The sequence below is a fragment of the Roseburia sp. 1XD42-34 genome (assembly GCF_009917385.1).
Lineage (GTDB): Bacteria > Bacillota > Bacilli > Bacillales > Amphibacillaceae > Virgibacillus.
On the sequence record NZ_QWLJ01000005.1, the window covers coordinates 173,015 to 230,685 of the forward strand.

Here is a 57,671-nt window from a genome sequence, read left to right on the forward strand (position 1 = left end):
GTAAATGTTTTGTTTTTTTCCTGAAATCGGTCTGGTAGAACATCGCGAGAAAGATTGCCACGAACGAGCAGGAATTGATTGGCATCAGGATATTGAGCTAAAAATTCATCGGCCATCGTATCTGCATCAAAAGAGCTTGGTATAAAATCAGCCGAACGTCCTGTTAACTCCATGAGTTTAGTTGCAGTTTTATTCCCTACTACTGCAATGTTAAGTTTTCCTAGCTGCTCTAGAGGAATGCATTCATGCTTTAATAGCTGGTTGAAGCAGACTACTCCATTTCCACTCGTAAAAAAAATCCATTGGTAATGCATTAATTGGTGTATAACATCATGATTTAGGGGGCGTTTACAAGTAATATAAATAAGGGGGATTTCTACAGGTTCGCCCCCTAAACCTTTTATTTTTTGTGCAAACTTAGCTGCTTTTCTTTGTTCACGAGTAATTAAAATTCGTTTTCCAAGCAGTGGTAAGCACATTACTCATTAAGCTCCTCTTTTACCTTTTCGATAATTTCCTTTGCACCACGATCCAGCAATAATTGAGCTGCTTTTTTTCCAACTACTTCTGGTTCCTCCCCGCGAACTATCTCCTTTAACACTGTTTTTCCATCTGGAGTACCTACAAATGCTGTTAATACAATTGTTTCACCCTCTAAATATGCATAACCGCCAATCGGCACTTGACATCCTCCCTCAAGCAAATGAAGAAACGTTCGTTCTGCGGTCACCGTTCGAGCAGTATCTTCGTCATGAATAGCTGTTAATAGTTCTTTCAATTCGTGATCATCTTCACGGCATTCTATAGCTAAAGCTCCCTGTCCAACTGCAGGAACACAAACTTCTGGCTCTAAATACTCGGTAATTAATGCTTCACTTAAGCCGACACGTTTTAATCCAGATACTGCCAATATAATGGCATCATAATCTTCTTCCTGCAATTTCCTTATCCGTGTTTCTATGTTTCCACGTATCCATTTTATTGTTACGTCTGATCTTATCGCTTGTATTTGGGCAGCTCTGCGTAAACTGCTCGTACCAACAATTGCGCCGTTCGGCAAATCTTTAAAACGCACATTTCCCTTTGACAGAAACGCATCACGATGATCTTCACGTTTAGGAATCGTTGTAATGATAAGTCCTTCTGGCATTGCAGACGGCATATCCTTCATACTATGTACTGCTAAATCAATTTCCTTATCATACATAGCCTGTTCAATTTCTTTAATAAACAGACCTTTACCGCCTACCTTGGATAAAGTAACATCCAAAATCCGGTCGCCTTTTGTAACAATTTTCTTGACTTTGAAGTCATTTTTTACTCCTGCTTTCTTCAATTGATCAATGACCCAATTCGTTTGCGTTACTGCAAGATTGCTTTTACGAGAACCTACAACAAATGTACGCAAGTTAATTCCCCCTACATTTAAAAATGAAATTTCGATAACGTACTAAATAAAAAGAAATTAATGAGTAACAATAAAAACGCGACTGTATTATACATAGCGACGGCTCTGCCTCTATATCGCTTTAATAATCGGATTACTAAATAAATGATATAAACAGCCAATACAAAGAAAGAACCAATCGTTTTTAAGTCCACCCAGTAAAACAGAGCTCCAGATACATAGGCCCAAACAATTCCTAGAATAATCGCGATTAACAATAAAGGAACGCCTATAGTTACTGTTTTAAAAGCATAGGTGTCTAGTTGATTTAAATCCGCAAATCGCCACATCCATTTTAATCCTTTTTTTCGTTTGATTAATTGATATTGAATTAAATACATGACGGATAATAAAAACGAGAGCGTAAAAAAACCATAGGATATAAGGGCGATAGTAACATGAGCGATTACGATTTCGTGAACAAATTGTACCGCGTGTACTTGCCAATTCCTTTGCGCATCAGATAACAGATACAATAATAAAATGAAAAAACTAAAGACGTTCGTAAAAAACACAATAAAGTTAACTGGAAATAGCTTGTTCGCAAGTAATGAAATAGATACTAAAACCCATGAATAGAAAAACAGACTATCATTTAAACTTACGACCGGAAAACTCTTTACAAAAAATACTTCATAGAATAAAAAAACGGTTTGAATGATCCAAACCAAACTAAGCAACCAGAAGGCGATGCGATTTACCCTCCGGTTGTCTTGAACAAAATCAATAAAGTATCCCATCAAGCTTAACCCATAAATTATTAAGATGAATTCATAAAGCCATTTCAATTCTACCATATGTGAAATCCTCTCATTATATGGTCGGCAGCTTATTTAAAAGCGGAAAGGATACTTGCTTATTTTTCATGACCTTATTTGTATCATTTTTTTTTGCTTGTTTATCTAGTTCTTGCTGGACTTCTTCATGGATACCGAAAATGTCTATAAACAACTGAAGTGATTCACTCGAACGATCCCCTACCGCCATTTCTTTAGCTTGTGTAATGGGCTCTTTTAATAATTGGTTGATAATGCTTTTTGTATGTTTATTAATGACCTTTTTTTCTCTTTCTGTCAAATCAGGCATTTTTCTTTGAATACTTTTCACCGTTTCAGCTTGAATAGAAAGTGCTTTTTGTCGTAAAGCTGAAATAACAGGCACGACTCCTAATGTTTTCAACCATTCTTTAAATGCAACCATTTCTGCTTCAAACATCAGTTCAATTTGTCCCGCTGCTTCTTTTCTCGCTTCTAAATTCTCATCAACGATATGCTGTAGATCATCAATATCATACAAGAAAATATTATCTAATTCACTTACAGTCGGATCAATATCTCGCGGAACCGCAATATCTATTAAGAATAAAGGATTTCCCTTTCTCCCTTTTTGCACCTTCTCCATCAATTGTTTAGTCAGCACAACGGATGAAGATCCTGTCGAAGTAAGTAAAATATCCGCATTTTGCAACACAATGGATAACCGATCCAATGTCTCTGCTCGCGCAGCAAATTTCGCAGCCAATGCCTCCGCGTTTTCCATGGTACGGTTAACAACCGTAATTTCGGTAGCGCCGGATCCTTGCAAATTCTTGACAGCGAGTTCACCCATTTTCCCTGCACCTAATATAACAACATGTTTTTGCTTTAAGTCACCAAATATTTTTCTTGCTAATTCTACAGCAGCATAGCTGACCGAAACAGCATGTTTACCTATGGCTGTATCTTTCTGTACACGCTTACCAAAAGTAATAGCTTGTTTAAATAACTCATTAAAGACGGTACCTGTCGTCCCCGTTTTTTGTGCAGTTAAAAATGCCTGCTTTACTTGTCCTAAAATTTGCGTTTCTCCTAATACCATTGAATCTAGACCTGTCACAACACGAAATAAATGCTCCATCGCCCCGTCATTTTCCGTAATTTGCAAAAAAGAAGAAAAAGTGGTTTTTTCCTCCTGAAACCAGTCAGCTAGAAATTGTTTTATATAGTATCGTCCCGTGTGTAACTGGTCTACAACCGCATAAATTTCGGTACGATTACAAGTTGAAACAATTACATTTTCTAAAATACTTTTTTGCCCGTTCAGAGTCACCATAGCTTCATGAACATTATGCTCTGAAAATGCAAGCTTTTCCCTAATTTCTACAGGGGCTGTTTTATAATTAAAACCAACCTTTAAAATATGCACAACCATCTACCCCCAAGTAAAATGAAACTTCAATCATGAATACTTTATAAAACTATGCGTTTGAGCTAAGTATTAACCTGTGAAAAGCCTCTTATCCTCATTGACAGTAGGCTCTAATAACCTTGAAAAAGTTAAAAACAAAAGCTATCATTTAATAATGAATATAAAATAATATTGTTGCTAATTTCTATTATAACATGTATATTTCGTTACAATTTAGCAAAATGTGAACATAATCTGAAACATTGTGCTAGCATATAACGTATAAGACGTCGTACGCAATACGTCTGTACTTTATCATAACAGCAGTAAAGAAGCAAGAATTCGAACTATAACGTCATGAGGTGATCACTTGAAAAAACAAAATACTCTCACAGCCTATTTACTTATTGGCATTGGTCTGTTTTTTTTACTTCAACAGTTAAATATTCCCATTTTTAATAACTTTTATTCGTGGCAAACGATAATTATTGTAATTGGGCTTGTCCTTTTAATTCATAGCTATATCACAAAAAATTATCAGAATTTATTTAGTGGTACGATTTTACTCGGACTTGGTATTCATTTTTACGGACTTGCCTATTATTCTTTCTGGATTGATCATTGGGCCATGTATGTATTAATTGTAGGTATTGCATTTATCATTCGATTTTTTCAAACAAAGGAAGGGATTCTTCCGGGATTATTGCTGATTGCTTTTTCTTTAATCATGATTTTCTCTGTTCAACTCCCAACCTGGTTTAACTGGATTTATTCCATCGTCGATTTGATGGAACGTTTCTGGCCTGTTCTATTGATTATTATTGGATTCTATTTACTAAAAGGACGTAAATCACATAGATAAGCCAACAAAGTTAAAGCACTGCTCGGAAGAGAGTGCCTTGGTTAAAAGGTAAGAAAGTATACTAATCCCGGCTCTATTCTTTTCCGAGCTAGGATTAGTAGTTTTTAACTTCCACTTCTAGCTCATCGCTTTTCTCTCCTCCAAGTTCGGTTCAGTACATACTGCTAACCAACCGCACGTGGCTTTTTCCTTTCATTATAGAGCCATATACTGTCGGAGAATAGCCCAAGCTTCTTCTTTACCTTCACCTGTTTCCGCAGAAAAGGGTAATAAATAGTCTCCTGGTTCTAATTGGAAAGCATCCCCTGTTCGTTTTACATGATGGGATCGTTTATTTTTAGGTATTTTATCCAATTTAGTAGCCACAATTATAACCGATAGCTCATAATACTTTAAAAAATCATACATTTGCAAATCATCGTTTGTAGGCTCATGACGAATATCTGTAATTAAAAGAACAGCTTTAAGAGAACTGCGTTTTTCAAAATACTCCTCCATCATTCTTCCCCACTTTTGTCTTTCCTTCTTAGACACTTTTGCATAGCCATAGCCTGGGACATCAACAAAATAAAACGCATCATTCATACGATAAAAATTTAGCGTTTGTGTTTTTCCTGGTTTGGAAGAAGTCCGTGCTAAATTTTTTCGGTTAATTAACGTATTAATAAAGGAAGATTTTCCGACATTCGATCGGCCAGCTAAGGCTATTTCTGGTAATCGATCATTTGGGTATTGTTTTTCACTAACCGCACTTATAACTATTTCAGCTTTTGTTACTTTCATCTTGTTCCCCCACTAACGCATGTTGTAATACTTGGTCTAGATGGCGCACGGTTATAAATGTTAAATCCTTCCGAACGCTTTCTGGAATCGATTCAATATCTTTTTTATTATCTTCCGGAATGATGACAGTGGAAATGCCAGCACGATGAGCACTTAATGCTTTTTCTTTAAGCCCTCCAATCGGAAGAACCCGTCCCCGCAATGTTATTTCTCCTGTCATTGCTACTTCTTTTCTTACGGCTCGTCCCGTTAAAGAAGAAACTAAAGCAGTAGCCATCGTTATACCGGCAGACGGGCCATCCTTTGGTGTTGCTCCTTCAGGTACGTGAATATGAATATCACAATTTTCATAAAATGATGGATCGATATTCAATTCGGTAGCACGGGAACGAATATAACTAAAGGCAGCTTGAGCAGACTCCTGCATAACGTCACCTAGTTTTCCTGTGAGCGTTAATTTTCCCTTTCCAGGATAATGAGAAACCTCAATAGCAAGCGTATCGCCTCCTACAGCTGTATAAGCAAGCCCAGTGGCTGTACCTACTTGATGTTCCTTTTCCATCAAGCCATATCGGTATAACGGTTTTCCAAGTAAGTCCTCTAGACTGTTTTCTGTGATAACTACACGTTTTTTCTTTCCAGATACAATGAGCTTGGCAGCTTTTCGACATAAAGCTGCTAACTGTCTTTCCAAATTACGAACTCCTGCTTCTCTTGTGTACAACCGAATCAGCTTTTGTAACGCGTAATCACGTACTTGTAATTGACCTTTTGTTAATCCATTTTCTTTTAACTGCTTTGGCAATAAATGACGCTTAGCAATATGTTGTTTTTCAATTTCCGTATAACCAGCGATTGAAATAATTTCCATCCGATCGAGTAAAGGAACAGGAATATTATTGATGTAGTTCGCAGTAGCAATAAACAAAACATTGGACAGATCATACGTTTCTTCAATAAAGTGATCACTAAATTGTTGATTTTGTTCCGGATCAAGTACTTCCAGTAAAGCAGAGGATGGGTCACCACGAAAATCATGGGCCATCTTATCAATTTCGTCTAGCAAAAACACCGGGTTGATCGTCTTCGCTTTTTTCATTCCTTGAATAATTCGGCCTGGCATTGCACCAATATATGTTCGCCTATGCCCCCGAATTTCAGCTTCATCACGAATGCCACCTAAGGAAATTCGAATAAAATTCCGATTAACCGCATGGGCGATGGATTTTGCTAATGATGTTTTCCCTACTCCGGGCGGGCCTGCTAAACAGAGTATTGGTCCTTTAATGGAAGAAGTGAGCTTTTGTACTGCTAGGTACTCTAAAATACGCTCCTTTACTTTTCCCAACCCATAATGCTCCCTGTTCAATATTTTCTCCGCTTGGTTGATGTCTATCCGATCCGCTGTTTTCTCTTCCCAAGGTAACGCTAACAGCCATTCGATATAATTCCGAATCACGGAGCTTTCTGCTGAACTTTGCGGCACTTTTTCATAGCGATCTAATTCTTTAAGTGCTACTGTTCGAATACGTGCAGGCATGGTAGAATCATTTATCTTTTCCCTTAAATCATCCACCTCTCCCATTTTACCGTCTTTTTCTCCTAGTTCTTTTTGAATTGCCTTTAATTGCTCGCGAAGATAATATTCTTTTTGCGTCTTTTCCATCGAAGTCTTCACACGTTGACCAATCTTTTTTTCTAAATCAAGCACTTTCTGTTCGTTTGATATGTATTGAATCAAAAGTTGTAACCGGTCCTTAATCGCCTGTATTTCCAATAATGCTTGCTTTTCTTTTATTTTTAAAGATAAATGGGAAGTAATGATATCAGCCAATCTACCAGGTTCTTCGATATCAGCAACAGTCGCAAACGTCTCATGTGTAATTTTTTGAGAAAGGCTCGTATATTTTTCGAACTGCGTTAATAATGAACGCATAAGAGCCTCTTGCTCATATGGATCTGATTCGATATCAGGTAGTTTGTTCACTTCAACTAAAAAATCTTGCTCTTGCTCTACATATCGAGAAATTTCAGCTCGATATAATCCTTCAACCAGTACGCGCATGGTGCCATTTGGAAGTTTTATCATTTGCTTAACCATTGAAACAGTTCCAATCGAATAAATATCCTTAGGCTCCGGTTCTTTTAAACGCGTTCTTTTTTGCGCCGCTAAAAATATGTATTGGTTTTCCATCATTGCTTTCTCTATAGCGGAAATGGATTTTTCTCTTCCTACATCTAAATGTAAAACCATAGAAGGAAACACGAGTAATCCACGTAACGGCAGGAGGGGGAGTTGTATTTTATCGTTCGTCATCATATGTACCTCCATATATAGGTAGTGGTGTATGTATACATTCTTAAATTCTATAGAAAAGCACGCAGTTTGTAAATGAATTTATCGGAGCTGCTCAAAAAGCAAGTTAAGCTGATTTAATGAAAATCTCCGTCAGCTTGTTTATACTGCTTTTTTAGCATTTAGTTATTTAAGTAAATTATTTTAAACTAATCACATACGCTCATAAGTTTTATACATACCATTAGTATTGCAGTCGCTGAAGAAACATATACAACAAAAAGCTATTCTTATCAAGTGAATTTTTAATCCGTTGAGGTTTTCTTTCATCCTTCACTGATTTTGTCCGTACTGCTAGAATAGACTCAAAACCCTTTAGGGAATTCAAGTCTGTTATCTCCCTAGTTATTCTTTTCATTGCATCTAGTCGTCAACCGAGAGAAGTAAGGGGTCCGCAGTACTTTCCATTCGAGATAAAAAGAGACTGACCTGTTACATAGTGTAATTAAGTCAGTCTATTTTCCTATTCAGGTTTTAATTGGTGGAGCAAATACTGATACGACTATGTTTTGTTCTTAGATTTTTAACCTTCTAAACTTTCTCGTATTAATAATTCCATATACTGTCCAGCAATCAAATCTGATATTTTATTGTTGAAATTAGAAGAACTACTTTAAGCACTTTCTTTCGGGTGTTTTTTGGCACCTTCTGTTACCGTTCCATCCCGATATACTAGCTTAGGAACGCCTTCTTCTACCACTGTTTTTTTGGTAATAATACACTTTTCAATATCATCTCTGGAAGGAAGTTCAAACATGACATCAAGCGTAATACCTTCAATAATAGAACGTAGACCCCTTGCACCTGTTTTACGTTCAATTGCTTTGGCAGCAATTTCTTTTAAGGCCGCCTCTTCAAATTCTAATTCTATGTTATCTAACTCGAATAACTTTTGGTACTGCTTCACAAGAGCATTTTTCGGCTTCGTCAAAATTTCGACTAGCGCTTCTTCATCCAATGGAGTTAAACTTCCAATAACTGGAATTCTACCAATGAATTCGGGAATAAGCCCATAGCGCAACAGGTCTTCTGGTAATACTTTTGCTAACAGTTCACCCATTTCCATGTCCTGTTGTTTTTCATTAGCACCAAATCCAATCACCTTTTTACCGAGACGACGTTTGATAACCTGATCAATTCCATCAAATGCACCACCGACGATAAACAGGATATTGGTTGTATCGATTTGAATAAATTCTTGATGCGGGTGCTTTCTTCCACCTTGAGGCGGTACACTTGCTACGGTACCTTCCAAAATTTTAAGCAAAGCTTGTTGCACCCCTTCACCCGAGACATCTCTCGTAATAGACGGGTTTTCCGATTTACGCGCCACTTTATCTATTTCATCAATGTAAATGATACCTTTTTCTGCTTTTTCAACATCATAATCTGCTGCTTGAATCAATTTCAGCAAAATATTTTCTACATCTTCTCCAACATAGCCGGCTTCTGTAAGGGAAGTGGCATCAGCCATTGCAAACGGTACATTAATAATCCGTGCCAAAGTTTGTGCTAATAATGTTTTTCCACTTCCAGTCGGACCAATCATCGCGATATTACTTTTTGATAATTCTACGTCGTCAGAAGAAGTTTTTGTGGTATTAATTCGTTTATAATGATTATATACAGCTACAGACAAGTTCTTCTTCGCCTTATCTTGCCCAATTACATAATCGTCTAATATATCACATATTTCACGCGGCTTCGGAATTTCTTTCAGTTCCGTTTCCTCTTCTGTGCCAAGCTCTTCCTCAACAATTTCCGTACATAATTCGATACATTCATCACATATATAAACGCCAGGTCCGGCGACTAACTTCCGAACTTGATCTTGGCCTTTACCACAGAACGAACATTTTAATTGTCCTTTTTCTTCATTGAATTTAAACATCGTTATTTTCACCCCTAAAAGTTAAATCTCTTTCCTTTACACTTGCTCATTTAGGTTTCAACTTATAGTCATCATATCAGAACAAAATTAAAACACAAAACGATACACCTTTCTTTGTGCCTTATACATCTATAATTGCGAAAGTAGACACATTTCTGATCATACACACTAGCATACCCATTGTTCGTCCGATTCATGTCCAATGTAACAAAATTCCCCATCACCAGTTAAAAACAAGGCAAATTTTTTGCTTGAAAGCCAACCATTGATACTTTACGTGCCGTGTTTATACGGTACTATAATAAGCTAACTGGTAGAAGTTTAAATGAAGCTAGGACATACGTATTTTTATCAAAGTAAAATTCGAACTATTGAGACATGCTGGATGCTACATATAACTAACTCTGGAAATATACTTGCCAGCTGGTGAGCCTCTTTGTGCTATCTCAATGGTGAGGTCCAATCATACCTTTTGTTACGTCTTGATCTACGTATAATAAAGCTAGGAGTGCAATATTTACCTTTAGAATAGTTCAGTTATGTCCCCGCCCCATTCAAGATAATAAGTTAGAACCTATATTTAAGTATATTATGATGGGCTCTGTGTATTACTTTATAAGAGAATTACCAAAAAGTCGAATAAAAAGGATATATCGATTGGATGATGATTTTGTAGGAAACTTTATTCCAAAACCGCACCATAGATCAAAATTAACGAAAGCTATGCAGGCAAATTAACATAGAACTCGTATAAATACATAAACAACAGTTAAATCGCATCGATATTTAAAGCAGGACATCCATTTTGTCTCCATCCTTTTTACCCTCTTTTTGAAAGCAAGCGCTGGGTACTTATATGGAAAAACAAGGTGTGAAAAATCACACCTTGTTTGCATCATTTCCTGTTCCACATCTGTTTATACGTTTTAAAAGATGAATTAAACGGCTTTACTCTGTTCAACAAGGAAATCAATCGCTTTACGCTTTTTCAAATCATTCTTTAATGCCTCTGCATTACCACCAAGCATTTGTCTGATTTGTTCTTTTTCAGCGCCATACATTTCTGCCATCTTATCAAGTTCTGCTTCTACATCTTCCTCAGATGCCTCCAATTCCTCTGTTTCAGCAATTGCATCTAGTATAAGGTTTGTTTTCACACGTTTTTCAGCATCTTCTCGCATTTGCTCTTTTAAGCCATCTTTATCTTGGCCAGAGAATTGAGTGTACATTTCTAATGTCATTCCTTGCATTTGTAGACGTTGTTCAAATTCTTGAACCATCTGGTCAAGCTCTGTCTCTACCATTGCATCAGGAATATCGATTTCCGTGTTCTCACTTGCTTTTTCGATTAATGTTTCACGTTTCTTATCATCTGCATCTTGTTTCTTTTGCTCTAAGAGCTGCTCTTTTTTCTTTGCTTTTAATTCTTCAAGCGTTTCTACTTCATCGTCTAAATCTTTAGCAAACTCGTCATCAAGCTCAGGGAGTTCTTTAAACTTCACTTCATGAATAGCCACTTTAAAGGTCGCTTCTTTCCCAGCAAGATCCTCTGAGTGATAATCCTCAGGGAAAGTTACGTTTACTTCTACTTCTTCCCCAGGCTTTTTGCCGATAAGCTGCTCTTCAAATCCTGGAATAAATTGTCCAGAGCCGATTTCTAAAGAATGATTTTCAGCTTTGCCACCTTCAAATGCTTCTCCATCTACAAATCCTTCAAAATCAATAACAGCAGTATCGCCTTCTTCTATTTCTCCATCTTCTTTAACAACCAATTCAGCGTGATGTTCACGTTGATGCTCTAAGTCATGCATTACGTCCTCATCGGTGACCTCTACGGTTTCCTCTTCTACTTCCAAACCTTTATATTCACCGAGTTTAACCTCTGGCTTTACCGTTACTTTAGCAGTAAATACTAAAGGCTCCCCTTTGCCAATCGATTCAATATCAATATCCGGTTGATCAACTGGCTCAATTCCAGCTTCATCGACAGCTTGCATATATGCAGTCGGTAATACAATATCAACAGCATCCTGATAAAGTGCTTCTACACCAAAACGCTTTTCGAACAATCCGCGGGGTATTTTTCCTTTACGGAAACCTGGAATTTGTACATCTTTTGCGACTTTCTTAAATGCTTGATCTAACGCTTTATCAAATTCCTCTGCACTTACTTCAAATGTAAGTACACCTTCATTTCCTTCTTGTTTTTCCCATTTTACTGACATATAGTTCCCTCCAAAATCTATTGTGTCCTTCATTTTTCACATCCACTAATTATATAAAAGAGCGAGATTTACAACCATTTCATTATAACATAATTGCTTCTCCTTTCAAGCATTTCGTCATATTTCTAGTTTTCCTCAATGATACTAGAATACAAGGCTTCACACCGTTCAATGTCTTCTATGTAATGATCCACATTCATTAAGTTTCTATCCACATCCAGCTGCATATTTAAATAATTTGCGCCAATTGCTTTCAGTGCTAAAGCGATGTTTTCTGCTTCATCTTTTAAAGGAAGTACCGGATACCTGACATACATATAATGATATAAGAGTTTCTCCAGTAATCCATATAACGTTGGGTTTTTCTGTTCCATTTCGTTAATGATGAGAATAATTTGTTTCACTAACGTATGATGCCGGAAGTCTTTCATATCGTTTGGGTTTAATTCTATATTTTCCCCCCACTTGCAAACCTCTATCGGGTTATTATAGTTTATCTCCTGTAACCAAACTAAAATAGCTGTTTTTACAACAGGGTGGATCTCTTCCTTTACTAATAGTTGGAACATTTTACGACTAGGCTCACTTTTCATACGGCGTAATTTTTCAATTACCTGCCACTGTTTTTGGTAGTCACAAGCAGCAATGGCGTTATTTAATTCTTCCATATATGCCGTACTATGTTCAATTACCATATCTGCTTTTAATTTACTACTCATTTCATATAATTGTTGAAATTGCCCTTTTAAAACTTCCGGTACTTCATGTTCTTTAAACTCTTCTTCCACCTGTTGCATTAATGTATCGTATTGATTTGTTTGAAATAAAATGGTTAAATAAATATGTAAATAGTGATAATAGTGATTACCTTGATGTTGAAGCACATCCTCGCATATTTCCTGAGCTTCCTGATGTCGACCTAACTCAATTAAACAAATCAACTTTCCACTTACAATTTCATAGCTGTTGATTTGATAACTTAATAATTCATCCAACTTATCCAATGCTTCAGCAAACCTTTTTTCTTTTAAGGCCATTAAACTTTCTTCTTCCAGTGCCGTTCTCCACTTTGGAAACAAAATAACGTTTTCGCGTTGCTTCATCATTTCCCTCCTTTCCAAGTTCAGTCAGATCGGTGTTCAAAAAGGAGGTAACGCCAGATCGATAATTCGAGGGGTCTTAAAAATAAAAATGCATTACATGTGATGATAGAGTTGTAAGAAGCACTTTTAACCAACTTTTTGAACAACTACTTTAACTATAACATACTAAATATTCTTTCCCGGAGCAATGAGTTTTGAAACCTTTTCCTTTAAGGTTCTTCTACTTTTATTATTGCAACAGATGACGATAGAAGATATACATTTATTACTATTATACAAAGAGGTGAAAATCATGCAGAATAAATTAAAACGTATTTACCAAATTATTAGACTAGGAGAAAATTTAAAAACAGAGCTACGACATAGCTGGTTGTCCAACGGTAGAAGGGAAAGCGTTGCAGAGCACACATGGCGCATGACGTTAATGGCTGTTTTACTGCAGCCATATTTAAAAACAAATCTGGACATGGACAAACTATTAAAAATGATCATTATTCATGATCTAGTAGAAGCAGAAGCACGAGATATTCCTGTCTTTGAAATTATGAATGATGTAGCAGCCATGAAACAGAAACAAGCTAATGAATTGCAAGCAATGAGCAATATCAAAAACATCTTACCTGAAGAAATAGGGGAAGATTTGTATCGAATTTGGATTGAATTTGAGGCAAAAGAAACATACGAAGCAAAAGTTGCGAATGCATTGGATAAATTAGAAGTCCAAATACAACACAATGAAGCGGATATTAGCACATGGAAGCCAATTGAATACGAGTTGTGCTTACTACTTGGAGAGCATACAGATTTTAGCTCTGTTTTAACCGAATTAAAAGCCATTATAGAACTAGAAGCAAAAGAAAAAATACAGCATTCACAAAAGCAAACAATAACATTTACAGAATAAGACATACGTTCACTATGATAATGGCTTACATAACAGTTATATAGCCAGCCGTTCCATTAGTAAAAAGTTATATGGAATGGCTGGCATCTTTTATTTTTTTATTCCGAAGTAGAGCGACTTTTTCACAAGGTAAGAAAGTATAAAAATTTTGGCATCGGGATAACGATATAACGGAATAGTCACGTCCGGCTTAAGCGCCCAGCAACGATGCGACTTTATAAATGCACCCTTCGATAAGACCTCATCGGTTCGCCTGTAAGAGGAAGGCGACTAAAAACGGACTTGCCGTCCAGACGTCGGATATCCCTGTTGTAGTGGCATGTCCTTTATCCCGTAAAAAGGCGTTGTAGACTCCCACGGTCTAAGAATGGAAGATGTGAGCGGAAGAAATCAAAGCGGGAGATAACAGCACCTAAATCTCCTATTTCTTAAGAGGTCTTTAAGTCATACCCTTGGGCTGCTAACCATCAGCGGTGGATAAAGAAACCCCCGCTGATGGAAGGTTCACTTTATCTTTCGTTGATTCGTTCCATTCGCTACGTTGCTAACCAGGCGCCCCGTGGCCTTGTTCCACTATAGGAGAGTATAAAATTTCTATGATTTTCTATGATTTATAGTATAAGAAAAACTGCAGCTTTCGCATAAAGATTTGGCGGTAAGCCAAGTTTTTCTAAAATGTTGAATTTATTATTTGTGCATTTTATAACGATATGTATACACGTTGTAAACCAAATCTCCAAAGAGGGAGGCATTCTTTATTGATGGTTTGATAGCAGAAGTGTGCATTTGGCTTAAGCATCTCACTGATCCTCTTAGTCATCCCTTCATTAGAGAACAACTAAATTCATTTACTAAAAGCCCCGCAAAATTTCTTTTGAGAGGCTTTTTCTCTATAAGATCAGAAATAAATGTATGGATTATTGGGGAATCAGACTTATTTGCCTTATGATTTAATTGACCGTGAATTACACAGACTAGTCTTCTTTATTTTAGTGATTAACAGAGGTGCTAGAAACCGTATCTACATTTTTATGAACACCATCATTGGCCGTGGCACCTGATACACCATCTACATCGTGGTTATCATTAGCTGAAGCACCAGAAACGGCATCTACATCTCCAACTAATTTTTGACCAGTTTGTTTTAAATACCAGTCGATGATTGGTTTGAAATCTAATATAAACTCATTAATTCCAACATAGTTTCCTGCTTTATCATGCATAGCTTGATAATTATGAACCACATATTTGTCAGGTCCGTGAGTGGGAACGTGAACACGAACAGCGTCTTTAGCTCCAGAACGTAATTGTTGAATCACCCATTCTACGTTTTTAAGGGACTTTAGTGGGTGACAATCAGCTAATGGATTCCCTACTTGACCTGGTGTACGTGAAGCCAACATTTCTTCAGCAGGCAATGTATGGTTATAGTACAGGAATTGGTTATTGCTGTCTGCATAAGTTAATTCCATTGGCATGGAAGCTAGGAAATAATTCAATTGATCTACCGTTAAGATACCGCGATCTAATTTCACATACGTCTTCCCCTCAACAGCGTCTACTGCTTCAGCAGCCTTCTCTACCCAGTCTTCTGCCGCCATATCAACACCCTCAATGGTGGTGTCGATTTTACCTGTTGCGTGTAAATCTTCTGGCTTAGCTAGCTTCTTAGGGCCTTCTAAGGCTGCCAAGACTTTAACAAAACGGACAAATTTTTGCAAAATACTTTCTAAAAATTTCTGAGTTCCTTGATCTTTCAAGTTACCTTGTTCATCAAAGGCTTCTTTTACTTTGCCTAGTAAAAATTCATTTCCGGGCATAACAATCGCGTTAACTCCTGGCGCATCCAAGATTTGACGTAAGTGTAATTGCGCACGTGAAGAACCTTGAGCATAGTATGAAGCTCCTACAATCATTACTGGTTTGTTTTCAAGTGGATGAATTTTAAATGATAACCACTCTATTAAACTTTTCAAGCCAGCTGGAATGGTATGGTTATGCTCAGGAGTGGCAATAATCACACCATCTGCGTGCATAATTTTATTATTAATCCGCTGTATAGCTGGACTATTCGTTTGATCATCACTTTGATTGAATAGTGGCACATCTTTAATTTCAATGACTTCCATTTCAAATAAATGACTAAATTGTTTTGCGATATATTTTAATAAGATTCGGTTATATGATAGTTCTGCGTTAGATCCTACAATACCGACTAATTTCATAAATGACACTCCCCTTTTTAGATAGGTTCCCATGAGAAATTTTCTGCTATTTTTCGGTTAATTGAATGCGCATGGTTTAACTGCTTAGTGATAGAAACAAAAGTTAAGAAATCATCAAATAATCCTTCAAGTGTCGCAACTTGTTGCTCATCTACTAAGTTCCCCGCTTCATCAAAAGCTTGCAGCGAATGACCTAACAAGAATTCTGAACTAGGCATGATACGAGCTTTTAGTTCTGGCGCATCCAAAATTTGTCGTAAGTGAGCTTGAGCTCTCGAAGAACCTAGCGTTCCGTATGAAGCTCCTGTGATCATTACTGGCTTATCTACAAATGGAAAGACCCCGTAGGACAACCAGTTTAAGGTGTTCATTAATGATGCTGGTACAGCGTGGTCATACTCCGGTGTACTAATAATTACACCATCTGCCTCACTCATTTTGTCTGCTATTTCTTGAGCTAAAGCGGGTAATTTCTTATCCTCAGGCTTGTTGAACATCGGCACATCTCTAATTTCTACCAATTCGATTTGTGCTTTATCCGAAAAATGTTTTTGCATAAATTGCAGTAACTTACGGTTAGTAGAATGGTCTGAGTTTGTCCCCACCAATCCAATAAAATGATTCATTCTGTTTCTTCCTTTCCGCTAAATTATATATTTATATGGAGTCAGCTAACCCCGGTTAATAACTCACATTGCTTTTTTAACTATTTTGGCCTCTAAAGCTGTTGAACAAAATATTGCTCCTTTATTTGTCACAACCATACATTCTATTCCTTGAAGACCGTTTACAATCTTGATAATTTCGTCAGCAGATTTTCCAAACAAACGTGTAGTCCAAATTTCTCCATCAACAGATTGATCAGAAATAACAGTTAAACTAACCACGTCCGTTGTCATAGGATAACCCGTTTGAGGGTCAATAATATGATGATAAGTCTGCCCATCTTGAGTCAAGCTTCTTTCATAAACTCCTGAAGTAACAACTGATTGATTGAAAATCTTTAAAACAGCTAAATAATCGTTGCGAGATTGTAAGGGATCTTGAATACCAATATGCCAGTTACCATCTGGCTTAGAAGAAGATCCCAAGACCACCAAGTTTCCACCCAGGTTAATTAACGCAGAAGTTACCTGAGTGTTTTTTAAAAAATCAATGATTAAATCTGCAATATAGCCTTTGGCTAATGCGCCTAAGTCGATCAACATCCCTGGTTCATTTAGAAAGACAGTGCACTCGTTGTCATTAAGTACTATATTTTTAGGGTTTGTCCGCTCTAGCAACTCAGTAATTTCATTATTATAAGGCACTCTAGCATTTGAAAAACCAATACGCCAAGTTTGCACTAACGGACCGATAGCAATGTTTAAATGGGTCTCTTTAGCACAACTGTGTTCTTTTCCTATCTTAATAAGTTCGTACAATTCCGGGTGTACAGTCACTGGGTGAATACCAGCATTTTTATTAACCTGCATCAACTCAGAATTAGGGTCGTTAGCACTAAAACGATGCTCATATTCTTTTAAACGCGCTACTACTTTATCTAAAATTGCTTCAGCAAATTCATGCTGAACAGATAAATCAATCACTGTCCCCATTAAGTGCACAACTCTTCTTTTTAGCTCCAATCTCAGTCACCTCTTTTCTAATACATAGTTACACTTTTAGCTATCACCCTTCATATAAAAGAGAAACTACCTACTCTTCAAATCGATTCAAGACCTCTTTTTCCATATCGGATAAAAGTTTAAGTCCTACATGGTTTTTATTAATCTTGGCATAAGCTCGAGCGTCGTAGATGAGTTCTAATATAACGTGCTGCGGCTTATTTTGAGTAATAGCATTTTTAGCTAATTGAATGGCTGCTCGCGCTAAGTAATAAGTCACGTGATTGTCTGAGCAAATCGAAACAGCATACTCTAACAAGGCATTACTAGCATCAAATTCATCCATTTCGGCGTAAAACACACTACATTGAAAAACAATATTTAATACTCGCCAAGTATCTTCTACCTCTTTAGTAGGATACGTATAGATTCTTTCAAGAACCTTATTGAAATAAAACTCTGCCTTTTCCTGATCTTTTTCCCTTGAAAATACCATGCCGATTCCGGTATATGCTAATAGACGAAATATTTCATAATCTTTCACTTCTTCTTCGAGTAAAATCTGATCAAAATTAAATAAAATATCAGTTATCTCAGCATCTTGAAAAATCATCACAAAGCCTTTTAAATAGTAGTAACGTAAAGCTAAAAGAGGTTCCTCTATCTTACAAACAGAGATAGTCTCTAGCAACGCTTGAGACTGCCCATATTCACTTGTGATGAGAAAAAATTCCGCCTTATTCATTTTTTCAATGATTTCCGTATATTTCACTCCAACTTTTGGAAAGAGTTCCCCCATTGGTAAACCTAAACGATTACATAACTTGATGAGAATCTTTAAATTAGGTACGTGACCATTATTTTCAAAACGACTCAAAGTGGCTTGAGTACATATCCCATCAGCTAATTCTATTTGAGATAACCCTTTTTCTTTGCGTGCTTCAATAAATCTTTCGATATTCATTGCTATCCCTCCCGCAAGCTGAAATCCCCTTTATAACTATCCAACGATAATTACAAAAACAACGCTAACTATAACGAATCCTTAAAGTCAATCCTAGATCCGTTCAAACAACCAAATCCATCTCGTTTTGAATATTAACAGCCATCAGTATTAGATATTTAATCCGTTTTCAAATTAAAAGTGGCAATTTAAGTTACTAATTTCTTTTATATTGTTGAATTTTTTGATCAATATTTCACAATTAAATAATAACGCAATTATTATAATATGTCAATTTAAATATATATAAAAATATATATTTTATATATAATAAATTGCTGTTAAAATTTTTTGGTGATTAACGCATGATAATCACTCTGCAATAACGTTTTTCGAACTTTTCCGTTTTTGTACCATATTTAAACCATTTACGTTCTCTTTCTGTAATAGTTAAGACTTCCTTTAATTTACTAACAAATTAAATTAAAAAATGAGAACCAAATACCGATACTAATAAAGTGAAACTTTATGAAGTAAGAGTTTTCTACCACCCTCTACTGTTGTTCGCCTTAGCAAATCGAAAACTTAGGTACTTGCTATCTCTCGCCTAGGTTTCTTTGTATCACCTACTACTTGTGAAATAAAAATCGTATGACATGTACATTCGGAAAAAAGCGAAACTTCATAGTGGATGATTTCTACAGGATATGCATAATTAAAGGTCGCTATTTTCCATTCCTGCTTCACGTAATTCTAAAATGGGGGGGAATCATTTAACTTGCGTTCTGATAATAAAGGCGCAAGCGCCCGTTTAGCAACGTAGAGACTGGAACGAAGCAACTGAGATAAAGGAATCATGGTGAGGTAAGAACTAATGATGACTTATCGGAGGGCGATTCGTGAAGTCACCTAGTTACTGGGCGCTTGCGCCGGGCGTGGCTTATTCGGTTATTTTTCATTATTCCAAAGCCACTAATTTTTATACTTTCTTACCTAGTAAGAAAAACTTTAAAAAACAACCTTCTACTTGTGAAACAAACATTATTTTTATCAGCAATGCCGTTCATTTTATTACAATTTACTATATACCAAGTAAGGGAGAATGATGTCATAAAATAATTCCCTATCATCACCAAAGGAGGCTCATCTATGGAAAAAATAATGTCCATCACCAAACTTATAGATGGTTATAAGAAAAAAGAATTCTCACCTGTAGAAATTACCAAGCAGCATCTTAAAAGAATGGATGATATAGATCATAAACTTCACGCTTTTATTACAATTGCATATGAAACTGCATTGGCACAAGCTAAAAACGCAGAAGATAACTATTTAAAAGGAAAACAATTAAGTGCACTTCAAGGGGTCCCTTTATCATATAAAGATTTAATTAACACGAATGGAGTTCGTACAACAAGTGGCTCTAAAATAAATCACAGCTATATACCGAATTCCGATGCATATGTTGTTCAAAAATTAACACAGGCGGGGGCAATCAATCTCGGTAAAACCAATTTACACGAATTCGCTTTCGGTATTACGTCGACAAATCCTTTTTATGGAGCGGTTAAAAATCCTTGGAATCTAGACAACATTCCGGGGGGATCAAGTGGTGGATCAGGAGCTGCAGTATGTGCAAATCTGGGACTTGCTTCGATTGGAACAGATACAGGAGGGTCTATTCGCATACCAGCTTCTGCCTGTGGTGTTATTGGATTAAAACCTACTAAAAACATGGTAGATACTACAGGAGTGCAAGGAATTTCTTGGACTTTAGATCATGTGGGACCAATCACTCAAAATATAGGCGACCTCGCTATTATAATGAACGGTTTGACAGACAGATTATACCAAGAACATTGCCATACACAAATTTCAGGCATGCGGATAGGCGTGCCGCGTCATTATTTTACTTGTCATATAGATCCGGATATTCTACTCGCCTATCAAAACGCACTTCAGCAGCTAGAAAGCCTCGGTGCCATACTCATGGAAATAGACATCTCGTCTGTTCAAACAGCGAGTGAACAAGTATTTCCTATTGCACTTGCAGAGGGGGCATCGATACATGAAAACCACCTTCGTTTTAAACTAAATGATTTTGGTGAAGATGTAAGAGCTCATTTAGAGGCTGGAAAATCGATTACTGCAATGGATTATATTAAAGCACTAAACTGGCGTAAGAAAGCTATTTCCGAAGTTGATCAAGCTTTAACGGAGGTTGACATTATTGCCACGCCAACCTTACCTGTTAGCCCTAAACAAATTGGGGTGGAGTATGTTAAAGTGGATGATTTACATGAAGACATATTTACTTCAATGACAAGGTATACGCGTTTATTTAGCCTAACTGGACATCCAGCATTATCCATACCGATGGGCTTAGATACACAAGGAATGCCAATGGGTCTTCAACTTGCCAGTAAATACTATTATGAACCACTTTTAATCCGATCTGGGTTCGCTTTTGAACAAAGCTATTTAACTGACTTTTATGAGCAACGACAACGAATTTCCCAAAATCTATAACAACTGGAGTGAAAAAAATGGTAACGCAAATACAAATTAATTCAGACGTTCTACGTAAATTAGTCGATATTATGCCAATAATGAAAGAACTTTTGCAAAATGAAAACATCCTCATCGGTGTAGTTGATTTAGAAAAGTATTTATATTATGCGCCTGGAAAAACACTTGATGCACAAGTAAACATTGGGGACCCCTTTTACGACCATGACTTATTTGGACAAGTGATTAATAATCGTAAGCGAACAATTATCAAAACACCTCCAGAATACGGCGAACCATTTAAAGGAATTGGCATTCCTATATTTGATCACGGTGATATGGTTGGCTGTGTGGGCATTGGTATTAGCTTAGATCAAGAGTATGAATTTCTTGATATTATCCAATCATTAGAAGAGCTTGCTGATCATGTACAAGGAAAAGCGCATACTATGTTATCCCAAACAGAGGAGTTATCAGCAACCGTTCAAGAATTAGCTGCTCAGGCAGAAAGTGTTGAACAAAGTTCAGGAGAAATAAACGAAGTAACAGTGTTTATCAATAAAGTTTCGGAGCAATCTAACTTGCTCGGCTTGAATGCGGCAATCGAAGCAGCAAGAGCCGGTGAACATGGACGGACTTTTTCTGTTGTAGCGAAAGAAATTCGTAAAATGGCTACTGACTCTTCCAGTGCAACAGAAAAGATAAGCTCTGTCTTAGACGATATTATGCAAAACATAGAACAAACAACGGAACAATTAACGGATATTGCTCAAGCAGTTCAAAGCCAGGAAAGTGAGGCAGAAGCATTTTCGCAGATGACCGAAGAATTAAATGAAATGACGAATAAATTAAAAAACCATGTTGAAATTTTAACAAATGAACTGGACTAAGCTTTATATTTAGAGCGGTGAAGAAAGAGAATATACATCTCTTTCTTCACAATACTAAATAAATATACTTACAGAAAAACAGATGCCGCTCCACCTTTTTAATTGGATAAATGATTATAATAGCCAAGGTTTGCTTGCCTATTTCAAAATATAAGTAGGATCCATAAATAACACCAATTATTTTTTCACTTTTATCAAAATAACAAAATCATACAAATAGCAAAATAAGCATTGACTTTTTGGTTATTAATTTATATAATGAATCTTGTCGTTAAAAAATATATTTACATATAGCTTACATAATTTGCGGGTGTAGTTTAATGGTAAAACCTCAGCCTTCCAAGCTGATGACGAGGGTTCGATTCCCTTCACCCGCTCCATATATGTCTTGTCCCAGTAGCTCAGCTGGATAGAGCAACAGCCTTCTAAGCTGTGGGTCGCAGGTTCGAATCCTGCCTGGGACGTACTTAACGCTATAAACCCCGTCATATCAACGGTTAAGGCTTCGGACAATCATCCGAAAAGTCTCCGATTGAATGACGGGGTTTCTGTATGTTGGACAGACGCTGTAGGACACTAGGAAGGAAGCCGTCGAACCTCCTGGACTAATGAAACGAGGAGAAAATTACAGAATGAATTGTAAATTTATCGGAACTAGAAAGCGAGCAACTACCGGAAATCTAGACGAGCATGCCCGAAACCTATGCGGCAGCCTCGCAAGGATAGTTTAACGATAGAACAGGCGTTAACTCGTTTCGTCAGAGCAAAGAAATGGAGGGTATCCAACTGCCTAGATTTCTAGAAAGAACCTTGCTTTTTACTGTTCCTTCGTTTCACAATAAAGATGGTCACCAATATCATGACACAAAGCGTGATGGGAATTGCCCACATTCCTACTTCTTTTACTATTAAGTTCCGTTCATATTCACTAGCTATAAAAGGCTTATCGACTTTAATATGACCGTTGCCAGACTCAATGTGAATGTCATTCATTTGGACAACATTATTTTCTTCCTTTAAATCGAGCCATGAAGCATTAGCTGCTTTTTCAAGGTTTTTCACGATTTCTTTCAATCCTTCTATACCTAAAAAAGGGTGATAGAATGCCGAAAGATAAGTCTTTGTAGACATTGAATACATATGGATCTTATCTACCATTTGCTGTAAGGATTCCTCACTCCCCCGTTCTATGTACCCTAATGTTTCAGGATACAAAGTCATTCCATGTAAAAAATTCGGACGGGTTTTGTACGGCGGAGAAAAAGACCCTTTCCAAGTATGATCGGTTAATTGCACTTGCCCAACATAAGCACTAAAATACTTTGATAAAACTTCATAACCTTGCTGTGACATCGTATAGTGCGGAGCTTCGAACGCAAGAGGATAAAGCCTATGTGCTACCAATTCTTGCACACCATGAATGATCGCATCTTCTATATAAGCTCTTTCATATTCTCTCGCTTCATTTAAATACGTCTCATATTCTACGGTTGAGTCGAAATCCTGTTTTAACTTAACAGCACTATGACGAGGCTGATAAATAGGCCTATCGTTATCCACATCCCAAAATTCAAATCCTTCCCCAGTTTCTGTTTTTCTATATTGGTGTTTGTATCCATGCATTACGATACTTGCACCGTTTTTCTGCATGTATTGTAATGTTTTCACCAACTCAGGAGAGTCCGAAAGATGAATAGTTTCTGTTTCACTATAATAAACCGGAATTACAGCAATCATATAGGGAATATTTTTTCCCTTCAAAAAATCTGCTTGCTCTCTTAATTGTTTTACATTTGCTTTGGGATGCACATCTTCCAACCTTAAATATTTCACGATTTGTTTATCTGGTTGCTGAAAAAATCCGTTAAAAGATTCTGTTAAAACCTCAGCAAAAGGACTATATAACGTTTCTCCAGCAAAATAATAATTGATATTATCTGTAATAATGATTGGGATTTTTTCATTGGCATGGTCATACCCGTTTGCCAACACAGAGGCGGTCTTATCAATTTCTACTGAATAAACAATTCGTTCATCCGGTAATTTTTGTTTAAAAGCATGGGGAATAAATTCAATTTGATTTATTAACACCTCTCGATTTACTTTTTGTAAAGGAAGTTTATTCCCAAATCGTGCAGCATTATGTCCAATTGAATAAAAATTTCCGGAGTAATTTATTATAGCGTTAATGACAGTATCGGGTAGCTTTTTTTCCACTCCTCCAAAATAAATAACATGGGTAAACATATTTAGAGGGCCATTTTTAAAAACTTTATCTTCTACCACTGTAATTTGGTCAGTGAATTGACCGACTAGGGAATCCAATGTTCGTATTTCTTTCATTTGCGCCTCATCATTTATACTATATAAAATTAAAACGTTCGGCTGTTCCATCTTTTCAGCATATATTAGACTAGGGATACTTACAAAAATGATAACTAAAAAACTTACAAATAATATTAATTTACGCACCAAAGCCAACTTCTTCCTTTTAATATGATCAAGATAAAACTCTATTCTGAACTATACCATATAATATTTATGAGTTGTATCCTATACTTCCTGTCGTAAAACCACCATCATTATAATTGCTCTAAGAAGAAAAGTACGAGGAACCCGTTTTTGCAACGTAGCGAATAAAACGAATCAACGGAACGGAGATAGAGGAATCATGCCACTAAAACTGGGGTATGTCGACATCTGGGCGACAAGCCCGTTTTTAGTCGGCCTTCCTCTTAGAGACGAACCAATGGTGACTTATCGTAGGGCGCATTTCTGAAGTCGCATCGTTGCTGGGCTCATGCGCCGGACGTGACTATTCGGTTATTTCGTTATCCCTAAGCACATCATTCTATGCTTTCTTATCTAACAATAAAAACTCATCACGGCACGTGACGAGTCTGCTCTCTATAAATTGAATCTTCCATTAGTGAGGGGTTTTCATTCATCCTCTAAGGTTTGTTGGTACTGTGTAATGGTATGACCTAAAGACCGCTTACAGAATAAGGCATTTAGGTCTGTCATCCATCACTTAGACTTGTTGCAGTACAGATTATAACTCCTGAAGCGGGAGCCTTACAGCACCTCTTATATGCAGGATAAAAATTCATTTTATAAGCTAAAATTTCCTGCAGAAGTTTCCCCTTCCCTACAAAATCTTTTATCGCAAGCATATGGTCTATAGGAGTTGGACCATTGGACCAATCGGGAATTTATATGTTGTTTTCCTCACTTAGATTTGACTTCTTTGCAACTACTTGGACTCCCCAAAGTGCGAGTTTTACAGCACATTACATTGAGGATAAGCTTGCTGTATAACTGGAGTCTTTTAATTGCTCTCCATCCACCGTATAGAATTGAACCCCAATCTCTTCTTTTACATCCCATTCCATTATCGCATACGTTTTTTCCTTTCGTCCACGAGGCAGGCGGATACTGCCAGGATTAATCAATAATTGATTTCCTTGCTGTTCTGCACCTGCAATATGCGTATGACCAAAGCAAATGATTTGTGCTCCTAGTTCCTCAGCGCGATAAGCCACATGTAATAAATTACGCTTTACTTGGTGAAGATGTCCATGCACAATAAGAAATTTCAAGTCATTAACGGTTAGAGTTTGTTCTTCAGGGTAACGGTTATCCACATCACAATTGCCCATAACAGTATAAAAACCAGCCATTTCCTTATCATCCATTCCTAATTCCGAATCCCCACAATGAATCAAAGCATCTACATAATGGCGCTGTTTAATCATTTCCAGTTCTGTTGTTAAACCATGACTGTCACTTACGATCAGTACTTTTGTCATAGAGAACCATCCTATCTGTTGTCTAAAAATAAGTCCTGTTTTTTTAAGTTTGTTTCTAATTGTTTGATAGCATTCCAACGGTGACTAATGACATTTTTTTCTCCTGCTGTTAACTGTGCCATTGTTTGTTCATAGCCGTCTGGGATAAAGATTGGGTCATAACCAAAGCCGTAATTCCCAACTGCTGCTTTCGCAATTTTACCATGACAATATCCTGTATAATATGTAGTAACTGAATTAGGGATAGCAACCGCAAGTACACAAATAAATCGCGCTGTTCTTTCTTCTTCTGGTACAGATTGTAATTCTGCCAATACCTTATTTATGTTTGCCTCATCGCTTTTATGCTCCCCAGCATATCGTGCTGAGTACACTCCAGGTCTTCCGTCCAATGCATCAATCATTAAGCCAGAGTCATCAGCGATTACAGGTAGTGATAATAAGGAAGCAATTTGTTCTGCTTTTAATGCTGCGTTTTCCTTAAAGGTCGTCCCTGTTTCCTCAATATCTGGTATGTTGTCTAATTCATTTAAGGATATTGCTTCAAGTCCATAAGCAGCAAATAATGCTTTAAACTCCTTCGCTTTCCCTTTATTTTTTGTTGCAATAATGATTTTTTTCATTTTATTTTTCTTCCCCTTGCGTACTAGCGTGTTTATCAATCTGTTCAGCTATGGAGCCTAATGCTTCTTTCTGCTTTTCAAACAGTGTCAATAAGCCCTCTTCGGCAAGTTGAAGCATGGTTTGAAGCTGTTTGCTTGTAAAAGTTGCTTCCTCCCCTGTACCTTGAATTTCAACAAACTCACCTGAGCCTGTCATTACAATGTTCATATCAACATGAGCACTGGAATCTTCTTGATAATTCAAGTCTAGAATTTCACTTCCATCCGGCAGTACACCAACTGAAGTTGCTGCCAGAAAATCCGTCACTGGCATTTTAGATATAACTTTATTTTCCACTAACTTATTAAACGCTAATGCAACCGCAACAAAGGCCCCTGTTATGGAAGCTGTCCTTGTGCCTCCATCAGCTTGTATCACATCGCAATCTACCCAAACTGTCCGTTCACCTATATTATTTAAATCAACGACAGATCGAAGTGCACGTCCAATTAAGCGTTGAATTTCCATTGTTCTACCGCTTACTTTTCCTTTGGATGATTCACGAATGTTTCTTTGTTCAGTTGCACGAGGAAGCATAGCATATTCGGCCGTAATCCACCCCTTCCCTTGTCCGCGCATAAACGGAGGAACTCTATCTTCAATACTTGCATTACAAATTACTTTTGTATTTCCTATCTGAATCAGCACAGAGCCTTCTGGGTGCTGAAGAAAATCAGTTACAATCGTGATAGGTCGTAAACTATTGACATTACGTTGGTCATTTCTCATTCTAACTCCTCCTTATTCCAACACTAGCTTAACATATTTTTCATCAAAAGCACTATTTAAATACATGGCTATCTCATTCATAGATGAAGTTATGCCTTGAAAATCATCTAAACATATGTTACCCGTCCAATATATGATTGGAAGTAGCTACATTATTTTAGTACCTACCTTCCAATTAACTTTCTTATAAAGAGGCATATTTATTACCGTCTCACTACTATTTTATCTACCTAATAAACACAAAAAGAGGCTAAAAAATAAGCCTCTTCTCTTTGGTTAAAGTTCCTCTGTTTCCGTAAACTGCTGGATAGTAACAGGTTCTGTATATGCCTCCCCTTCTTCATTCACTACCTGTTCTACATTGTCTATACCAACTTGAACCGACTCAATACCTTTTATTCCCGTCATTGTCCGTACTAGACTTTCCATCACATGATCAGATATCACGGCTTTATCTACATCTTTTAAAATTTCCTCATTAAATTGTAAGTGCAGCACACTGCCCTTTACTGAAGGTTCGCTGGTTAAAGTTGCTTTTGGATTAAATACTTGCATCACATTTTGTTCCACTCCCGGACCGTCAATTAAAGCATTCACAATTGTCATTAATTCGTCTTCTTCTTGTTCTATATATTGTGTAACAGGCACATAATAAGTATTATCGTTATGTTCAGCTGGGTAGAACATGGTTACCGTTTTACTATCCACTAAATTGTTTGCGCCCGTATCACTAATATTAATGCCATTTGCTCGTGAAAACCCTTTTCCTATCGGTGTACCATCCACAGGCATTTCTTGTAGTGCTTTCCCTTCTATTTGTAATTGCACTTGCTCCACATTCTCAAATTGCGTTAAAGAATACGTTAATGCTTCTAATATTTTCCGTTCATTTTCGGCTTCATAATTCGCAAATTCTTTCGATAAATCAACGATAATTGTGCCGTCTTCTTGCAAATTTACTCCTAATACTTCTGTTTCAGCTGGTAATACAGCTTGAAAGCCATTTGGTAACATTTGCGACACAGGACCATCCTGTACTAAATACTCCACTACCTGTTGAGCTACAGTGTGCGAGTCCGTTGTAGGCAATTCTAACGTTTGTGAAGCAACCATTCCATTCGCATCTAATAAATATAATTCACGAGCAACCGTATCCGTTTGCTCCTCAGCTTCTCCCTCCGCTTGCTTTTCATCTTTCGTTTCACCCTGATTATCAACGGGTTCTGCATTTTGTGGCGGATCCATTTCCTCGTTTAATGACTGCTCCCCTTGAAAGCATCCACTTAAAATGACTACAAGGCTCACCGCTCCCACTATAAGCATGCCGCGCTTTTGCATTTTTTCCCCTCCTACGATAGTTTGTACTATGATATATACGAGCCTAGGAAGTGAAATAGACCAAGCAACATGAAAAAAGCAAGATTCTTATTTAGAATCTTGCTTTTGATGTAAGACAGCTTTTTTGATCGTTATCATTTGTAAATTTCGCTCTTTAAAAATTCGTTCAGAAATTTGCATAAACATGTTCAAATCTCCAGTTGTGTAAAACTGATGAATCGGAAACACTTCTGTATGATTTAATAAATGTTGCATTTCTAATATGGTACTTGTTTCCCTAGCTGTTTCTTCGCTGGAAGAAATAAGTGTGACATCTGTCCCTACAACTAATTGGATTGTAGACTTTAGTAACGGGTAATGAGTGCAACCTAAAATAAGTGTATCCATCTGTTTTTGTTCCATCATAGGAATTAATGCTTCTTCAACTACTTGGATTGCTTTTTGTCCCTCCATAATACCTTGTTCTACCATTGGAACAAACATCGGACAAGCTTTTGCATATATGTCCAACTCTGCTTTAATATTTTTTAGCGCATCCGTATAGGCATGGCTTCTTACCGTTCCTTCTGTGCCGATAATCCCAATACAATTGTTTTTCGTAAATTTAATCGCCGCTCTAGCACCAGGCTGAATAACACCAATAACCGGAATGGATAAATGCTTTTTTAAAGAATCCAATGTAAACGCAGTAGCAGTATTACACGCTACAACTAACATCTTAATATCTTTTTCCAATAAAAACTCAACCATTTCCCAAGTAAACTGCTGTACTTCTTCTTTTGACCTTGGGCCATAAGGACAGCGTGCTGTATCTCCAACATAAATTAATTTCTCCTTAGGAAGCTGTCGCATTAATTCGGAAACTACTGTTAATCCGCCAACTCCCGAGTCGATGACTCCTATCGCTCGTTTCACTATATCGCCTCATCTTGAAGTTTATTTCTGTTCTTTTTCCTTCATTTGCTCATGCAAATATGCAAGCAATTCATGCAATTGATCAATCTGGTCATCCGAAAAATTTTCTAAAACCTCTCCTAAATAATGCTGTCGCTTCTCAATAACTTCATGGATAATGGTTTTCCCCTTTTCAAGAACATGAATTCGTACCACTCGCCGGTCTTTAGAATCACGCACTCGTTCAACAAGTTCATTTTTTTCCATCCGATCAACCAAATCAGTAGTCGTGCTAAATGCTAAGCTTATACGGTTAGATAGCTCTCCAATCGTTAAATCTCCTTCTTCCAAGAGCCATTGCAATGCAATAAACTGCGGAGAGGTTATCGGATAATTATGGAGAATTTTACGTCCGTTTTGCTTAATAATACCGGAAATATAACGCATACGCTTTTCAATTCGATTGATGGTTTGTTTAGTTTCATTCGATTTCAAAAAAGTGACCTCCTACTCCCCTATGTATCATATCTATTTTACATAACGAAACAGTCCTCCGTAAAGCAAACATCTTTGACAAGGGAATTTTTCCACTTTTATAATATGTGCGAAAATGGGTTTTCGACTCTGTTTTGTTTGGAAATGAAGATTTTTAATTCCCGAATTATATGCTCCCTCTGCTGTAACGCAAACGTCTCATACATTTACTATTAGGTATTTCCCATTTCTACTTCCATTCAAAACTCGTGGCAAATACAGCAAAATCTCTAACAAAAGGAGTTACCTCTATCGTCCTGATAGAGGCAGAGAAAAAACTTCTAAAATCTTAAGTTCCTTGAAGGAGAAAAAAACACTTTGCCTGCGTGCGATGTGTCACTGAGCCATAGCTTTTCTTGTCCTTGAAAAGAGCACCCACTTTTTGATGCCACGCTTCTTGAGATACATCTTACAGGCCCGAGCGAATCGGGAATTTTGATAATCCGTACTCCATCTTACACTTCTTTGTATTGTCTATAATTCTTAAAGGAGAAGTTTTACAACGCCTAACGTTTCGGAAAAATTTTCTAATCAACCACCATTCTTTATTGGTTATATTTTTTCATTATACAATGAAAACAGTAACCTTGCATTAAGTGGCTTCTCTAATTTAATAATTAGATTCAGTCTGTATCACTAGCAAAAGAGAATTTCCATCCTTTTTTTCTAAGCACGGGTTTGTTGTGGGCTTGTTAAGCTTGCATTCCGCGTCATATAGGATACGAAATTCTTATGAAACAGATGATCCAATCATTCTCTTACTATTAACTAATTCGTAATTTTAATTCTGGTTTCATACTTGCAAGGACAGGAGATTTCGGTAACGCCATGTTAACCATCTTCTCCATCTGATCTTTGGAGCAGAAGTCTTTGCTTTGAACAAAAAAATGGATTTAATATACCACCGTCACCTTCTTCCAATTCTTAAAAACACAGCTGCATTCAAGTCTACTACTTCTACAGTAGCTTCAACAGCTTCAGGAACCATTTGTTGCTAGCTCGCCATACTTCAAATGGGACTGCAAAACAGCTCCTTGCTGTTCCAGTTAGCATTTCCACTGGCTATGCTCCTTGTTCATCCCCTCCTAACGATGCAGACTCATCCATCGTAATTAGAGCAAAATCGCGAATTTACTCAGATTTTTTACTGCCGACTCCCATGTCACCCTTCGACTACCAAGATTTCATCTTTTTGTTTATGCAGTGAAGAAATCTGTTCCCCTTTGTTATAAGATATATATCTTTTATTTTCTATTGTTTGTTAATTGATGAACAAACAAAAGGATTACTATTGTTAATTATAGAAGATGTTCCTTCTACCATACCTGTAACTCCTTCTTTAATATAAAGTGAATCTTCAAGCCGTGGTGGATTTTATTCATCTCCCACGGCTTGTTAGAACTGGAATGGTATGGTTTAAAGGTTTCTTATGGAATATGGCATTTAGATACTGTTATCTACCCCTAACCTTGTTGTTAACACAGGTTATCCAACTCCTGAAGTGGGGTCTTACACACCTTATATGCGGGATTAACATGCGACTCATTGGCAAGCAACCGTTGTTAATTTTTATACAATATAACAATTTTAAAAATGGACCTGCCACATGCTTTACATATGGTAGATCCATTGAAGGCATTTCACTGCATCAATTGCATGATTAAAATTGCAATTGCTGTGATTAATAATCCCAGATTTCCTGGGCAAATAGAAAAAATTGATTTTCTATACTCCTTTGAATCCGAAACCGAGCAACTATTGCACGTCCATTTCTTTTTGAATGGCTTATTAAACATAATTAGCTCTTCAGTGCTTCTTGAACTTTGTCAGGATCAAAGCCAATAATCCATTTCCCGTTAATTTTTGTTTGGGGTACTCCCATTTGTCCAGTGGTTTCTACTAATTTTTGTCCAGCCTCTCGATCTGTTTGCACATTTATCGTCTTATATGGAATGTTATTTTCCTTTAAATAATTTGTCATCATCGTACAAAATGGACAAGTTGACGTAACATATACTTCTGCTGTAGCTTTCATGTTAAAATTCTCCTTTATCTATAGTATTAATTTAATCTCATTTTATACCCATATAGGTATATAGTCAATAAAATTGCTCTTCATAGCTTTCTCTTCATTTGATCTAATTTAGTTAAACAAGCCAAGGTGAGGATTTTAAGTTACCCCTAACTGGAACAGTTATAAAGGTTAACTAAATATTTCCATTAAGGAAGTGCAATGCCTAGCTCTTTTCCTTTATTGTCATTCATGAAGTTATTAGAAGTTATTAGAAGTTATTGGACGGAAATTGCGAATATAGGTTATATGCTTTTACAGATTATAACCTTTTTCGCTACATAAAATACACTTGCTATTTCTTCAAAAAATGAAAAAATTAGCAAGTGTAATCATCGGCTAGTAGTTTATAATTTCACTAGAGAATAGTCCTTCTTATCCTAATTAGTTTCTATTTTCAAGCCACTTATTGAGAGATCAATTAATTCTTAAATCGCATTGACCAGTAAACTGTCCTTGTAACCATCACAAACAGTATGATAAACCTGTACAAATATTAGGAATGGATTCAGCATGCTAAAAAACCTTGCTACCGCTTTTATATACGTCGGGTAAGGTTGTTTTAATTTTTCATATCGAATCCCTAACTTCGTAGAAGCAACGGATTAGCAAAATTTAGGTTCTATCTTCATTCAATACTTTAACACCGCTAATCAAATTCAGAATAAAATAATAAATGTTTATAATAACGGCTAGTATACCGGTTATAAGCATCAAACCACCGCTTATGGTTTCATTCATGTTACTAACACCTACCGTTACAACAGCAATCATTAATCCAACAATAGTTATAAATGGAACAAGATGCATTCCTAAAGCTTTTTTCGCATGTTGCTTAACGTTTTTATCAGCTAAGAAATAGACAAGAATAGGAAAAAGAAACGGAGCAAAAAACACACTAAAATAACAGAGAGAGGATAAAATATTATTAGGTTTCATCGTTTACCACCTATCCATTTGTTTGCTGTTTTTATTTTACCACGTAAGCAGTTAAAATAACCTTACATTATTGAAAGCTGTTAATATATTCTCACCTATAATGGTTAATATCTCGAATGTAAGGTGTCATAAAATTTCCACTTCAAGAGTTACAGCAATATAAAGAGTCTATGTGAATTACATCATCTAAATACCCTTTTCGCTAAGTCCTTTAAGTCAAATTATTACAGTACTAACAAAAAGAACCCCACACCATTTGAAAATGAACTTATTAAGATCGAAAATGATTAAAGCCTAAACAAGTTAAAGAGACCTTAAAAATAGAACTATCTCCATATACACAGAGATAGTTCTATTTCTATAAGCATTATTGTTTTGCATTAAAAGCATCTAACATCCAAATGTGTTTTTCCAAAGAAGCTTTAATACCAATAAATAAGTCGCTGGTTGGTTGGTCTTGTGATTCTTCAGCAACTTCAATGATTTCATTGGATTCATTTACGATTTGTTGAAAATCTTTTGCTAGCTGAGCAACCATTTCATGATCCGTTTCTTTCCCCTCTGCTTCATTAATTGTAGCTGCTTCAAGATAAGCTTTTAATGAAGAAAGTGGTTTCCCTTTAATCGTTAACACCCGTTCAGCAATTTCATCAATATAACCTGCAGCTTCATCATAGTATTCTTCAAACTTTTCATGTAATGTGAAAAAATGTGCCCCATCTACATACCAATGATAGTGATGAAGCTTCGTATAAAGGATATTCCAGTTGGCTAATTGTTTGTTCAATGCGTCTACTAATTGTTGGTTCATCTAATATCTCTCCTTATGTCTTTGTTCACATTTATTATACACTTTTTCATTATTTTTATCAAATAATATTATCATTTAATAATAGTTATAAATTAGAACTTGTGTTAGCAGAAGTTTTCTTTTATCCCTCCCCGATTGTTCGTATCAATGAAGTATTTAATCGGCATTATTTATTGTTCATTTACAGGATATTTTTTCTGTGCACCTACCCACTCTTCTCCGTTTTCCCATATTTCTTTTTTCCAAATCGGGACTATTTGTTTGATTCGATCGATAGCATATTCATTCGCTTCATAAGCTGCTTTTCGATGTGGCGAAGCAACAGCAATTAAAACAGCAATGTCAGAAATATGTAATTCTCCGATTCGGTGAACAATCGCAACCTTAATTCCAGGCCACTTTGCTTCCATTTCTGCTCCTATTTCCGCTAATTTTTTCTCAGCCATTGGGATATAAGCTTGATACGATAAGTAAAGCGTACGGATACCATGTGTCCATTCCCTAACATTTCCAGTAAATACAGTAACCGCTCCAGCGGCAGGATGAAGTACATAATCCATATAGGCTTGTACTTCAATCGGCTCTGTTACAATAGCGAACGGTTTCATCACGATAGACCTCCTCCCAGCCACTTCCATAACCAGTTATTTAAAGCTTGCTCTTCCTCACGAGAACCGATCTGTGGAAGAGAAATAGGTTTACTTTTTATACCAACTACTAATTCAATATCCTGTAATTGTTTCAATGAATCCCAGTCCGCTTCATTTTTCACTAAGACAACTTTTGGACCGTTTTCTTCTTTAAATCCTTCGATCAGTAATATGTCTGGTTGGTCGATCGTGGCAAGCTTTTTCAAGCGCTCAAAATCAGGGGTATCATTTAACATCATTTGTACAGCACCGCCACCAGAAACAATCGACATATCAGCACCACTTTGGAAAAACCGCATCGAATCCGTATTTTCATCTGGCATTTTTAGACTTCCATGCTTCCCGTGATGACCGTGCTGCTTGATCACCGAAACAGAAAATCCTCTTTCCTTCAAAAAACTTATCCAGCGCGATACTAAGGTAGTCTTGCCACTATTTTTAAATCCTACTACATGCAACGTCTTCATAGTCGCCACTTTTCCTCCCCTTGGTCCACACCTAAAAGCAAAATATCAACTTGCATGCCCTTTCTATATCCGCTAGAACCGCTAGGCAAAACAATGAGACAGTTTCCTCGAGCGATAGAAGAGATCGCATTGGATTTATTAAAGCCAGCAGGAATTGCTATCACACCCTGTTTCGTCATTTTCCAAATGCCACGTATGAACCGAGTGAACGGATTATGTTTAGTAAAAGCTTCACCTAACGTTGCATGGATATGGGCTAAGTATGGCTCGTTACTTCCCATCATGGTCAATATCGCTGGTCGAGCAAATAATTCAAATCCAGTAAAACAAGCAGAAGGGTTTCCAGATAAACCGAATAGAAGTTTATCGCCTAAAGCGGCTACTGTCGTTACACTCCCAGGCCGCATCATCACTTTATTAAACAGCACCTTAGCTCCGAGTCGTTTATAAAGAGCCGGTAAGTAATCATAATCACCAACTGAAACCCCACCAGTCGTAATAACCACATCTGTTTCCTGCAATGCCTGTTCCATTACTTCCATACATGCATCCAAATCATCTGGTAACATACCATAAGAACGGCATGAAATACCTAATCTATCTAATTGTGCTTGAATCATCGGACCATTGGAATTACGAATCTTTCCTGGTTGTAATGATTCGTTTACATCCAGTAACTCCGTTCCAGTAGCAAGCACCCCTGCAATCGGTTTTTTAGTAACATTTACATTAGCATATCCAAATGTCGCTAATAAAGCGATGGTTCCTGGATGAATTTTCGTACCTGGCTCTATAAGCACCTCACCCTTTTTAGCATCTTCTCCCTTAAAAGAGACATGATCACCAGGCTGAAGTGACTCTAGCACTGTGAAGCCATCGTTTGTCTTTGTCGTCTTCTCGAGCATCACAATTGCATCTGCCTGTTCTGGCAAAATAGCACCAGTCATAATTCGATAGGCTTCATTTTTGCCAATTGGAACTTCTGGCAGTTGTCCAGCACCGATTTCTCCAACAACATGAAAGGCAATTGGATGATGCGGTGACGCCCCAACGGAATCTTCTGCCCGAATCGCATATCCATCGTACGCAGAACGATTAAACGGTGGCACAGCATGAGTTGCAATAATGGGCTCTCTCAATATATACCCACTTGCTTTTTCAAGTTCTATTTTCTTGATTGGTAATGGTTGAACATGATTTATTACACGTTGGATTGCATCTGACACAGGTATTGGATTTCTTTTTTCTATCATTGGTCTCTCCCCGTCTTTCTTTACCATATTTCACCCAAATAACTGATGATACAGTTTCCTTCCTTGGGATATATCTTTTAATCCATGAATAAATAATCTGCCATTTTGAAATAAGATACAACGGTACGATTGAATGTAAAACTCTATAAAAAAGTCTGTAATTCGATGCTTGACACCTAGTCTTTTTACTACTTGTTCGCCATCAGAGATAGCGAGCTGTCGTTTCGCAATAGGAATGACTTGGACCGTATCTCGTCCACATAATACAGCAAAGCTTGTTTCTTCTTGCTTCTCAAGGGCAGGATAGGTAGCTTGAAGCGAACAAGTTGGACAATCTTCCTTTTTCATACGGGAAATTCCCACTTCCATAAATGAATTATTCCAAATATCAAAGTGAAACAATTTCGTCCGCAATTTCTCGCTATTTCCAGTCAACCATTTCAAAGCTTCTGTACTTTGGTTAGCTGCTACCATACTAGCAGCAGGAGCAATAATTCCAGCCGTATCACACGTTTGTGTGACGGCCGGAAGAGCTGGTAACAAACAACGAAAGCAAGCTGTCTGTTGCGGAACAAACGGAAACACTACTCCCGTACTCCCCACACACGCGCCATATATCCACGGCAATCCACGCTTCCAAGCGACATCATTGATTAATAGCCGGGTTTCAAAATTATCCGTCGCATCCACGATTAAATCCGCATCTGAGACAAGCTGCTCCAGCAAAGGACCGTCAACATGGTCGAGCACAATATGTATGTTAGCATCTTCTCGAACATTCTGTAACACTCGCTTGGCAGCGATTACTTTTGGTGTTCCTTCCCGAGCGTCTTGTTCTGTAAACATTTGCTGGCGCTGTAAATTGGACATTTCCACGTAATCACGATCTGCAATCGTCAGCTTCCCAACTCCAGCGCGAATTAACGTTTCTGCTATGTTTGTTCCTAGCGCTCCGCAACCAATCATAACAACATGAGAAGCGGCTAATTTTGATTGACCTTTTTCTCCGATTGGTTGAAATAGCATTTGTCGAGAATATCTTTCTTCCATTATATCCCCTCCTCATAGTGATTAGCTAACAAGATCGAGCATTTCATATTAAGCGCAGAAATTCAAATTTTCTCCTCTATTACACAGAATCGGAATAATAACGGATCCAAAAAGGGAAGGCTTAATTCATCCAGTAATAAGAAAACTTTTCCATCCGATTTTAAATAGTAGTTAGAAAAATGAAAATCTTAACTGAGAATTTCTTGTCATCTGCTTTTGATGATATCGTAAAAAGAGTAAGCACTTAAATTGCTTTGAGATATACCCATATGTTATTTTGACATAACAAAGTATTTATTTTATCTAAGACATACTAACTAACCTTAGGAGATATTTTTCCACAAGCTTTGTTGGATGACAACATTGATTAACTACCGAATGTATACTTTTATTTTACGAGAAAGACAAAGTAATTACCAAGGTATTTCATTTTTTATACACTGGGAGGTATATTATATGAAAATATTGAATTCGTATTATCCATCATCGAAAGAGATGCTCGCAACGTTACAAAAGTATGCAGACACAACCAAAGATCTCACAAAAAATGAAACCCTTTTCACATCTGGAGATGAAGTTAACGTCTTCTACATTGTTCAACATGGTAAACTCATGCTTCATAAACCAACTGCTGATGGACGTGAATTTACAATTCGAATATGTAGGCAAGGTGATATCATTGGTCATCCATTATTTTTCCCCCACCAAACCAAACATCTTCTGCATGCAACTGCCTTAGAAGAAAGCAAAGTATTCATTATACCCATACAAAAATTACCAGACATTTTTATGAAAGAAAATGAATTCATGTTGCATTTACTTCAAGATATCTCTAGAAATGCCATTCGAGATCAAATGAAATTACGCGATTTAGTGATGTACGGAAAAAAAGGTGCTCTTTATGCTACATTAATTCGGCTCGCCAACAGCTATGGGAAACATATTGAAAATGGCATACTAATAAATGCTGCTCTTACCCATCAAGAATTAGCTAATTTCTGTGGGACTTCTCGGGAAAGTATTAACCGTCTATTAAGCGATCTACGAAAAAAAGAAATTATTTCTACGGAAAACAATAGGATTCTTATTCATGACTTAGCTTTTCTAAAGTACACCATTCATTGTGAAGAGTGCCCCGTTGACATTTGTACCATTTATTAATTCCGGATTTTAATTATCGGTAGGGCTATACCGAGGTCTATTCGTTTACATATACATAGACTTCTCCTATACTTGTAAAAATTAGCTTAGTTTGGAATTAAATGTTAGAATATTACAATAATTAAACCCAAAATAAAAAGTCTGTTTATTCAAACATTATATATTTATTTTTCTAAAAACGAAAACCATAGCATCACCATTTACGTCACATGCATGCTGCCGTAAACCTCTCTTTAAGAATAAATGAACAATCTAGTGAGAAATAACGGCAGCTAAATGATTATTATTTGTTTTAGACTTTTAGATCATGTCATTTGTAAGATAATAAGGAGCATTTAATTAACCACTAAATATATTATATAATAAGGAAATACGATTTAACTAGATGCAAGGTGAATAAAAAATTTGGTACCATTTATACTCTATGTTAATGCTTTTGGTAGCTTTTAAGCATCTTTATCTTCTACCCATAGTTGATAGTGGTTTATTGTACTTTTGCATTTTTTGAAGCTACAGACTACATGATTTAGCTATAAGAATGTGCTATTCCCATATCTATTATTCTTTTTTATCCGAACTCTCATCGTTCATAAGATCATTTGTGGCATTTTTAAATTCCTTTAATGTACTACCAGCTGCTTTACCAAGTTCAGGAAGCTTCGATGGCCCAAATATAATTAATGCAATGACTAAGATTAAAATTAATCCTGGAATACCGATACTTGAAAACATAAAATCACTCCCTTATTTCTTATTGTCCAATCATAGAATCATAATTTAAGCTTAGGTCTTCTATTGAATCATTCCTGTGAATACAATACTAGATGCTTTTAATTAGTATATTTATAAAAAGAGGTTATTTTAATGAACTACTTCCTCCATTGTTTCTATATAATAAGGAATAAATGCTCTGAAAAATGGATCAGAAAATTTGTTTTGATGTTGTCTCCAGATAGCGTTTAAACAAGGTACTAAATAGTGATCATACAATTCTTTACGAACATTGGTTAATTGATTTGCAAGGTTTCCATCTCCCTCTTCAAGTGCAGCCATTTCCTCTTTTAGAGTGGCTGTAATAAATGCTGTTAAACTCCCAATATGGTCTGGAAATGCTTCGCGTTCTATAGGATAATAAAAACCCATTTTTTCATAAACACCGATTAAGCAAAGAAGATCCTGTTTTGTATCGACTTCCTCATTTTCCGACTTGCCGCGGTAACTGGACATATACGGAGGTATAAAATACTTACCTGGGATTGAGAAGTAATTCTCGTGCCAAATTTTCGTCTCCTCTCGCGCATAAAATGTATGAAAGGAAAATTGGTCCACAAGATTTTTAGGTAACTGGTTTACTATCTGTTCATACTTATCCCAATCACCGTACCATATATGGGTAAATAATTGAGTCAAAACAAGTTTTCCATACGTTTCTACTTGCGTTTCAAACATAACTTATACCTCCCTTTGAAAGAACTAAGTTTTTTTCACAATATCCACATACATATCTAACTGTGCTGGCGATCCGCCAACCTCATCGAACAATACACCATAGGCAAAGCTTGGGTCAACTTCGGTTAATTTATTGACTATAAATCCATCGGCACGACTTCCTGCGAAGCCTGATTCTTCATGCATTACCGTATTAAACTTAAATGGTGTGTGATTATATGTGAGTAATTTCTGTTCCTTTTTGTGATCAATCGTTTGTGGAGTTACGCCATATCCAGTTTGTCCCATGTTATACGCTGAACCAACAACCCCAGGAGCAATGCCTCCTGTCACATACACTGTCCCTTCCAGTGAGATGTTTCCATTTTTAATCACGACTGCATCTCCAGATTTAATATTTCGTTTTTTTGCATCAACTGGATTTATCCATATATAATTATCTGAGCGTATTTCTCGTAACCACGCGCTACTAATGTTTCGATATGTTCCAAAATTTCTCGCTTTCCAATTAATAAATTGCAAAGGTTGATTAATAACCATCTCTTTTTGATTATATCCTTGAATTTTTTTAAACATAGGCATGCCTTCGAAATGGTTACCATTATATGAATTTTTCCCAGCCGCAACTCCCTCATCGTAAAAGTCCACTTGCCCGCCAAAGCTATATTTCAAATGGTTTCCTTCATATTCATTGCCAGCTTCTTCAAAACGACCTCCACGATTCAACACATATACGACTTTTAACCATTCCTCTGGCTTCACTGCTTGCTGCCATTTTTTCAGATCAAAAAACGCACCTAAAGCCTTCTTTCGCGCATTTTCAAAAACTTTGAGTTCCCTATTTGATGCATCAGGAACAGGCTTTTCATCATAGGCTATGTTAACCACACGCTTCAAATAATAATCCTCTTCCCTATGCATGGAACTTCCATCCGGAAATGCTTTATCACCATACCCTGGTAACCCCATCTGTTTCGCAATTTCAATTACGCTATTCTCAAAAGAACGGACATCTGGGAAAACACGAGTTACTGGTTGATAAACGCTTGCCATTTTCGTCGTTATATTGGGGTAAATTGCCTCTCTCCCCCAACGCTCTAAATACACGGTATCTGGTAAAATAAAATCAGCATATTTGGATGTGTCACCAATTTGCACATCAGAGGCTACATACAAAGGCAAAACCTCTGGGTCTTTTAATGCTTGCTCCTGAATCTGCCCATTAGGCGCCGATAATACAGGCGACATCCGGTGCGTGATTAAAGCTTTTAATGGGTATGGATATTTATCCAATGCACTAGGCAATACGTCTCCAACTGTTTGCGGGCTAAAAGGGAACCATGGACGCTTTGCAGGATATCCATCTTTTTCAAACAAGGTGGAGTTTTCATATTTAAATTGATTTCTCCCGATCGTTATCCCCCACGGGGTACGACCGTTTGGAACCGTTAATAAATCATATTTTCCTTCAAACTCCTTGTAAAAAGCCCCTGTTGTAATATTTCCACCTTTCCAATCATAAGAACCAATCAAATGGTTTAAAATCGCTATTAAACGCTGATTGTAATACCCATTTTCATGCATGGCCGGTCCTCTATATGCCATAATAGCCGAACGTTTCCCATAAGATGTAAATGAGCGGCCAAGCTTTAGTATCTGTTCTTTAGGAATCGTTGTAATTGATGCGTACTCTTCCAGAGTCTTTTCCATCACTCTTTCTTTATACAATTGAAAAGTTGATTTGACTTTGAAACTACCTATAGTTGTGTTAACTTCTAATTTTCCTGAATTAGCCTTATCATGGGGCACAGGCTTTCCATTCTCAAGAACAACAAATTGTTCTTGAGAGCCGATACCAAGATCGCTTGCCCGTAACTTTGGACGTTTAGGATCAGACAAATTTACTAAATGTGTAGCATCACTCCATGTTGGCTCTTCATCATTTGCTGCAGCCTTTTGATTTGGATTTGTTAAATACGTGTCATCATACCATTTTCGTTCAATAATAATACGTCCTAGTGCTAACGCTAACGCAGCGTCTGTACCGGGTTTTATTGGCAACCACATTGGTGCTTTTTCAGCAGTTTTACTAAAACGTGGGTCAATAACAGCCATTTGCATCCCATTTTCAATCGCATTGGTTAACTTAGGAGCAAGCCATGTTGGTCCTTTATTAGCAACCATTGGGTTTGTACCCCATACTATTAGGAACAACGAATGATCCAGATCTGCATATTGTCGCTTTTTCGCCTTTTCACCTGAATACGATCTTATATTCCCGACTACCGAACTGATACCACATATTCCTCCGTGATGGTAGTAATTATTACTACCTAGACTGCTTAATATAAAACGTTCCATAAAATCACGGCGATCACCAATCATAAAGGCTATTTGGTTTACTTTTGGTCCAAAATCAGGATGATTGGTATCAATAAGTACATCTTTATATTTTATATCAAATGCCTCGAACGACATTTCCTCCTGCTTCACTTTTTCCCAATCTTGCATGACTTGTTCCTCAGGGACATACATTGCTAATTCCTTTAATCCAGGAGTGTTTATCGTTTTACTCCCATTCACAATCTCGTCATATGCTTCTTCCCAAGAAATAGTTTGCCACTTCCCACTCCCACGTTTCCCAACTCGACGTAATGGTTTTTTTACACGATATGGGTCGTATGCTGTTTGCATACCCGCTTGTCCTTTTAGGCAAATTCGACCTCCTCGTGCTCCACGTCCTCCTCTTTTGACATCGCCTGTTCCTTTCACAGCTTCATCCACAGACGTTTCATACGCAATTGCACCAAATGGCACCATATTTAGAGGACTGTATTGGTTTCCAGCTATTTTTCGGATAATGGATGTGTATGGTCCAGCTTGATTCCCTTCTGTTATATAAGCTTTAATCGTACAAAATGTATTACATTGTTCACAGGTTGTAAAAATAACATTCTCTGCATTATAATCCTGATAATCGGTACCGTACCCGCGCCCTTCGTTAAACCAAACACCATTAATCACTTGTTTCACTGGTCCAATAAAAGAAGGCCCCACAACTGCCACTGCTCCAAATGCGCCCATCGCTTTTAAAAATTTACGTCGGTCCATACGCTTATCTTGCATTTTGATCCCCCATTTCGCTTCCATCCATTTCTTGGTCAAGTGGAAGTAATCGGTCAGCAATTGTAAAAATGAGCAGTCCCATTGCCATAATACCAATGCTTACAAACCACTCGTTATAGGTTGGATAATAATCCCCTGCTGGCATCCCTTCCATAATTGGAACAATTTGTGAGGGGACAACGATATTAAAGCGAACACCAATAATTCCAATAACCACGAAGACAGCTGCAACTAACAGGGCGTTCATATTTTTAGCTGTCTTTTTCCAATAAACAAGGAAAATGGGAACAACTGCCCCAAGGAAAATTTGTATCCCCCAGAACGACCAACTATATGCACTTCGCATCATCGTTTGTAATGATAATAAATGGGAATCTGCTAAGCTGTATAACGCGACTAAATAATCATAGAATTGCAGCAGTAAGTCGATAAATAAAAAAGCAATCATTAATTTTGCTAGACCAACCACCATCTGTTCATCAATGGGCTGTTTTAGCGCTTTGCATCTTATTACATAAATAGCAAGTAATAATGCTGTACCTGAGACCATTGCTGACACAACAAAAATAATAGGGAAAATCCCGCTATTCCATGCAGGACGAGCACTAACTACCGCAAAGATTGCTCCAGTTCCACCATGTACACCAAGGATTGCTAATGGAATGCCAATAGTGCCTAAAATCTTCATCCAGCGATGATCGCGCTTTCTCGTATAGTCATTAATGGTACTATCTTTGAACGTTAATAACCGAGCTACCTTTCCTTTTAAACTATCATGAGCAGCTAAACGAACAAAATCTTCCCGCATGGCAACATATAATTCCACTGTTAATAATGTAATATAAATAACATAAAACCGCATTTCCCAAGCGAGTATACTCGTTACATTCCAATGAACTAATGCACTCAGAGCCCTCTCTGGTCTACCTAAATCCATTAATACAAATGTTAATGCAACAATCATACATATAATTGCTATAAACAAGGCCATTTTCCCTACTTTTTCGTAGCGCTTCATCCCAAAAACAAAAATCATCGTGGAAAGTAAAAACGAGCCTGCACTCAAACCAACAAAAAAGATATAAAAAGCAATCCAAGCCCCCCATGGCGTGACAGAAGAAAGATTTGTGGTTGTAAGACCAAGCCACAAGCGTTCCATAATAAAGTATGCTCCCACTGCAAACAGCACAAGTAAAATTCCGATCCACCATTTAAATAACGTTGGTAACGCTCCTTTTGCCTTATCATTTGGGTGCTTTGTTTCCTTTACAACCGTTGACATCTAATCCCCTCCTTACCTTAAATAAATTACATTCGGCCCTGCTCCTAGATCACTCTTTAACTTGAAAGCTCTTGGACTATTAGCCAACTTGGAAACAGTACTATTTGGATCGTTTAAATCTCCAAAAAAACGAGCATCACCTATACACGTTTCTACACACGCTGGCTCTTCTCCTCTTTCTAAACGGTGTAGACAGAAATTACATTTGCGCACTGTTCCAATTGGTGTCTTTCGTGGTTCTCTCTTTCCACGTTCAATACCATACTCTGGACTAGTTACATCATTAAAACCTAGCATTTCATCCTCGTAGCTTTCACCAAAATCATAGGACCTTGCTCCATATGGACAAGCAACAATACAATACCTGCAACCAATACAACGGTCATTATCAATCGTAACAATCCCATTATCCAATTTAAACGTTGCTCGAACCGGACACACCTGCACACATGGTGGATTATCACAATGCATACAAGGCATCGGTAAATTTACTTTCGAAATATGCGGGAATTCTCCGACTTCTTTTTCTAAAACAACGTTATAGGAAATGCCTGGAGGGGTTCTATTCTCCGCTTTACAAGCTACCATACAAGAATCGCAACCAACGCATTTTCTAAGATCAATAACCATCCCCCATTTAACCTTTGTTTTTCCGTTATCCTCTTGAGTCCCCTGCCTCACCTGCTGCCCAAATTCTTTCACCAAAGAAGCGTGATACTTTTTATGAAACGTTTGAATATCTAACTTACCGGCAACAACTTTCTTAGCATCTTGTGCCATGTTTAAGCCAAGATCCGTATCATAAGGAGAATTCGCTAACTCTTCAGCAGCATCAGACAGTCGTTCATCAACGATTTGATTAAAGTCATCTTCCAGTAACTGCTTTAATAACATCCCCTCGCCCCTTTCGCTCTTCTTTTCTAGATTGTAAAAGAATATCTAAGGAAAGGGGTGTAACATTTGTCACACTTTTTGTAATTGTAACAAAAAAGTCAACATTCAATGATAATAGTATTGAGGAGATTTCATTTTCCGAACAAAGGCGCAAGCGCCCGTTTAGCAACGTAGCGACTGGAGCGAATCAACTGAGATACAGGAACCATGCTCCTGCAACAGGAGTATGCCGACGCCTGAGCGGCAAGCCCGTTTTTAGTCGGCCTTCCTCTTAACCTCGAACCGATGAGGCCTTATCGTAGGGCGCATTTCTAAAGTCGCCTAGTTGCTGCTGGGCGCTTAAGCCGGACGTGACTATTCCGTTATATCGTTATCCCAATGCCAAAATTTATATTTTCTTATCTCCTAAAAAAGGCAAAGAAACGCATACTAGTATGTGAAATTATGATAAGATCTCGGCAGGAGATAGGTTTACCCGAGCCTAGCTGGAGATAAATGCGCGATACAGTGAACAATCTGCGGTTTTAAGAGGGATATGTGCGATTATGAGAATAAAATCCAACGTCCGTTCTAAAAGGAAACATGGCACATGTTTGATCCTCTTTTTAAAATTTAGTATTCCCATTTTAAAACTACATCAAATGACCAACTTTATTATGATTGAAACGGATTAAGCAGAAAATTTATGATTCGTTTTACATATTTAGCAATAATCAGTAAAACAGCTACGAAGGCACACATAATGGGTATACGTAAATATCTAGGAACTGGGATATTAGGTGTCAATGTCATTTCAATCTGAGTTATACCAATAGTACATAGAATACTGGCACCTAATCCGATAACTGCACTTACGATTAACCCTACGTATAAAACCTTAAATATAAGTAAGCCGAGTGTAGCGAGAAAACGGTAAAACCAAATCATAATAGATTTTCCTTCACTATCTTTTTACGTTTACGCTATTTGCAATTGAATATTGTTTATTCTTTAGTTTCTTAATTTGATTCATTTCATTCATAATACAGCTGACTGTGGTATTTACCTCTCTTGCTTCAATTAGTGCATCAAAATGATGATGGCCTTGAGCAATAATTGTGTTTGTTTGGATTAATTCAGACTGTTTACTTTGGCCAATTAAACGTAGCTTATAATCCATAAATGATTCAACTGTTTTATATTTTAATGATTAAACTATATATCAATTAAACTAAATCTGTCAATAAAAAAAGAGCTTCGATATAAAGCTCTAGAATAAGAGAATCTCCAATATCTTCATCGGTGAGTTTTTCTTTCGATTCCCACTAATTGTTAGTACCATAAGGGTATGGCCTTAGACCTCTAAGCGTGATCGGGCATTTAGATGCTTTTATCTCCCACTTATGTTCAGGTACACACTTTCTACCCTTGAAGCGGGAGTCTTACAGAACCTTATATGCAGGATAAGATTTTCCTCATCAATTGATTGACTTCATGTAAAATAGTTGTCATTTCCCTTAGTTGACCTGATGGAAACTTAGCAAAGACTTTTTGTACATATTTCTCCCCTTCTGTTGTTAATTGTATAGTAACAACACGACGGTCTTCTTTGTCACGCAAGCGTGTAATAAGTCCCGCCTTTTCCAACTTATCGCACATTGCTGTCACTGCTCCAGGCGTTACGCCTGCAAATGAGGCAATTTCTGCCGCTTTCATTCCTCCACTAATTTTTAATTTCACTAGCAAGACCAGTTGATTGGCTGGTAAATCTTCATCAACTGTCAACATATCCATAAACTGCTTTGATTTATATTGAAATTCTGCAATTTCTTTCATTATTGATTCAACATGGGTCATTCGATCACTGCCTATAAATTATTTTAATGACTAAATTATATAATAAGTAAAATTGAAATGCCAATAGCAACACAAGACATAAACTGTACAAAAACGATATACTTTTGCTAGTCCTCTCCATTTGGACATAATAAGCAATTTAAGTGTTATGTAAATTACATTTTGTGATAAGAAAGTCCTTTTCACTATTTTTTTCAGTTCCATATTTAGCTATCAAAAGAAATTGAAATGTAAGCATTTTCATGATAGTATCGCTATAACCGATTTTCTAAAAATTCTAAAATAAAGGAGGACTTTTATGAACAAGGCGAAAAACCGATGGCTTATTGCAACTGCAGCTGTTGGCATACATATTTCCATCGGCTCCGCTTATGCGTGGAGTGTATTTACGAAACCGTTGGCAGCTCAATATGGATGGGAAACGACAGAAATTTCCCTCGCTTTTAGTATCGCTATTTTCTGCCTAGGGTTTTCAGCTGCATTTATGGGACGCTTTGTAGAAAAACAAGGACCTCGTAAATCCGGGATGCTCGCAGCACTTTTTTTTGGTATCGGTGTAGCTGGTTCAGGTCTCGCAACGACTTATGAATCATTGTATATGCTTTATCTTTTTTATGGAATTATCGGTGGAATTGGCTTAGGAATCGGCTATATTGCTCCTGTATCTACACTTGTGAAATGGTTTCCTGACCGCCGCGGATTAGCAACTGGACTTGCGATTATGGGTTTTGGGTTTGCAGCTTTACTTAGTGGACCTGCAGCTGCTGCTTTCATTCATTCAATTGGAATTTCAAATACATTTTACCTGCTTGGTGCCATTTACTTTATCGTTATGACCCTATCCGCTCAGTATCTCGCTCCTCCTCCTGAAGGTTGGTCTCCAAAAGGCTTTGTAAACAACCAACAACATGGTAAGAAACAAATAAAACAAGATTTATCAGAACTAACTGCAAATGAAGCAATTAAGACCCGGCGATTCTGGATGTTATGGTTCATGTTATTTATTAATGTAACTTGTGGAATTGCAATTATTTCTGTCGCTTCACCAATGGCACAGGAAATTGCCGAAATGTCTGCACTAGCTGCTGCTGCCATGGTCGGTGTAATGGGCCTTTTTAATGGTGGAGGCAGACTTGGGTGGGCATCGCTATCTGATTATATTGGTCGTCCAAATGTGTATACTGCCTTTTTCATCATTCAAGTGATTGCATTTTTCATGTTGCCATTTGCCGAGAATGCAATTTTATTTCAGGTGCTCATCTTTGCGATTTTAACTTGTTATGGAGGCGGATTTGCATCCATCCCTGCCTACATCGGTGATATGTTTGGAACGAAACAACTTGGTGCTATTCACGGCTATATATTAACTGCTTGGGCGATGGCTGGCATAGCAGGTCCTCTCTTGCTCTCCCTTATTTATGATACAACAAAAAGCTACAATTTAACGATGATCATTTTTGGTGGGTTATTTATGTTTGCACTTTTTATTTCTATTTGGATTAGGGCAGATATACGTAAACTTAAACTACATTCGAAAAAAGTCGGCATACTTCCTTAGTTAGTGATATGCAATAAAAGCAAATAAATAAAAAAGAAGCAGGTGGATTGATCATGTAAAATGATTAGTTTAAAAAATCCGTTAATGAAAAGTGCTCACCTGTTCCGTTCGACTCCCTTTCGATACCAAAACTTCTGTCGCGTCGTCGAATAAAGAGCATGGTAGCTATTTGGATAAATTAAATCTCCAATCAGAGGGAGTTTTTACTCATCTCCCACTTAAACTTGTCGATATACAGATTGTCCAACTCCAGAAGCGGGAATCTTACAGCACCTAATAAAGTAATTAAATAATATTTTCACTCCGATGAACTCCATTCATTGACAGAAAAAGGGAGATTATCATCTTTATTTTAAAGTAAAACGGTAGGAAGGGTTAATTGATAAGTTGCTTGTATGAACCAATGATAAAATTCATTTTTAAAAGATACCTAGTTTATATTCCCAATTAAGCCTTCAATCAGTAAGCTTAGTTGGGAATACGAAAAAACTCACATTAAAAAGCAAATTGCGCAAATTATAGTAGCCAATCATCCCTCGTATCCACATGAGGCATCGTCAATATGGTATAAAACTCATTCTAGGTTACATGTAGGAGAAATAAACCTTTATACTCTCTTTGTATCAATCATCCAACCATACAGGTGTTGCAAATAACTAACGTAACAAACGAAAGCATCAAGCATGGTATCATTGTTTTTCCTTCACTAAATGATGCAGCCAGTCAATCCCTTCTTGCACAAATTTTCTGGAGGGATTGGAGTGAGGCGTATGCTCCAAAACGAAAATAATATCCTCTATACGAGCAAGCTCTTCTATAATTTTCTTAACTTTATAATATTCCTTATCTTGCTCATATGTAGGGTGAATGGGTATCCAATAATAATTCCCATCCTTACATTCAACATTATGGAGATGTACTACTTTTATATGATCCTTCCATTTGGAAATATAGGATAATATTTTTTCTTTTGTACCCAGTAAATAATCTCCAATATCTATGCATAGCTTCACATTGTATTTTGCCCATCTTTCAACTGGGTATCGGTGTAATAATTCAATATTTACAGCCGAGCGATTCAAGCCAAGCTTTGGCTCACAAACAATCGAAATATTATACTTCGCTTGTAGTGCATGTAACCGAGCCAAGCCGCTTTCTATTTTCGCAAAAGTGTTTTCTTTATTTTCTGCTTTAAAATAAGGAAAGTGCACTAATACATATTCTGCACCTAACTCTGACATTTTTTTCAGTTCCTTGTCAAACTGTATCCAAGCAGCTTCCGGTTCCATATGAACATGCTGTAAAAGATCATATTTACTTCCTTTACGGTATAAAGGAGAATGCAATGCAAAACTTAAGCCGTGTTTATTCTTTATAGTAATAAATTCTTCAAAAGCAATTTGATTAGGAAATTCTCCAATTTCTATATGATCAACAGAATCATAACAAAACAATTCTTCAAGCTTAGACGGGTCTGTTAATATGGTACTGCCTGAAACACCACATTTATAAGCCATAACGTCACCCTTTACATAGGTATTTGAAAAAATGCGAAAAACTTTTGGTTAAACAAAAAGTGATTTGAACATGACAACGAGTAATTTAGGCAATCATGAACAAATCTTTACTTGATTCCATAGTATCGTACTTCCCTTAAGCGAAGCAACCATTCCTTATCTCTCTAAAAACAGCTTACAATCAAAAGACAGACAAAACGTAATGGAAAATTATTAATAAGAGACCATTATTGATTGGTTAAACATAGTTATATATTAGCTAATATAGCAAGAAGTTATGTACATAGCCATGAACAACCTCTCTATACAAATTGGAAGAATAAGTGGATCTCTAGGAATAATCCTTGGCGCAATAATAGGTTTCTTGGATATGTCGGCTTTATACATAGTTTTGGGTATCGCCAAAATTCTTCTCTTCAAAAAACCTAAGCAGCTATTAAGGTCTGAATTGTGTATTGTACCGGGATCAGGCCTTAAGGCCCACCGATCGGGTTTCCCTTTTGCACCACATTCACTCGCTGGTTCTAAAAGAATCTCTTATTTCTTCTTATTTTTTTGTCCTGTAAATGGATCGAACTCTTCAAATAATGTTAATTGATCACTCATATAATCTTCCTTGAGCTGATTCCTGATATATTCTTGAATTTGTTTTTTATTTCTTCCCACTGTATCAACATAAAATCCTCTACACCAAAATTTTCGATTTCCATATCTATATTTAAGATTGGCATGGCAGTCGAAAATCATGAGGCTACTTTTTCCTTTTAAATAGCCCATAAATTGAGATACAATTCATTTTGGTGGTATACCAACTAACATATGGATGTGATCGGAGCAAGCATTGGCTTCATGAATAATTACACCTTTTCGTTCGCATAGTTCTCGAATAATCTGCCGATACTCATTTTATATTTTCCATAGATAATTTGCCTTCTATATTTTGGTGCAAAAACTAAATGATACTTACATCTCCACTGCGTATGTGCTAAACTATTCTTGTCCTTCATTGGACATGCCTCCTTCTGTGGTGTGATTTGGTGGTCGGGAAACCAACCTTATCTTACCATGAAGAGAGGCTTTTTTGACACCACGCTAGAAGCTTTCTGGAACCCCTGGCATAGCCAGGGGTTTTCTGAGATCATAAAAAGGTCAAAAACCGGTCAACACCGGATTTAGACCTTATAAAGCTGATAGGTAAAGAGTTATTTCAATTTTTAACACCACATTACATTTAAACAAACCCGCTTGATTTTAATTTAATATTGTTTTTTCTTCATTATCGCTACGGCCAAGGTATAGCCAATACTGAGCCAGATTATAACTAATATGGGAAGTAAGTAAATGAATTGATTTAGTTTTTCTCCTGTAAATATGACCCCTAATTCTTGTAGTTTATCTACAACATAAATAAGGATTGCTCCAGGAATAACATAGCCTAGAATTAAAAACATTCGTGCCTTTTCTGCTCCAAACTTTAATAACAATGCAATGGAATTTGTTCCAAATATTAAAGCTACGGATATACCCACGATGATCATTTGGCCAATCTCTTTTACACCGATTGTTTGCAGTATATCTGATTGAAATATTAGTGCAGCTAAACTTCCTAGGATAATCGAAAGCAGAATTCCAATCATGGTAAACAAAAACAACGTAATAAATTTTCCTTTTACAATATCTTTACGGTCAATTGGAAAGGTGATAGCGAATTGCTCCCATTTACTATTATTGTCAATGGCAAACGAAGTGGTACTCATCATACTGCATACAACTGTACCAGCAACCAGATATCCAAGAAAACCTTGAGTTGGTACAATAGCAACCGATAGAATTAACATCATTACGAATAATCCTAGACCATTATTTACCACGTTATAAAAATCTTTCATAACCAAACCCCTCATGCTATTTCTCTCCCCTTATATAAATCGACATCATATCATCAATAGTAATTCTATCAATTGTTAACTCAGGATAGGCTTCTTTCATACCAGGAGCATTATTGATCACAACTTCATAAATTGAATTGGAAATTTGATAAGCAAAGATGACGTTCTTTGGAATACGTTGAAACTGTTTTTCCGAACAACGTATAATACCATAACGATATAACAATTCATCTTTATTTAATTGTAAAATAATTTTCCCATGATGCATCATGACAATATAATCTGCAATTCGTTCTAGATCATTTGTAATATGGGAAGACAGTAATATGGAATGCTCTTCATTTTGAATAAATTCTAAAAACAAGTCTAGCATTTCCATGCGAGCTGATGGGTCTAAACCACTTGTTGGTTCATCTAAAATTAACAATTTTGGAGAATGAGCTAACCCAATAATAATGTTTAATTTCATCTTCATCCCTTTAGAAAAATTACCTATCGCTTTATTTTTTGGTAACTTAAAGCGATTGATTAGGCCAAAATATCTAGTGGTATCCCAAGCCTTAAAAATATGCTTTAAAATTGTATTTATTTTAACGACATCGACCTTTTCATAAAAATTAATTTCGTCATAAACGACACTAATTTCTTCTTTTAGATCCTTATTTAGCGGTTTTCCAAAGAAACGAACTTCCCCACTATCTCTCTCAATCACGTCCATCATTAGTTTGATCGTAGTTGTTTTACCAGCGCCGTTTTCACCAATCAAACCTACAATATTCCCTTTAGGAACTGTGAAATTTATCCTATCTATGTGAAAAGCGTCTAATTTTTTGCTTAAATTTTTAATTTCAATCGCCTTCATCGCTATCTCCTCCTTGATTAAAATAGTCTAATAAATCATGTACATGATGAATTGAAATATCTAATTGTCTTGCTATTTTGATGACTGATTGCAGGTGATATTCCAGCTTTTTAGTCATTTCTTCTTCAAAAAATACCAAGCAATTCTCAGAGATAAACGAGCCCTTGCCAGGTATGGTTTCTATAAATCCTTCTTTGACAAGCTCATCATAAGCACGCTGTACAGTAATTACACTAATACGTAATGTTTTTGCCAAAGCGCGTATGGATGGTACTGAACTTCCTGGCTCTAATATCCCCTCCGAAATTTGATATTTAACCTGTTCAACAATTTGTTCATAAATTGGCAATTGACTGTTTTTCTTAATAAAGATATCCATGTTTTCACCACCAAGTGTATCAACTGTACTTATTTGATAAGTACAGTATAAACGCAATTTATATATTAATCAAGAATAAGTGTTTACAATGAATAAGATATACTTCCCGGATGATGAAAAGGCAGCAATGGATAACATACTGCCTATTGCTGGATTTTTTATAAAGTGAAGTTCAGTAGCGAATAGCGATCTTTGACTGTTAAAAAATATCTGTCATACTTCATAGTCATTTATAACTAAATCATACGATCTATTACTATTTGACCGTGCCATAGATTTTATTTTTCATTCCTCTATTTGATAAAAATATGATAAAAGTGTTGTTTATTATCTATATTAACTCTATAATGATTTACCAAAGGAAATATTTTTTCGTTATTGCAAAAAGGGATGGTAAAATGCTTATTCTCCAAACTTTAGCGGCACTGATCATTTTGCTATTAGGTAGATTCTTTTTCTTTTCATTTGTAAGAAAAGATCCTTTATATGTATTCATTCTTCGATATGGAGGTTTTATTGGAATTACAGTATTGTCTCATTATTACCTTGGGAACTTTTGGACTTGGACCTGGATTATCGGATTACCATTGTTAGGTTTACTCGTACACTTTATTTTTGTACTATTAAAGGTTTCCACTTTTTAAAGCCCGGAGAGAAATACGATAATTATCGTGGCTTGAAATAATAGAAATTGTTATGGTAGTAACCTTTTCTGTAGCTTCAAACAGCTACAGTTTTTTTCGCTCGAAAAATAATGGTTATTGCTTATCATGAAAGCAGTATTCCATTGTAATGAATTTAGTTAAACCGCAGATAGGACTCTGTAGAGGCACATATCATCGAAAGAATACCTATATCAAACTCTTTTACTTATAAATAGTTAAGTTAATTCAACTAAACCCCATTACGAATTATTACTTATGGTAGTATTACACATGTTAGAATGAATATAAGGGTAGATTTTGGTTGGAGATTATTGAAAAAAAGAGGGAAATAAATAGCTATGGATAATTGGAACAACACAAACATTCAACTTTTCGATAAGATAATAGAAAGAAAAATACGGTATGATAAAACAATCGTGGAACACACCTGTACGCTGTTAGAAGCAACAGATTCAAGCATCGTCCTTTTTCATAAAATAGCTACTTTATTCACGATGATTACGGACCAAAATAAACTAACTATTCCTAAAGGGAGTTATACATTAGCCTATTATTGGAAGCATCGACCGTTTAATTTATACATTTGGAGAGATAAAAATGGCAATTATTTAGGCTCTTATTTTAATATCGTTAAAAATACATGTTTAGCTGATAATTTGCTCTCCTTTGAGGATCTAATAATTGATGTTCTCGTTTTTCCGAATGGAGACTGCTTTATATTAGATGAAGATGAGTTGCCTAAACCATTAGCTCAGTTTGAGCATGGTTTTGCCCTCCAATCGTTAAACTCATTAATTGGTAATATTGATTCTTTTCTTGGACAAACTATTTTGAACACTAATATGACCTTTCCACATAAGAAAATATTTCCTTTATTGAACAGTTAATTAAATGGTAATTTTTTAAATTTTTAAAAAATTACCATTCAGCTTTTGAAAGGTGTCCGAAGAAAACCATTTGTAATTATCTTTGTGAATTTCCAATTGCTATGGGTGTAAAAAAAGGCAATGAAGGGTATTAATAAGCATTACCTGATGGAGACATTGGAACATCTCAAAATCATCATTTAGTACTTAGACTTGACGTTAAACATCAGACTGTAATTTTTCACTTCGTCTAACAGATACTACATTTTTATTATCGCAATCAGACGCGATGATTTTCTCATGCCTCACTACTTTCTACTGGGCCTCATTTAATACCATGCCTAGCTACATGAAGACTACAAAAGGATATCATGAAGCTTGTACTTCCGCAGTACTAACATCCTATTTCTCCCCAGTTTCAAGATCCGTAAAAATACCTGTAACCTGTAAAATCATCTTTATTAATGCTCATTATCGCCGCCTCAAAGTTATTATCAATTATTTCTCGCGTATATGTTTCTTCAATGGTTGTTAAGACAGTTCTATCCCTAAATTAATTTTACTATGCTAGTATCCACATTATTGCTGACCACTATTTTATCTTTACTAGAAAGATAGCTTTTGGTTTCTAATTTAACTTCCTTCAGTAAGAGAGTGATCTACTTTTCATCTACCATGATTAAATTCGTTATCTGATAGTAATATTTTTATAAATACCTTTTTCATTATTATGCCCCTTTTCTATATAATCACCCATTTTTACATAAAACCAAATAAGCCATACTTTTACTTAATTGCTACCTTTAAATAGTCCACACCTATAAGAAGGGACCTCACTTTCCCCCTGGTAAGTCAGCAAACTCTATTTATTTTTCAAAATAATCATTTTTGTTATTTTTTTAGTGCTTAATAGTTTAGCAATGACACCAGTGATATGAGCAGTTGCAAAAGACGTACCACTTAAACTTTTCTCTAATATTGTAGTAGTATTGGTTCATGGTTCGATGAAGAAGAAAACTATAGAAAAACACCTTATTTAGCAACTCCATCTCAAGACGCTGTTTTAAACGGGCAAGTCAAAACCCTATAGTTCTAGAATAATAAAAAAGCTATAGTGTTTTGTGTTTTGAACATAGCTAAAGGAATGAATATAAACATAAAAATACTCATCATATCCATTTTTTCCAATGAACTCCCGTTGCATAGGAAGATGCAAAAGATGTACCAGAAAATTTTGAATACCCTCCATTATCATCAATTGAAAATAGTTTCTTTTTTGCTCTGTTTATATAATGCAAACAGTCTTCCATTAAAGTTGCCCTTCGTCCGTAAATTCAGATGCTTATATATTGACAAAAGCTCATCCTTTGTTTTCCACACATCTTCCTCCGTCTCTATTAAAAGTACCCATTACGCAAACTCGGCTTCCCATTACGGAAAGCCGAGTTGATTAGAGCTTTAATTCCCCCATACGAAGGAGCTCTACAACAGCCTGTGAACGCCCCTTGACACCTAGCTTTTGCATAGCATTTGCTATGTGTACCAATTGCAAATAGAGGTATATGCCTATCTATCTTTGTTTAGCCTGACACAGACAATGGGGGTCCGAAACCATTTGATAAAAAATCTAAAGAGGTAATAAAAAAATAATTAACTTTTCATATTAAAATAACCTCTATAGTAGCTAAACAATCTAACGTTATAACTTAATAATTTCTTTGAAATAATTATTACTCAAATCATCTGAAAGTAAACGTCCTTTTAAAGGGTCTTCTGTTTTAAAGTAAATATCAAAGAAATTATTTACTCTTTTTTTATGTACATTTTTTAGAGATTCAAGACCAAATTCATTGACTATAGCTTCAGCCATATGTGTACCCACCAAATTTATAATAGGTAACTGCTTATTTTTAAGTATCAAATTGATTTTTTCTTTATACTTTGTAAAATTGTGTTCGTTCAATTCATTAAAAATTTGTCTTAATAACCCCATTGATTGAACAACTGTTGTTTCATTTCTGAGTTGTTTTGCATATGTGAAATACTTATATTCATAATACGGATTTTCATCTCTAAATTTAATTAAATCTTCTAAGACTGCATAATTACCTATTCCTTCGTTTTGTATTAAGGTTAATATATAATATTTTAATTTTTCCGGTGTTAATGGATCTGTGACACACTCTTCGCAGTATTTAGTGTAGTTGAGAAAAGAAATTTCATGATAGTAGATATGAATTAAAAATAAATACGTTTCAAAGGCATCAGCACCTGGAAATATTGAAAATAATTGCAATTTATTCTTTGGACCAAAATTTGTTTTGCCATTTGGTAACAGACTAACCGTTAACTCATGATCTATATTATTTGGCGTTTCTGGAAAGTATTTACTTATATGTCTAATAGATTCAACTAAATTTTCCGATAAATAATTAGCAGTATCACTTATTAATTTAACTTCTTGTTCATTAAAAAGTGTCTCCGTGAAAAAAGGGTATTCAGATAGATTTTGTATGTTGTGTTTTTTACATAGTTCGCTCCAATCGCCTTTAGATATTTCTTTCTTTCCTGCCTTTAATAGATCGACTAAGTATGTGTCTAATTTAACAGATAAATTTATCATTTAAATTGCACCTTCCTTTGAATTATTGAGATTAATTTTTTTAGATCGACTTTTTAAAATTACTGCACCTATAATACCTGTAACCATAATTGCTGCGCCTCCACCAGAAAAAACAACAACTGTTGAAAAGATGGCTAGTACTCCACTAATAGCGCCTAAGGATACGGTGTCACTAGTGTAATTTAAAGTAGAAGTAATACTAAATACTTTTCCTAACATATTTCTAGGCACTTGATCTTGAAGGATTACAATTCGAGCTAATCCCTCACTTGCTTGTCCTATACCGATTAAAAGGGTTGCTATATAGATTATAATAATCGAAGGATATACTCCAATAGCTAAAAGCCCTAATCCCCAAGAAATAATTCCTGTATTAAAAATTAATATTGGATTAATTTGCTTTAATAAACCTAATATAATTGAAGTGACGAATGAAGTAGCTCCGA

The 57,671-nt window shown here is 36.4% G+C and carries 49 protein-coding genes, 2 tRNA genes and 1 pseudogene (2 of these 52 running past the window's edge); 9 read left to right on the plus strand and 43 right to left on the minus strand.

Annotated elements, in window-relative coordinates:
- The 4 genes in view from D1839_RS04200 to hemA are tightly spaced (at most 17 nt apart) and all read right to left on the minus strand, a layout consistent with a single transcriptional unit that may run on beyond the window.
- A protein-coding gene (locus tag D1839_RS04200) for a uroporphyrinogen-III synthase (RefSeq protein ID WP_120378540.1) crosses the window boundary here: on the minus strand, positions 1 to 479 show its 5' portion. 301 nt of this gene lie to the left of the window's left edge; 479 of the gene's 780 nt are visible here — the first part of the coding sequence; its start codon is at positions 477 to 479; its stop codon lies beyond the left edge, outside the window.
- A complete protein-coding gene (gene hemC, locus D1839_RS04205; protein WP_120378539.1) occupies positions 479 to 1,408 on the minus strand; it encodes a hydroxymethylbilane synthase in 930 nt (309 codons plus the stop codon). The genes D1839_RS04200 and hemC overlap by 1 nt, the downstream gene beginning before the upstream one ends.
- Positions 1,409 to 1,425: 17 nt before the next feature.
- Entirely contained in the window at positions 1,426 to 2,244 is an 819-nt protein-coding gene (locus tag D1839_RS04210; protein WP_120378538.1) for a cytochrome C assembly family protein, read from the minus strand.
- Between the two features lie 16 nt (positions 2,245 to 2,260).
- Complete coding sequence (gene hemA / locus D1839_RS04215) at positions 2,261 to 3,631, minus strand: glutamyl-tRNA reductase (protein ID WP_120378677.1); 1,371 nt, start codon at positions 3,629 to 3,631, stop codon at positions 2,261 to 2,263.
- Positions 3,632 to 3,983: 352 nt separating this feature from the next.
- Between hemA and D1839_RS04220 the strand changes: the two genes are divergently transcribed.
- Positions 3,984 to 4,475, plus strand: coding sequence for a LiaI-LiaF-like domain-containing protein (locus D1839_RS04220; protein ID WP_120378537.1), 492 nt, complete (start codon positions 3,984 to 3,986; stop codon positions 4,473 to 4,475).
- Positions 4,476 to 4,670: 195 nt separating this feature from the next.
- Here D1839_RS04220 and yihA read toward each other — a convergent pair whose 3' ends face one another.
- The 5 genes from yihA to D1839_RS04245 all read right to left on the minus strand — a co-directional run bounded on the left by yihA (position 4,671) and on the right by D1839_RS04245 (position 12,833).
- A complete protein-coding gene (gene yihA, locus D1839_RS04225; RefSeq protein WP_120378536.1) occupies positions 4,671 to 5,258 on the minus strand; it encodes a ribosome biogenesis GTP-binding protein YihA/YsxC in 588 nt (195 codons plus the stop codon).
- A complete protein-coding gene (gene lon / locus D1839_RS04230; RefSeq protein ID WP_120378535.1) occupies positions 5,239 to 7,575 on the minus strand; it encodes an endopeptidase La in 2,337 nt (778 codons plus the stop codon). The genes yihA and lon overlap by 20 nt, the downstream gene beginning before the upstream one ends.
- Before the next feature lie 652 nt (positions 7,576 to 8,227).
- Positions 8,228 to 9,505: an ATP-dependent protease ATP-binding subunit ClpX gene (gene clpX / locus D1839_RS04235; RefSeq protein WP_120378534.1), complete on the minus strand. Its 1,278-nt coding sequence runs from the start codon at positions 9,503 to 9,505 to the stop codon at positions 8,228 to 8,230.
- 938 nt (positions 9,506 to 10,443) lie between these two features.
- A complete protein-coding gene (gene tig, locus D1839_RS04240) occupies positions 10,444 to 11,730 on the minus strand; it encodes a trigger factor (protein WP_120378533.1) in 1,287 nt (428 codons plus the stop codon).
- A gap of 125 nt (positions 11,731 to 11,855) precedes the next feature.
- Entirely contained in the window at positions 11,856 to 12,833 is a 978-nt protein-coding gene (locus tag D1839_RS04245) for a tetratricopeptide repeat protein (RefSeq protein WP_199689928.1), read from the minus strand.
- Positions 12,834 to 13,125: 292 nt separating this feature from the next.
- On the opposite strand from D1839_RS04245, the gene D1839_RS04250 reads away from it, so the two are divergent.
- Positions 13,126 to 13,737, plus strand: coding sequence for an HD domain-containing protein (locus D1839_RS04250; protein WP_120378531.1), 612 nt, complete (start codon positions 13,126 to 13,128; stop codon positions 13,735 to 13,737).
- A gap of 989 nt (positions 13,738 to 14,726) precedes the next feature.
- Here the strand turns inward: D1839_RS04250 and D1839_RS04255 are convergent.
- The 4 genes from D1839_RS04255 to D1839_RS04270 form a co-directional block, all read right to left on the minus strand.
- Entirely contained in the window at positions 14,727 to 15,962 is a 1,236-nt protein-coding gene (locus D1839_RS04255; protein ID WP_120378530.1) for an NAD(P)H-dependent oxidoreductase, read from the minus strand.
- Positions 15,963 to 15,979: 17 nt separating this feature from the next.
- Complete coding sequence (locus D1839_RS04260; protein ID WP_120378529.1) at positions 15,980 to 16,588, minus strand: NADPH-dependent FMN reductase; 609 nt, start codon at positions 16,586 to 16,588, stop codon at positions 15,980 to 15,982.
- Between the two features lie 63 nt (positions 16,589 to 16,651).
- Entirely contained in the window at positions 16,652 to 17,590 is a 939-nt protein-coding gene (locus D1839_RS04265) for an FAD:protein FMN transferase (protein WP_120378528.1), read from the minus strand.
- A 70-nt stretch (positions 17,591 to 17,660) separates the two neighbouring features.
- Positions 17,661 to 18,533 (minus strand): helix-turn-helix domain-containing protein, encoded by an 873-nt coding sequence (locus tag D1839_RS04270; RefSeq protein ID WP_120378527.1) that lies wholly within the window; start codon positions 18,531 to 18,533, stop codon positions 17,661 to 17,663.
- A 1,128-nt stretch (positions 18,534 to 19,661) separates the two neighbouring features.
- Here D1839_RS04270 and D1839_RS04275 point away from each other — a divergent pair.
- The 4 genes from D1839_RS04275 to D1839_RS04290 all read left to right on the plus strand — a co-directional run bounded on the left by D1839_RS04275 (position 19,662) and on the right by D1839_RS04290 (position 22,374).
- Positions 19,662 to 21,041 carry an amidase gene (locus D1839_RS04275; protein ID WP_199689927.1) on the plus strand — a complete coding sequence of 460 codons (1,380 nt, stop codon included), beginning with the start codon at positions 19,662 to 19,664 and terminating at the stop codon, positions 21,039 to 21,041.
- 17 nt (positions 21,042 to 21,058) lie between these two features.
- Entirely contained in the window at positions 21,059 to 21,910 is an 852-nt protein-coding gene (locus D1839_RS04280; RefSeq protein ID WP_120378525.1) for a methyl-accepting chemotaxis protein, read from the plus strand.
- 306 nt (positions 21,911 to 22,216) lie between these two features.
- Positions 22,217 to 22,290: transfer RNA gene (locus tag D1839_RS04285), tRNA-Gly, on the plus strand.
- Between the two features lie 10 nt (positions 22,291 to 22,300).
- Positions 22,301 to 22,374: transfer RNA gene (locus D1839_RS04290), tRNA-Arg, on the plus strand.
- 334 nt (positions 22,375 to 22,708) lie between these two features.
- On the opposite strand, the gene D1839_RS04295 is transcribed toward D1839_RS04290, so the two are convergent.
- From D1839_RS04295 to D1839_RS04360, 14 genes are all read right to left on the minus strand, one after another.
- Positions 22,709 to 24,382 carry a DUF2334 domain-containing protein gene (locus D1839_RS04295; RefSeq protein ID WP_286164724.1) on the minus strand — a complete coding sequence of 558 codons (1,674 nt, stop codon included), beginning with the start codon at positions 24,380 to 24,382 and terminating at the stop codon, positions 22,709 to 22,711.
- A gap of 818 nt (positions 24,383 to 25,200) precedes the next feature.
- A complete protein-coding gene (locus D1839_RS04300) occupies positions 25,201 to 25,719 on the minus strand; it encodes a metallophosphoesterase family protein (RefSeq protein WP_120378523.1) in 519 nt (172 codons plus the stop codon).
- Between the two features lie 11 nt (positions 25,720 to 25,730).
- Entirely contained in the window at positions 25,731 to 26,342 is a 612-nt protein-coding gene (locus D1839_RS04305) for an XTP/dITP diphosphatase (protein WP_120378522.1), read from the minus strand.
- A 1-nt stretch (position 26,343) separates the two neighbouring features.
- Positions 26,344 to 27,111 carry a ribonuclease PH gene (rph, locus tag D1839_RS04310; RefSeq protein ID WP_120378521.1) on the minus strand — a complete coding sequence of 256 codons (768 nt, stop codon included), beginning with the start codon at positions 27,109 to 27,111 and terminating at the stop codon, positions 26,344 to 26,346.
- Between the two features lie 276 nt (positions 27,112 to 27,387).
- Positions 27,388 to 28,449 (minus strand): GerMN domain-containing protein, encoded by a 1,062-nt coding sequence (locus D1839_RS04315; protein WP_120378520.1) that lies wholly within the window; start codon positions 28,447 to 28,449, stop codon positions 27,388 to 27,390.
- An 87-nt stretch (positions 28,450 to 28,536) separates the two neighbouring features.
- Positions 28,537 to 29,364 carry a glutamate racemase gene (gene racE, locus D1839_RS04320; protein WP_120378519.1) on the minus strand — a complete coding sequence of 276 codons (828 nt, stop codon included), beginning with the start codon at positions 29,362 to 29,364 and terminating at the stop codon, positions 28,537 to 28,539.
- Positions 29,365 to 29,385: 21 nt separating this feature from the next.
- Entirely contained in the window at positions 29,386 to 29,838 is a 453-nt protein-coding gene (locus D1839_RS04325; RefSeq protein WP_120378518.1) for a MarR family winged helix-turn-helix transcriptional regulator, read from the minus strand.
- A gap of 1,837 nt (positions 29,839 to 31,675) precedes the next feature.
- Positions 31,676 to 31,912, minus strand: coding sequence for a glutaredoxin family protein (locus D1839_RS04330; protein ID WP_050353240.1), 237 nt, complete (start codon positions 31,910 to 31,912; stop codon positions 31,676 to 31,678).
- Between the two features lie 651 nt (positions 31,913 to 32,563).
- Positions 32,564 to 32,887 (minus strand): DUF4870 domain-containing protein, encoded by a 324-nt coding sequence (locus D1839_RS04335; protein ID WP_120378517.1) that lies wholly within the window; start codon positions 32,885 to 32,887, stop codon positions 32,564 to 32,566.
- 367 nt (positions 32,888 to 33,254) lie between these two features.
- On the minus strand, positions 33,255 to 33,698 hold the full coding sequence (locus tag D1839_RS04340; protein WP_120378516.1) for a Dps family protein: 444 nt from the start codon (positions 33,696 to 33,698) through the stop codon (positions 33,255 to 33,257).
- 170 nt (positions 33,699 to 33,868) lie between these two features.
- The gene (locus D1839_RS04345) at positions 33,869 to 34,306 is read right to left on the minus strand and encodes a molybdenum cofactor biosynthesis protein MoaE (RefSeq protein ID WP_120378515.1); all 438 of its coding nucleotides are present in this window, start codon (positions 34,304 to 34,306) and stop codon (positions 33,869 to 33,871) included.
- Positions 34,306 to 34,815 (minus strand): molybdopterin-guanine dinucleotide biosynthesis protein B, encoded by a 510-nt coding sequence (gene mobB / locus D1839_RS04350; protein ID WP_120378514.1) that lies wholly within the window; start codon positions 34,813 to 34,815, stop codon positions 34,306 to 34,308. Before mobB ends, D1839_RS04345 begins: the two co-directional genes overlap by 1 nt.
- Positions 34,812 to 36,068, minus strand: a complete 1,257-nt coding sequence (locus tag D1839_RS04355; RefSeq protein WP_120378513.1) for a molybdopterin molybdotransferase MoeA — start codon at positions 36,066 to 36,068, stop codon at positions 34,812 to 34,814. Before D1839_RS04355 ends, mobB begins: the two co-directional genes overlap by 4 nt.
- Positions 36,069 to 36,098: 30 nt before the next feature.
- The gene (locus tag D1839_RS04360) at positions 36,099 to 37,118 is read right to left on the minus strand and encodes a ThiF family adenylyltransferase (protein ID WP_120378512.1); all 1,020 of its coding nucleotides are present in this window, start codon (positions 37,116 to 37,118) and stop codon (positions 36,099 to 36,101) included.
- A gap of 456 nt (positions 37,119 to 37,574) precedes the next feature.
- Here D1839_RS04360 and D1839_RS04365 point away from each other — a divergent pair, with 456 nt between their 5' ends.
- Positions 37,575 to 38,279 (plus strand): Crp/Fnr family transcriptional regulator, encoded by a 705-nt coding sequence (locus tag D1839_RS04365; RefSeq protein WP_158589595.1) that lies wholly within the window; start codon positions 37,575 to 37,577, stop codon positions 38,277 to 38,279.
- 558 nt (positions 38,280 to 38,837) lie between these two features.
- Here D1839_RS04365 and D1839_RS04370 read toward each other — a convergent pair.
- The 8 genes from D1839_RS04370 to D1839_RS04405 all read right to left on the minus strand — a co-directional run bounded on the left by D1839_RS04370 (position 38,838) and on the right by D1839_RS04405 (position 46,866).
- Positions 38,838 to 39,011 (minus strand): twin-arginine translocase TatA/TatE family subunit, encoded by a 174-nt coding sequence (locus D1839_RS04370; RefSeq protein ID WP_120378510.1) that lies wholly within the window; start codon positions 39,009 to 39,011, stop codon positions 38,838 to 38,840.
- Between the two features lie 129 nt (positions 39,012 to 39,140).
- A complete protein-coding gene (locus D1839_RS04375) occupies positions 39,141 to 39,728 on the minus strand; it encodes a molecular chaperone TorD family protein (protein ID WP_120378509.1) in 588 nt (195 codons plus the stop codon).
- A gap of 24 nt (positions 39,729 to 39,752) precedes the next feature.
- A complete protein-coding gene (locus D1839_RS04380; protein ID WP_120378508.1) occupies positions 39,753 to 42,854 on the minus strand; it encodes a molybdopterin-dependent oxidoreductase in 3,102 nt (1,033 codons plus the stop codon).
- A complete protein-coding gene (nrfD, locus tag D1839_RS04385; protein WP_120378507.1) occupies positions 42,844 to 44,136 on the minus strand; it encodes an NrfD/PsrC family molybdoenzyme membrane anchor subunit in 1,293 nt (430 codons plus the stop codon). Before nrfD ends, D1839_RS04380 begins: the two co-directional genes overlap by 11 nt.
- Positions 44,137 to 44,148: 12 nt before the next feature.
- Entirely contained in the window at positions 44,149 to 45,030 is an 882-nt protein-coding gene (gene dsrO, locus D1839_RS04390; RefSeq protein WP_120378506.1) for a sulfate reduction electron transfer complex DsrMKJOP subunit DsrO, read from the minus strand.
- Positions 45,031 to 45,684: 654 nt separating this feature from the next.
- Complete coding sequence (locus D1839_RS04395) at positions 45,685 to 45,957, minus strand: hypothetical protein (RefSeq protein WP_120378505.1); 273 nt, start codon at positions 45,955 to 45,957, stop codon at positions 45,685 to 45,687.
- Positions 45,958 to 45,973: 16 nt separating this feature from the next.
- Complete coding sequence (locus D1839_RS04400) at positions 45,974 to 46,189, minus strand: hypothetical protein (protein ID WP_120378504.1); 216 nt, start codon at positions 46,187 to 46,189, stop codon at positions 45,974 to 45,976.
- A 272-nt stretch (positions 46,190 to 46,461) separates the two neighbouring features.
- Entirely contained in the window at positions 46,462 to 46,866 is a 405-nt protein-coding gene (locus D1839_RS04405) for a MarR family transcriptional regulator (protein WP_120378503.1), read from the minus strand.
- A 298-nt stretch (positions 46,867 to 47,164) separates the two neighbouring features.
- Here D1839_RS04405 and D1839_RS04410 point away from each other — a divergent pair, with 298 nt between their 5' ends.
- On the plus strand, positions 47,165 to 48,424 hold the full coding sequence (locus D1839_RS04410) for an L-lactate MFS transporter (protein ID WP_120378502.1): 1,260 nt from the start codon (positions 47,165 to 47,167) through the stop codon (positions 48,422 to 48,424).
- Between the two features lie 689 nt (positions 48,425 to 49,113).
- On the opposite strand, the gene D1839_RS04415 is transcribed toward D1839_RS04410, so the two are convergent.
- From D1839_RS04415 to D1839_RS04435, 5 genes and pseudogenes are all read right to left on the minus strand, one after another.
- Complete coding sequence (locus D1839_RS04415) at positions 49,114 to 49,941, minus strand: sugar phosphate isomerase/epimerase family protein (RefSeq protein ID WP_120378501.1); 828 nt, start codon at positions 49,939 to 49,941, stop codon at positions 49,114 to 49,116.
- Between the two features lie 537 nt (positions 49,942 to 50,478).
- A pseudogene (gene tnpA / locus D1839_RS04420) lies at positions 50,479 to 50,948 on the minus strand (IS200/IS605 family transposase).
- Between the two features lie 249 nt (positions 50,949 to 51,197).
- Entirely contained in the window at positions 51,198 to 51,830 is a 633-nt protein-coding gene (locus D1839_RS04425; protein ID WP_158589594.1) for an ABC-2 transporter permease, read from the minus strand.
- A gap of 16 nt (positions 51,831 to 51,846) precedes the next feature.
- Positions 51,847 to 52,692: an ABC transporter ATP-binding protein gene (locus D1839_RS04430; RefSeq protein WP_120378499.1), complete on the minus strand. Its 846-nt coding sequence runs from the start codon at positions 52,690 to 52,692 to the stop codon at positions 51,847 to 51,849.
- A complete protein-coding gene (locus D1839_RS04435) occupies positions 52,679 to 53,071 on the minus strand; it encodes a GntR family transcriptional regulator (protein WP_120378498.1) in 393 nt (130 codons plus the stop codon). Before D1839_RS04435 ends, D1839_RS04430 begins: the two co-directional genes overlap by 14 nt.
- A gap of 1,003 nt (positions 53,072 to 54,074) precedes the next feature.
- Here D1839_RS04435 and D1839_RS04440 point away from each other — a divergent pair.
- Positions 54,075 to 54,623 carry a DUF402 domain-containing protein gene (locus tag D1839_RS04440; RefSeq protein WP_120378496.1) on the plus strand — a complete coding sequence of 183 codons (549 nt, stop codon included), beginning with the start codon at positions 54,075 to 54,077 and terminating at the stop codon, positions 54,621 to 54,623.
- Between the two features lie 841 nt (positions 54,624 to 55,464).
- On the opposite strand, the gene D1839_RS21260 is transcribed toward D1839_RS04440, so the two are convergent.
- The 3 genes from D1839_RS21260 to D1839_RS04460 all read right to left on the minus strand — a co-directional run.
- Positions 55,465 to 55,581, minus strand: a complete 117-nt coding sequence (locus D1839_RS21260) for a S8 family serine peptidase (protein WP_120378675.1) — start codon at positions 55,579 to 55,581, stop codon at positions 55,465 to 55,467.
- Positions 55,582 to 56,301: 720 nt separating this feature from the next.
- Positions 56,302 to 57,225, minus strand: a complete 924-nt coding sequence (locus tag D1839_RS04455) for a DUF5700 domain-containing putative Zn-dependent protease (RefSeq protein WP_120378495.1) — start codon at positions 57,223 to 57,225, stop codon at positions 56,302 to 56,304.
- Positions 57,226 to 57,671: the end of an MFS transporter gene (locus D1839_RS04460; RefSeq protein WP_120378494.1), read on the minus strand. The gene runs 808 nt beyond the window's last position; only the last 446 of its 1,254 coding nucleotides appear in the window; the start codon falls outside the window, past its right edge; the stop codon is at positions 57,226 to 57,228.

Excerpts from the sequence above, each read along its gene's own strand:
- D1839_RS04210 (WP_120378538.1), bottom strand. The coding sequence starts at position 2,244 with ATGGTAGAATTGAAATGGCTTTATGAATTCATCTTAATAATTTATGGG.
- yihA (WP_120378536.1), bottom strand. The coding sequence starts at position 5,258 with ATGAAAGTAACAAAAGCTGAAATAGTTATAAGTGCGGTTAGTGAAAAA.
- lon (WP_120378535.1), bottom strand. The coding sequence starts at position 7,575 with ATGACGAACGATAAAATACAACTCCCCCTCCTGCCGTTACGTGGATTA.
- clpX (WP_120378534.1), bottom strand. The coding sequence starts at position 9,505 with ATGTTTAAATTCAATGAAGAAAAAGGACAATTAAAATGTTCGTTCTGT.
- tig (WP_120378533.1), bottom strand. The coding sequence starts at position 11,730 with ATGTCAGTAAAATGGGAAAAACAAGAAGGAAATGAAGGTGTACTTACA.
- D1839_RS04245 (WP_199689928.1), bottom strand. The coding sequence starts at position 12,833 with ATGAAGCAACGCGAAAACGTTATTTTGTTTCCAAAGTGGAGAACGGCA.
- D1839_RS04250 (WP_120378531.1), top strand. The coding sequence starts at position 13,126 with ATGCAGAATAAATTAAAACGTATTTACCAAATTATTAGACTAGGAGAA.
- D1839_RS04255 (WP_120378530.1), bottom strand. The coding sequence starts at position 15,962 with ATGAAATTAGTCGGTATTGTAGGATCTAACGCAGAACTATCATATAAC.
- D1839_RS04260 (WP_120378529.1), bottom strand. The coding sequence starts at position 16,588 with ATGAATCATTTTATTGGATTGGTGGGGACAAACTCAGACCATTCTACT.
- D1839_RS04270 (WP_120378527.1), bottom strand. The coding sequence starts at position 18,533 with ATGAATATCGAAAGATTTATTGAAGCACGCAAAGAAAAAGGGTTATCT.
- D1839_RS04275 (WP_199689927.1), top strand. The coding sequence starts at position 19,662 with ATGGAAAAAATAATGTCCATCACCAAACTTATAGATGGTTATAAGAAA.
- D1839_RS04280 (WP_120378525.1), top strand. The coding sequence starts at position 21,059 with ATGGTAACGCAAATACAAATTAATTCAGACGTTCTACGTAAATTAGTC.
- D1839_RS04300 (WP_120378523.1), bottom strand. The coding sequence starts at position 25,719 with ATGACAAAAGTACTGATCGTAAGTGACAGTCATGGTTTAACAACAGAA.
- D1839_RS04305 (WP_120378522.1), bottom strand. The coding sequence starts at position 26,342 with ATGAAAAAAATCATTATTGCAACAAAAAATAAAGGGAAAGCGAAGGAG.
- rph (WP_120378521.1), bottom strand. The coding sequence starts at position 27,111 with ATGAGAAATGACCAACGTAATGTCAATAGTTTACGACCTATCACGATT.
- D1839_RS04315 (WP_120378520.1), bottom strand. The coding sequence starts at position 28,449 with ATGCAAAAGCGCGGCATGCTTATAGTGGGAGCGGTGAGCCTTGTAGTC.
- D1839_RS04330 (WP_050353240.1), bottom strand. The coding sequence starts at position 31,912 with ATGAAAGCTACAGCAGAAGTATATGTTACGTCAACTTGTCCATTTTGT.
- D1839_RS04335 (WP_120378517.1), bottom strand. The coding sequence starts at position 32,887 with ATGAAACCTAATAATATTTTATCCTCTCTCTGTTATTTTAGTGTGTTT.
- D1839_RS04340 (WP_120378516.1), bottom strand. The coding sequence starts at position 33,698 with ATGAACCAACAATTAGTAGACGCATTGAACAAACAATTAGCCAACTGG.
- D1839_RS04345 (WP_120378515.1), bottom strand. The coding sequence starts at position 34,306 with ATGAAACCGTTCGCTATTGTAACAGAGCCGATTGAAGTACAAGCCTAT.
- mobB (WP_120378514.1), bottom strand. The coding sequence starts at position 34,815 with ATGAAGACGTTGCATGTAGTAGGATTTAAAAATAGTGGCAAGACTACC.
- D1839_RS04355 (WP_120378513.1), bottom strand. The coding sequence starts at position 36,068 with ATGATAGAAAAAAGAAATCCAATACCTGTGTCAGATGCAATCCAACGT.
- D1839_RS04360 (WP_120378512.1), bottom strand. The coding sequence starts at position 37,118 with ATGGAAGAAAGATATTCTCGACAAATGCTATTTCAACCAATCGGAGAA.
- D1839_RS04365 (WP_158589595.1), top strand. The coding sequence starts at position 37,575 with ATGAAAATATTGAATTCGTATTATCCATCATCGAAAGAGATGCTCGCA.
- D1839_RS04370 (WP_120378510.1), bottom strand. The coding sequence starts at position 39,011 with ATGTTTTCAAGTATCGGTATTCCAGGATTAATTTTAATCTTAGTCATT.
- D1839_RS04375 (WP_120378509.1), bottom strand. The coding sequence starts at position 39,728 with ATGTTTGAAACGCAAGTAGAAACGTATGGAAAACTTGTTTTGACTCAA.
- D1839_RS04380 (WP_120378508.1), bottom strand. The coding sequence starts at position 42,854 with ATGCAAGATAAGCGTATGGACCGACGTAAATTTTTAAAAGCGATGGGC.
- nrfD (WP_120378507.1), bottom strand. The coding sequence starts at position 44,136 with ATGTCAACGGTTGTAAAGGAAACAAAGCACCCAAATGATAAGGCAAAA.
- dsrO (WP_120378506.1), bottom strand. The coding sequence starts at position 45,030 with ATGTTATTAAAGCAGTTACTGGAAGATGACTTTAATCAAATCGTTGAT.
- D1839_RS04395 (WP_120378505.1), bottom strand. The coding sequence starts at position 45,957 with ATGATTTGGTTTTACCGTTTTCTCGCTACACTCGGCTTACTTATATTT.
- D1839_RS04400 (WP_120378504.1), bottom strand. The coding sequence starts at position 46,189 with ATGGATTATAAGCTACGTTTAATTGGCCAAAGTAAACAGTCTGAATTA.
- D1839_RS04405 (WP_120378503.1), bottom strand. The coding sequence starts at position 46,866 with ATGACCCATGTTGAATCAATAATGAAAGAAATTGCAGAATTTCAATAT.
- D1839_RS04410 (WP_120378502.1), top strand. The coding sequence starts at position 47,165 with ATGAACAAGGCGAAAAACCGATGGCTTATTGCAACTGCAGCTGTTGGC.
- D1839_RS04415 (WP_120378501.1), bottom strand. The coding sequence starts at position 49,941 with ATGGCTTATAAATGTGGTGTTTCAGGCAGTACCATATTAACAGACCCG.
- D1839_RS04425 (WP_158589594.1), bottom strand. The coding sequence starts at position 51,830 with ATGAAAGATTTTTATAACGTGGTAAATAATGGTCTAGGATTATTCGTA.
- D1839_RS04430 (WP_120378499.1), bottom strand. The coding sequence starts at position 52,692 with ATGAAGGCGATTGAAATTAAAAATTTAAGCAAAAAATTAGACGCTTTT.
- D1839_RS04435 (WP_120378498.1), bottom strand. The coding sequence starts at position 53,071 with ATGGATATCTTTATTAAGAAAAACAGTCAATTGCCAATTTATGAACAA.
- D1839_RS04440 (WP_120378496.1), top strand. The coding sequence starts at position 54,075 with ATGGATAATTGGAACAACACAAACATTCAACTTTTCGATAAGATAATA.
- D1839_RS04455 (WP_120378495.1), bottom strand. The coding sequence starts at position 57,225 with ATGATAAATTTATCTGTTAAATTAGACACATACTTAGTCGATCTATTA.